This is a genomic window from Streptomyces kebangsaanensis (assembly GCF_001906585.1).
Lineage (GTDB): Bacteria > Actinomycetota > Actinomycetes > Streptomycetales > Streptomycetaceae > Streptomyces > Streptomyces kebangsaanensis.
Map to the genome: position 1 here is coordinate 155,315 of NZ_JUJA01000160.1, position 54,689 is coordinate 210,003.

Sequence of the window (54,689 nt, forward strand, 5' to 3'; positions counted from 1 at the left end):
GGGCCGAACCGGCCCGCCGGGGCGGGGTTCGCGGTGGTCGCCGGGCCTTCCGCCGAGGCCCTGCCGAAACCCGGCGGACCGGACACCGGTCCCGGCGCTTCCGGTCCCGTGTCCGCCGCCTCCAGGTTCAGCAGCCGTACGGCGCTGCGGCCGACCTGTTCGACCAGGCGGGACGGGAGCCAGCCGGCCGCGACCAGGCGGGACGCGCCCTCGGGGGCGAGGCGGCGGGCCACGTCGCCCGGGGCCGGGCGGGCGGCCGGGTCCTTGGCCAGGCAGGCCGCCGCCAGCTCCCGCAAGTCCCCTTCCAATCCGTCCAGTTCGGGCTCCTCGTGGACCACCTTGTACAGGAGTGCCGCCGAGGAGTCGCCCGGGAAGGGGGGTGCGCCGGTCGCGGCGTGGACCAGGACCGCGCCCAGGGAGAAGACGTCCGCGGCTCCGGTGACGCCCTTGCCCAGGATCTGCTCGGGCGCCATGTAGCCGGGTGAGCCGATCGAGACGCCGGTCGAGGTCAGGGAGGCCGTGCCGTCGGTGGCGCGGGCGATGCCGAAGTCGATCAGGAGGGGGCCGTCGACGGTGAGCAGGACGTTGGAGGGCTTCACGTCGCGGTGCACCAGGCCCAGTTCGTGCACCGCCGCCAGTGCCTCGGCGAGGCCGGCGCCCAGCACCCGCACGGAGTGCGGCGGCAGCGGACCGGTCTCCCCGACCGCCGCCGTCAGGGAGGGGCCGGCCACGTAGGCGGTGGCGACCCAGGGCACCGGCGCCTCGGGGTCGGCGTCCAGGACCGGCGCGGTCCAGGCGCCGCCCACCCGGCGCGCGGCCTCCACCTCGCGGCGGAAGCGGGCGCGGAACTCCTCGTCGAGCGCGAAGTGCGGGTGCACGATCTTCACCGCGACCGTGCGGCCGCCCGCACTGCGGCCCAGGTAGACGCGGCCCATGCCGCCGGAGCCCAGCCGGCCGAGCAGCCGGTAGGGGCCCACGGCCGTGGGTTCGCCGGCTTCCAGCGGGTGCATGGCGTCCACCCCTCCCCCGTACGCCCCCCGTACGTCTCACAGCAGGGTAGTGCGCCGCGGCTCTACGGCTGCAGCAGATCCACCTTCACGTCCGCCGGGAACCCGGTCGTCGGACCGACCCGCCGCGCGAACTCGGCGACCGCCGACAGCTGCGGGGCGCCGAGGCTGAAGTCGAGGGTGGTGAAGTACTGCTCGAGGACCTGCTGGTCGAACGCCTCCCAGCGGGCCGCCTGCTCGGCGACCTTGCCGACCTCCTCCAGGGACAGGTTGCGGGAGGACAGGAAGGCGTCGTGGACCTTGCGGGTGATGTCCGGCTCGCGCTCCAGGTAGTCGCGGCGTGCCGCCCAGACCGCGAAGACGAACGGCAGGCCCGTCCACTCCTTCCACAGCTGTCCCAGGTCGTGCACGTCGAGGCCGTAGCGCGGACCGTCGTGCAGGTTGGCGCGCAGGGCCGCGTCGCCGATGAGCACCGCCGCCTCCGCCTCCTGCATCATCAGGCTCAGGTCGGGCGGGCAGGTGTAGTAGTCCGGCGCGACCCCGTACCGCTCGGCCAGCAGCAGCTGGGCGAGGCGGACGGAGGTGCGGGAGGTCGACCCGAGGGCGACCCGGGCGCCGTCGAGCCGGTCCAGCGGGACCTGCGAGACGATCACGCACGACATCACCGGACCGTCGCAGCCCACGGCGATGTCGGGGAAGGCGACCAGATCGTCCGCGTGCCTGAGGAATTCGACGAGGGTGATCGGCCCGATGTCGAGGTCGCCCCGCACCAGCCGCTCGCTGAGCTTCTCCGGGGTGTCCTTCGTCAGCTCGAAGTCGAGGAGCGTGCCCGTTCTCGCGAGCCCCCAGTACAGGGGAAGGCAGTTGAGGAACTGAATGTGGCCGACGCGCGGCCGGTTGCGAGAATTGTCCACATCGCGAGACTAGACCCTCCTCGGCGCGGACCCGCCGCCGCCCCCTTCCCCGCCTCCGCGCCCACCCGGTTGCCTCGATTGGCCGATTCCGTGCCATCCTTCTGCCGGGCCGAACCGATCTCTCTGCGTCAACCTCTCACCAGAACCTTCAAACATCTGGGTGACGTGATCTTGGCCTCTATTGCGTTCGGCTGCTCGCATGCTAGGCTCGCAAGCAAGTTGCAGTTTGGTTTCCCTTGCAGTACAGAGCCTGCGGAGCATGTGACCGCGGGCTCTGGTCGTTTTCAGACGTATGCAGTTGTGCGGCGATTTCGTTATCACACTTGCAGGTTCTGGAGCAGGGCGACCCTTTGAGCCCAAGGAGGGCTTATGGCTACCGGAACCGTGAAGTGGTTCAACGCCGAAAAGGGCTTTGGCTTCATTGCCCAGGAAGGCGGCGGCCCCGACGTCTTCGTCCACTACTCCGCGATCAACGCGAGCGGTTTCCGCTCCCTCGAAGAGAACCAGCAGGTGAGCTTCGACGTCACCCAGGGTCCGAAGGGCCCGCAGGCGGAGAACGTCACCCCGGTCTGAGAGCAGTACCCAAGGAGCCCCGCGCCTTCCGGCGACGGGGCTCCTGCCCTTTTCCCGGCCGGAGCGGGGCGCGCCCGCCGGCATACGGTCCGGTGAATTCCCGGCGAACTCTCCCATACGTTCCCGGAAAGGAATGGCGGGCCGCGGCAGGCATGGCCTGAATGGCACGCGAACCCCGCCCGCTGTCAGTGGGCCCCGCTAACGTCCACGGCCATGACCGACACAGGAACAGGCACAGACACAGGAACAGGCACAGACACAGGAACAAGCACAGACGCAGGAACAAGCACAGGAATCGGAACAGACACGGACACCGATACGGATTCCGGCACCGGCTTCCTCACCACCACCCGGGCCTTCTACGACGCCATCGCCGAGGACTACGCCGAGCAGTTCCGCGGGGACCTCGCGGCCAGGCCCCTGGAGCGCGCCCTGCTCGGGGCCTTCGCCGAACTCGTCGGCGCGGGCGGACAGGTGGCCGACCTCGGGTGCGGGCCCGGGCGGGTCACCGCGTACCTGGACTCGCTGGGGCTGTCCGTGTTCGGCCTGGACCTGTCGGCGTCGATGCTCGCCGTGGCCCGCAGGGAGAACCCGGGGCTGCGGTTCGAGCAGGGCTCGATGCTGGCCCTGGATCTCCCGGACGGGGAACTGGCGGGCGTCGTCTCCTGGTACTCGACGATCCACACCCCCTTGGACCGCCTGCCCGGCCTCTTCGCCGAGTTCCACCGCGTCTTGGCGCCGGGGGGCCATCTGCTGCTCGGCTTCCAGGTCGGCGACGAGCCGCGCCACCTCTCCGAGCCCTATGGCCACCCGGTGTCCCTGGACTTCCTGCGGCGCCGCCCGGAGCGGGTCGCCGAACTGCTGACGGCGGCCGGCTTCGCCCTCCGCTCCAGCACCGTACGGGAACGGGACGAGACGTTCACGGAGTCGTCACCGCACGCGTTCCTGACGGCCCGCAAGCCGTAGCCCGCGTCGCCTCCGCGGCGCTCACCCCCCGTACAGTCCCTCCACCTCCCGTGCGAAGTCCCGCATGATCGCCCGGCGGCGCGGTTTCATCGACGGGGTGAGGTGGCCGGCCTGTTCCGTGAAGTCCACGGGGAGGACGGTGAAGCGGCGGATGGACTCGGGGCGGGAGACCAGCTGGTTGGCCTCGTCCACGGCTCGCTGCAGGACCGCCGTCAGGTCGGGATCGCCGACCAGGAATTCGGCGGGGACCGGGTGTTCGCCGTTCATCAGGCGCCAGTGGGTGACGCCCTCCATGTCCAGGGTGATCAGGGCGGAGACGTAGGGGCGGCCGTCGCCCAGGACCATGCACTGGGAGATCAGGGGGTGGGAACGCAGCCGGTTCTCCAGGGGCGCCGGGGCCACGGTCCTGCCGCCCGCCGTGATCAGGACCTCCTTCTTCCGGCCCGTGATCGTCAGGTACCCGTCGTCGTCCAGGCGCCCGAGGTCGCCCGTCGGGAACCAGCCGTCGTACGTCGCCGGGACGACCCCGCCGGCGTGCGGGTCCCAGTAGCCGCGGAAGACCTGGCCGCCGGACAGCAGTATCTCGCCGTCCGCCGCGATGCGGACCCGCGTGCCCGGCAGCGGGCGGCCGACCGTGCCCAGGCGCGGTTTCTGCGGGGGTGTCACCGTGGCCGCGCCCGTCGACTCGGTCAGGCCGTAGCCCTCGTGGACGTCGATGCCGGCGCCCGCGTAGAAGGCGGCCAGGTGACGGCCCAGCGGGGAGCCGCCGCAGATGACGTGGCGCAGGCGGCCCCCGAGGGCACTGCGGATACGGCGGTAGACGAGAGCGTCGTGGAAGGCTCGGGCCGTCTTCAGGAAACGGCTCGGGCCGGGGCCGGTGCCGTGCTGCCGGGCCTCGACCGCCTCGCCGTAGCGGCGGGCCACCCCGGCCGCGCGGTCGAAGGACGACGCCCGGCCGCGGCGCTCGGCGGTCGCGCGCGCATTGTCGTGGATCTTCTCCAGCATGTACGGGATGGCCGGCAGGAACGTCGGCCGGAAGCTCGCCAGGTCGGCCAGCAGGTCCTCCGCCCCCAGGCTCGGCGCGTGCCCCAGCCGGACGCCCGCGCGGACGCAGGCCACCGCGACCATGCGGCCGAAGACGTGGGACAGCGGCAGGAAGAGCAGCGTCGACGGTTCCTCGCTCGTCCGGGCCGTCCGGGCCGTCCGGGCCGTCCGGGCCGTCCGGGCCGTCCGGGCCGTCCGGGCCTTGAAGACCGGGTGGAGGAGTTCGATCGCGTTGTCGACCTCCGTCAGGAAGTTGCCGTGGGTCAGCGCGCAGCCCTTCGGGCGGCCCGTCGCGCCCGAGGTGTAGATGAGGGTGGCCGGCGTGTCGGGGCCGAGGACGCCCCGGCGTACCGCGACCTCCTGGTCCGGGACGGCCGTCGCGCCGAGCTCCGCCAGGCGGTCGACGTGCCCCTGCTCCATGGTCCACAGGTGGCGCAGGCCGAGCAGGTGGTCGCGTTGCGGGTCGAGGGCCGCCGCCTGGGCGACCGTCTCCGTCATCAGGGCCACCGCGCCGGAGTCCTGGAGGATCCAGCGGGTCTGGAAGGGGGAGGAGGTGGGGTGGACGGGGACCGTGACCAGGCCGGCGGCCCAGGCGGCGAAGTCCAGCAGCGTCCACTCGTACCTCGTACGCGCCATGACCGCGATCCGGTCGCCCGGCGTCAGGCCCTCCGCGATCAGCCCCTTGGCCAGGGCCAGCACCTGGCCGGCGAACTGCGCCGCCGTCACGTCCGTCCATCCGCCGTCCGCGTCCCGGCGGCTGAGGACGCGGCGCCCGGGGTCGGCGCCCGCGTTCTCGAACGGCAGGTCGGCCAGCGAGCCGTGCGTCACCGGCGGCACCAGCGGGGGGACGTACGCCTCGCGCACCTCCCCGTCCAGCCGCCGCGTCTCCGGCTCCACGAGCACCGGGCCCGCGTCCGGGTCGTAGTCGAACTCCGATGCCGGGGAGGGGTCCGGACCGGAGAACGGCGAGGACGCCGACGAGGACGCGAACGAGGACGAGGACGAGATGGGCATGGCAGCTCCTGGGGCCTGCAGCTACGCACTGCTCTGCTGCATGTGGTACGCGCGGTGCGCACCGAGTCGTTCACCGGCGGCACGCGCCCGCGGATGTTACCGCCGGTCACAAGCGTGATCGTACGGCGCCCTCATGAGGAGTTCGTGCGGGTTCGGGAAGGGTCGGGAGAGGGTCCGGGGAGAGTCCGGAGCCGGGACGGCGCGATCCGGGGAGTGCGGAGCCCAAGGGGGCCCACCTCACCCCTCCCCCACTCGTGACGTAGGCTTACCCGCGGTAACCAAGGTGGCCTGCCTACGGGGGACGTGGAGATGACCGGCACCGGATCCGCTGTGGACACCGTCGTCCTCCCCCGCTCCCCCGCCCTCGCCCCGCTGCTCGCCCGCGGTGCCCTGCGCTCCCCCTTCAAGCGGCCCCGCCCGGACGCGTCCTTGCCCCGCACCCGGCTCGTACTGCCCTCCGTCCGGGTCGACCTCGCGCGGCTGGCCGCCTACGAGCGGGTGTGCGGCTTCCCGACCGGCGACGACGCCCTGCCGATCACCTATCCGCACGTGCTCGGCTTCCCAGCGGCCATGAGCCTGATGAGCCGCGCGGACTTCCCGCTGCCGCTGCTCGGCCTGGTGCACACCTCGGTCGACATCACCCGGCACACCGCCCTGCCGGCTGCGGGCGTGTACGAACTGACCGTGTACACAGCCGACTTGGCGCCGCACCGGCGCGGCACTCAGGCCACCGTCGTCACCGTGATGAGGACGGCGGGCGGGGACGTCGTATGGGAGTCGACGAGCACCTACCTGGCCCGCCACCGCACCGGCCGGCCCGCGCCCGAGCCCGCGCGGCCGGAGCGCGAGCCCCTGCCCGCCGTCTCCGAGTGGCGGCTCGCCCCGGACCTGGGCCGGCGCTACGGCGCCGCGTCCGGCGACCGCAACCCGATCCACCTCCACCCGCTCACCGCCCGCCCGTTCGGCTTCCGCCGGGCGATCGCGCACGGCATGTGGACCGTGGCCCGCTGCCTCGCCGCCCACGGCGCCCCCGAAGCCGCCCTGGTCCGGGCCGAGTTCCGGGCGCCCGTGCCGCTGCCGGGCACGGCCGTCCACGCCGCCGACGACATCGGCCGCTTCGAACTGCGCGACCCCTCCGGCCGGCGTACCCACCTGACGGGCGAGGTGCTTCCGCTGCTCACCTGACCCTCAAGCCGCGGGCGGGATCCAGGCCCGGGGTGGCGTCGGCCCGGGCGGCGAACGACTCGGCGGCCACGTCCCGGTCCGCGGCGAGGATCAACCGCGTGACGAACGCGACGAACTCCGTGCGCACCGCGGCGACTTCGGCCGCGAACGGCTCCCCGTGCGTAGCCCGCCGGTGCGGCACCGCCCAGCCCTCCGGGTGTTGCGCGGTGTGCGTGAAGAACGCCCGCGGCCACTCTCGGAGTCGGCGGCCGGCGGCGCGTCGGAACGGACCGAGACCCGCACGGCACCCACGCGGGCAAGCCTGCGTTCGAGGCCCCGGCCGCGGGCCCGCCGAACGACCCGGCCGGAACCGGATCGACCGGATCGACCGGATCGACCGGATCGACCGGATCAGGATGCCTGGTTCTGCGCCCGCGCCCGGTCGTCGGCCGCGTCCTCCTGGCCGGCGCTGGCCTCGAAGTTCGCCTTCATACGGTCCACCCGCCGGACGACCTGCTCCGACGCCCGGTCCCGCTCCTTGCGCAGGGCGACGAGGCTGATCGGGGCCGAAATCACCATGGCGAGCACGAGGATCCACAGGCCGTTGGAGCTGCCGAGGCCGCGCGGGGCGATGCCGGAGTAGACGAGGCCCCAGACGACCACGAGGCAGCCCGCGAAGATCCCGAGGCGCATCAGCGTGTAGCGGAGCATCTCAATCCACTCTTCCGTTCCGGACATTTCCACAGGGGCTCCGTCCAGTGAAGCACGCCCGGTACCCGATCGTGAAAGGGGGTGCCAAAAGGAGGTAAAGCCTCAGGTCAGCGGCAGCAGCATGATCACGTCGTCGCGGTCGTCGTCCGGCGCGACCCGGATGGCGCCGGGCACCCGCCCGACCTCCTTGTAGCCGCAGGAGGCGTAGAACCGCTCCAGGCCGAGCCCGCCGCGGCAGGAGAGCCGGATCGCCTCGATGCCGTCGAAGCCGCGGGCCGCGTCCGCCGCGGCCGCCATCAGGTCCCGGCCGTAGCCCCGGCCCTGGTGGCGCGGGTGCACCATCACCGTGTAGAGCCACAGCCAGTGGGTCATCAGCGGGTGGGTGTTGAAGGTCAGGAAGGCCGTCGCGGCGACCCGCCCCTCCTCGTCGTGGCCCACCAGCAGCCGGGCGCGGCCCTCGGCCAGCGTCACGAAATGCCTCACCAGCTCGGGCCGTATCGTCTCCCGCGTCACCGGCGGCACGAAACCGACCGCACCGCCCGCGTTCGTCACGTCGGCCCACAGGTCGAGGATGCCGTCGCGCAGGGCGGGGTCGACGGCGGGGTCAAGAGCGAAAGTAAGGGGCATTGACGCATAGTATCTATTACGCCAGTGCCCTCGCAGCCACTTTCAGGTCGGAGACCAGCCCCCGGTACGCCCCTTCCCGGTCCTCAGCCCGCAGCACGGACGAGGGGTGCACGGTCGGAACGAGCCGCTCCGGGCGCCCGTGGATCTCCTCCTCCAGCACGGTCCCGCGCACCTCGGTCACCCGGAACGACGGGCCCAGCAGCGCCTTGCCGGCCGTCGCGCCCAGGAGCACGATCAGCTCGGGCTCGACGAGTGCCAGCTCGGCCGCCAGCCAGGGCCCGCACGCCCTCGTCTCCCGCAGGGTGGGCGCCTTGTGGATACGGCGCCCGTGCGGTCCGGACCGCGTGAACTTGAAGTGCTTGACCGCGTTGGTGACGTACGCCTCCTCCGGGTCGATGCCCGCCTCGGCCAGCGCCCGGTCCAGCAGCTTCCCGGCCGGCCCGACGAACGGCCGGCCCCGCCGGTCCTCCTGGTCCCCGGGCTGCTCGCCGACGAGCACGACCCGGGCGTCGGCGCTCCCGGCGCCGAACACGGTCTGCGTGGCGTCCCGGTGCAGCGGGCAGCCCCGGCAGCCGGCCGCCGCCTCGCTCAGGGCGGCCAGATCCGCGCGGGCCGGGACGAAGGGCTCGGCGGTGTAGGCGTCCTCGGGCGCCGCGGGCGCCGCAGGCGCCTTGGACGTCCCGGAGCTCCCGGCGGTCTTGGGTTTCGTACCGGCCATGCCGGACGGGTACCCGCCCGGCCCGCGGCGTCACGGCCCGCGCCGGCTCACACCCGCATGGGCTGCGGGGACTCGCGGCGCGCGGGGTCCGGGCCGTCGTGCTCCCGGATGATCTCGTACCGCGTGTTGCGCTCCACCGGCCGGAAGCCCGCGTCGCGGATCAGTTCCAGCAGGTCGTCGCGGGTCAGCTTGTCCGGGGTGCCGAAGTTGTCCGCGTCGTGCGTGATCTTGTACTCGACGACCGAGCCGTCCATGTCGTCGGCGCCGTGCTGCAGCGCGAGCTGCGCGGTCCGCACGCCGTGCATCACCCAGAAGACCTTGACGTGCGGGACGTTGTCGAACAGCAGCCGCGAGACGGCGAAGGTCTTCAGCGCCTCGGCGCCGGTCGCCATCGTCGTACGGGCCTGGAGGCGGTTGCGGACCTTGCCGTCCTTCATGTCCACGAAGTCGTGCTGGTAGCGCAGCGGGATGAAGACCTGGAAGCCGCCGGTCTCGTCCTGCAGCTCACGCAGCCGCAGCACGTGGTCCACGCGGTGGCGGGGTTCCTCGATGTGGCCGTACAGCATGGTGCACGGGGTCTTCAGACCCTTCTCGTGGGCGAGGCGGTGGATCCGGGACCAGTCCTCCCAGTGGGTCCGGTGGTCCACGATGTGTTGCCGGACCTCCCAGTCGAAGATCTCCGCGCCGCCGCCGGTGAGGGACTCGAGCCCGGCGTCGATCAGCTCGTCGAGGATCTCGGAGGCGGACAGCCCGGAGATCGTCTCGAAGTGGTGGATCTCGGTGGCCGTGAACGCCTTCAGCGACACGTCGGGCAGGGCGGCCTTCAACTCCCGCAGGGAGCGCGGGTAGTAACGCCACGGCAGGTTGGGGTGAAGGCCGTTGACGATGTGCAGCTCGGTGAGGTTCTCCGACTCCATCGCCTTGGCCAGCCTCACGGCCTCCTCGATGCGCATCGTGTACGCGTCCTTCTCGCCCGGCTTGCGCTGGAAGGAGCAGTAGGCGCAGGACGCGGTGCACACGTTCGTCATGTTGAGGTGCCGGTTGACGTTGAAGTGCACCACGTCACCGTTCTTGCGGGTGCGCACCTCGTGGGCGAGGCCGCCGAGCCACGCCAGGTCGTCCGACTCGTACAGCGCGATGCCGTCCTCGCGGGTCAGCCGTTCACCGGAGCGGACCTTCTCCTCCAGCTCGCGCTTGAGCCCGACGTCCATGCCCATACCTCTTTCCTGAAGACTGCGACAACCGTACTCCCCCACCCTCCGGGCGGGGGTGCCCCCAAACGGCGCTCCGCGCCTGAAGGATCAGACCTCTTCGGGCAGCTCACCCACCCGGTTCTCCCACTTCGTGGAGAGCACGATCGTGGTACGGGTCCGGGAGACGCCCTTGGTGCCGGACAGCCGCCGGATGATGCTCTCCAGTCCGTCGACGTCCGGCGCGCGCACCTTGAGCATGAAGGAGTCGTCGCCCGCGATGAACCAGCAGTCCTCGATCTCGGGCAGGTCCTTCAGCCGCTGTGCCACGTCCTCGTGGTCGGCGGCGTCGGAGAGCGAGATGCCGACCAGGGCGGTGACGCCGAGGCCGAGCGAGGCGGCGTCCACGGTGGCGCGGTAGCCGGTGATGACACCGGCCGCCTCCAGCCGGTTGATGCGGTCGGTGACGCTCGGTCCCGACAGGCCGACGAGGCGCCCCAGCTCCGCGTACGAGGCCCGGCCGTTCTCCCTCAGGGCCTGGATGAGCTGCCTGTCCACCGCGTCCATGCGATCGAAGCCTTCCACTGGAGAGATCCGGTGAGGGATCTCGAGAAGTTCCTGAAGTGTGTCGAGTGGTACTGGTACTACCGGTGTTGCTCTTGCCGCCCGTCGCTCACGAAGGCCGTGAGCCGCCGCCCAGTTCGCCCTCCCAGCGGCGGTAGAGGCGGTGGGGCACGCCCACGGCGTCCAGGGCCCGGCCGGCCACGAAGTCCACCAGGTGCTGGATGTGCGTGGCCCCGGCGTAGAAGGCGGGCGAGGCGGGCAGGACGGTGGCCCCCGCGTCGTCCAGGGTCACCAGGTGCCGCAGCGTCTGGCCGTGCAGCGGGGTCTCCCGTACGGCCACGACCAGCGGCCTGCCCTCCTTGAGGGTCACGCTCGCCGCCCGCTGCAGCAGGTCCTTCGACAGCCCGAGGGCGACCCCCGCCACGCAGGCCGTCGAGGCGGGCACGATCAGCATGCCCTTCGCCGGGTACGACCCGGAGGACGGCCCGGCCGCCAGGTCACCGGCGCTCCAGTGCCGTACCCCCGTGACGTCCACGTCGAACGTGCCGGGCTTGCCGTCGGCCCCCAGGGACAGCCACTCCCGCAGGTCGTCCTGCCAGTGGGCGTCCCGGAAGGAGATGCCGGTCTCGTCGAGCAGGGTGAGCCGCGAGGCCCGGCTGACCACCAGGTCGACGCTCTGACCGGCGTCGATCAGCGCCCGCAGCACAGCGGCCGCATACGGAGTGCCGGAAGCCCCGGACACCCCCACGATCCAAGGCGCGCGCTGCGTTTCTCCTACGTTCACACGTCGAGCCTACCGGCGAAGCGGGCGGAACTCAGGACCGGCCGGACACCTTCGCGAGAGCCCGGCGCCAGAGCGGCCGGCTCCGGCGCCCTACACCGTCAGCCCGCGCACCAGCAGGTCCAGCAGCGCGCACACGAACAAGGCGATGCCGATGAAGCCGTTGACACTGAAGAACGCCCGGTTCAGGCGGGACAGGTCGTGGGGGCGGACGATGGTGTGTTCGTAGACGAACGCGCCCGCGACGACGACCAGGCCCAGCCAGAAGAAGGCGCCGGCGTCGGTGGCGAGGGCGTACCAGACGAACAGGGCCGTGGTGATCAGGTGGCAGGCCCTCGCCCCCCAAATGGCGGCCGGGATGCCGAAGCGGGCCGGGACCGACTTGACGCCGATCTCGCGGTCGGTCTCCACGTCCTGGCAGGCGTAGATGAGGTCGAAGCCGCCGATCCAGATGCCGACGGCCAGGCCCAGGATCACCGCTTCCCAGGACCAGGCGCCGGAGATCGCCAGCCAGCCGCCGACCGGGCCGATCGCCTGGGCCAGGCCCAGGATGGCCTGCGGGAAGTTGGTGAACCGCTTGCCGTAGGGGTAGACCACCATCGGGATCACCGCGAGAGGGGCGAGCGCCAGGCACAGGGGGTTCAGCAGGGCCGCCGCCGCCAGGAAGACCACCAGGGCGATCAGGGCGCCGGTCCACGCGTGGCGGACGGACATGGCACCGGTGACCAGCTCGCGGTGCGCGGTCCTGGGGTTGCGGGCGTCGATCTCCCGGTCGATGATCCGGTTGACCGCCATGGCGAACGTGCGCAGACCCACCATGCAGATGGTGACCAGCAGCAGCCTGCCCCAGTGGATGGTCCTGTCCCACTCGTACATCGCCGTGAGGGAGGCGATGTACGCGAAGGGCAGCGCGAAGATCGAGTGCTCGATCATGACCAGGCGCAGGAAGGCCCTGGTGCGTCCTGGTTGCGGTAGTGCAGCGGAAGCCGAGCTCACAATCCGTATTCCTTCCAGCGGCGGTCCACCTTCGCCGCCGTCTCCGGGTCGGACAGCACCATCTCCGGCCACCCGCCGTCGCGCGTGTAGCCCTCCTCGGGCAGCTTCTTCGTCGCGTCGATGCCCGCCTTGCCGCCCCAGAACTGCTGGTAGGAGGCGTGGTCGAGGTGGTCGACGGGGCCTTCCACGACCGTGAGGTCGCGGGCGTAGTCCGTGTTGCCCAGGGCCCGCCAGGCGACCTCGTGCAGGTCGTGCACGTCGCAGTCGGCGTCGACGACCACGATCAGCTTGGTCAGCGACATCATGTGCGCCCCCCAGATGGCGTGCATCACCTTCTGGGCGTGCTTGGGGTACTTCTTGTCGATCGAGACGATCGCGCAGTTGTGGAAGCCGCCGGCCTCGGGGAGGTGGTAGTCCACGATGTCCGGGACGATGATCTTCAACAGGGGGAGGAAGAAGCGCTCCGTCGCGCGGCCGAGCGGGCCGTCCTCCGTCGGGGGGCGGCCGACGACGATCGACTGCAGCAGGGGCCGCTTCCGCATCGTCACGCAGTCGATGGTCAGCGCCGGGAAGGGCTCCTGCGGGGTGTAGAAGCCGGTGTGGTCGCCGAAGGGGCCCTCCGGCAGCATCTCGCCCGGCTCCAGCCAGCCCTCCAGGACGACCTCGGCGTTGGCCGGGACCTGCAGCGGTACGGTCTTGCAGTCGACCATCTCGATCCGCTTGCCCGCGACGAAACCGGCGAACAGGTACTCGTCGATGTCCCCGGGGAGGGGGGCGGTCGAGGCGTACGTCACCGCCGGGGGGCAGCCGAAGGCGATGGCCACCGGCAGGCGCTCACCGCGCCGGGCCGCCACCTGGTAGTGGTTGCGGCTGTCCTTGTGGATCTGCCAGTGCATGCCGATGGTGCGCTTGTCGTGGCGCTGCAGGCGGTACAGGCCCAGGTTGCGGACGCCGCTCTCCGGGTCCTTGGTGTGGGTGAGGCCCAGGTTGAAGAAGGAGCCGCCGTCCTGGGGCCAGGTGAACAGCGCCGGCAGCCGGTCGAGGTCGACGTCGTCGCCGTGCAGGACGACCTCGTGCACGGGGGCGCTGTCCGACTTCACCTTCTTCGGCGGTACGTGCGTCATCGCGCCGAGCTTGCCGAAGGCCTCGCGCACGCCGATGAAGCCCTGCGGCAGCTCGGGCCGCAGCAGCCCGCCGATCTTTTCGGTGATCTCGCCGTACGACTTCAGGCCGAGGGCCTTCAGCAGGCGCCGGTCGGTGCCGAAGACGTTCATGGCCAGCGGCATGGCCGAGCCCTTCACGTTCTCGAAGAGCAGTGCGGGACCGCCGGACTTCTGCACGCGGTCGACGATCTCACCGACCTCCAGATACGGGTCGACCTCGGCCTTGATGCGCTTGAGGTCGCCCTCGCGCTCCAGCGCCCTGAGCAGGGAGCGAAGATCGTCGTAAGCCATGTGTCCCAGTATCGCCGAGGCGCTCGCGGCTCCCGCGACCGCCCCACACCACCGCCGGCCGGCGCGCATCAGTCCCGGGTGGCCCGCTCCAGGTCGTCGTGGTGCCGGCGCGGCCGGGTGGTCACCATGCCCGTGCGGGAGTTCTGTCCGGCGGCTGCCGGATGCGAGGGCTCTTCCCTGCCGGTCCGACGGCTGACCACGGGACCCGTGTTTTCGCCACCGGCTACCCTGGCCCTGCCACCGGGGCCGTCGTCGCAGAGCCCCGCCGTCGTTTCCAGGGGACTTGTCGACATGCTCAGGGTGCTGATGTTCCTCGTGCCGCTGGCACTGGTGATCTTCGCGTTCATCGACTGCCTGAACACGCCCGAGGACGAGGTGAAGCACCTGCCCAAGATCGCTTGGGTCTTCATCATCCTGCTGTTCTGGGTCGTCGGCCCGATCGTCTGGCTCGTCGCCGGCAAGAACCGGCAGCTCGCGGTGGACGGCCGTACGTCCCCGGAGTGGCAGCGCGGCGGGCGGGCCCGGTACGTCGCCCCGGACGACAACCCCGAGTTCCTGAAGTCCCTCGCCGAGGAGAACGAGAAGGACGAGCAGCTCCTGAAGAACTGGGAGGCCGACCTGCGCCGCCGCGAGGAGGAGCTGCGCCGCAAGGAGCGCGGCGAGGAGCCGAAGGACGGCTGACCCGTCCCGGGCCCCTCGGCGCTCCTCAGCGCAGCCGGGACGACGACAGGATCGACAGCAGGTGGGCCGGGACCATCACCCAGGTGATGGCGGCGAGGCCGATCAGGGCCCAGCGGGTGACGTCGACGCCACCGGTGATCGTGTCGCCGATCGCCGCGGCGAGCAGCAGCAGGGACGCCTCGATGCCGTTGGTCAGGCGGTGGACCTTGAAGGCGGCGGCCAGCCGGCGGACCGCGGCCACGCCCTGGGAGCGCGGCCGGGTCGACTCGTCGTCGGCGACGGTCAGGCCGCGCCGGGCGCGGGCCACGTCCACCAGGTCGGTGGAGGCCTTCAGCAGGACCACGCCGAGGGCGGTCGCGAGGCCCAGGGACACCCAGCCGCCGAAGCCGGAGCGGGCCGCGTGGAAGCCGGCGCCCGCCATCAGGGCGGCGTCGGCGAGGTAGGCGCCGAGCCGGTCGACGTAGATGCCGGTGGCGCTGTTCTGGCCCTTCCAGCGGGCGACCTCGCCGTCCACGCAGTCGAAGAGCAGGAAGAGCTGCATCAGCACGGCGGCCAGGACGGGACCGGTCAGGCCCGGGACCAGCAGCGCGGCCCCGGAGGCGACGCCGCACACCACCATGGTCCAGGTCAGCTGGTCGGGGGTGACGGGTGTGCGCACCAGCTGCCGGGTGAGGCGCAGGGATATCTTCCGCATGTACAGGCGGCCCGCCCAGTGCTCGCCGTTGCGGCTCGCCAGCTTCGCCCGCGGCTGGCAGACCTCCCGCAGCTCCTCCAGGACCGGAGCAGCACCCATGACCGTTCCTCCCACCCACCGGGCCCGACCGCCGCGCACGCGGCGATGATCGGGACAGGGTACCGAGTGGGTGCGGAGCCGTTGCCAGGCGGTCGCGCGGTCAGCAGAGTGAGCCCATGGATCACGCACAGGCACGTTCTTGGCTCGCCACCGCTCTCGCCGAGGCCCGCGCCGGGCTGGCCGAGGGCGGCGTCCCCATCGGCGCCGCGCTCCACGCGGCCGACGGCACCCTTCTCGGCCGCGGCCGCAACCGCCGCGTCCAGGACGACGACCCCTCCACGCACGCGGAGACGGCCGCGTTCCGTGCCGCGGGCCGGCAGCGCTCCTACCGGGGCACGACGATGGTGACGACCCTCTCGCCCTGCTGGTACTGCAGCGGCCTGGTCCGCCAGTTCGGCATCTCGCGGGTGGTGATCGGTGAGGCGACCACCTTCCGGGGCGGGCACGACTGGCTCGCGGAGCACGGTGTGGAGGTCGTGGTGCTGGACGATCCGGAGTGCGTCGAGCTGATGCGGGACTTCATCGGGAAGCATCCGGACCTGTGGAACGAGGACATCGGCGCGTAGTCATGGGCACGTGATCATGGGCGCGTGGTCATGGGCGCGCGGTCAGTTCAAGCAGGCGTTCGAAACGGGACCGCCAGCGCTGCTCCGTCTCCCTCTCGCCCTGGAACTCGTGGGTGAGGCGGAGGGTGGTGCCGTCCTCCCCGTGGCGCTCCAGGTGGAAGCGGATCCGGCCGCCGCCCTCCACGGTGTACTCGGCGACCCGGTCCACGTCCCACGCGGTGATCCGCCCGCTGCCGAGCCCGCGCAGGGTCACCGCGCGAGTCCCTCCGGGGTGGCCAGCTCCGGCCAGACCTGCTCCATGGGCCGGGGAAGCCGCACCAGGAAGGCGAGGATGTGCGTGTTCCCGTGGGTCTGGCTGGTGCCCTGTTCGATGGATCCGGTCATGGCACCAGTGTCCCCGAGCGGCCGGTCAGACGCCCGAGTACGAGTGCTTGCCGCTGACGAAGATGTTCACGCCGTAGTAGTTGAACAGCCAGCAGCCGAAGGCGATGAGCGCGATGTAGGCCGCCTTGCGGCCCTTCCAGCCGGCCGTGGAGCGGGCGTGCAGGTAGCAGGCGTAGGCGACCCAGGTGATGAAGGACCAGGTCTCCTTGGGGTCCCAGCCCCAGTAGCGGCCCCAGGCGGACTCGGCCCAGATGGCGCCCGCGATGATCGTGAACGTCCACAGCGGGAAGACGGCCGCGTTGACGCGGTAGGAGAACTTGTCCAGGGACGCCGAGGCGGGCAGCCGCTCCAGGACGGAGGTCGCGAAGCGGCCGGGCTTCCCGCCGGAGGCGAGCTTGCTCTCGTAGGAGTCCTTGAACAGGTACAGCAGGGTGCCGACCGCGCCGACGTAGAAGACCGCGCCGCAGAAGATCGCGGTGGAGACGTGGATGTAGAGCCAGTACGACTGCAGGGCCGGGACCAGCTGGTCGCTCGCCGTGTAGAGGACGGTGACCGCGAGGCCGAGGTCGAGCAGGACCGTGGTGGTCAGGAACAGGCCGAGCCAGCGCACGTTCTTCTTCAGCGCGAGCAGCAGCAGGTACACGCCGACCGCGGTCGCGGAGAAGGTGATGTTGAACTCGTACATGTTGCCCCACGGCGCCCGCTGCACGGAGGCCGCGCGGGCGATCACGCCGCTCGCCTGGATGGCGAAGGCGAGCACGCTGAGGGACACGGCGATCCGGCCGTACAGGTCGCCCTGCTCGTCGCCGCCGTGCGCGCCGGGCCCGTCGGGTACGTCACGGGCGCCGGCCGAGGACCGTACGACGACCTCGGGCCGTTCGAGGACGGTGGTGCCCCCGGCGGACTTCACCTTCACCGCCGGGCCCTTCGCCCCGGCCGCGCCGCCGGACTCGGCGGTCAGCGCGGCGGCCGTGCGGGCCACCTTGCTGCGGCTGCCGAAGAGCCATTCGGTGATGTACGCGAAGAAGGCCAGGGTGTAGACGGCCATCGCGGAGTAGATCAGCGTGTTGCTGATGTTCGCGAGGTTTTCGTTGGTCGCCGAGGCCAGCTCGGTCGCGGTGGCGAGAGTCATTCCTTCTCAGCCCCTTCGGCAGGTACGGGGGTGTCGGCGTCCGGCTCCCGGTCGGGGTCGGCGTCGGTCTGTGCGGGTGCCTTGTCGTGGACGAGGGCGGCCAGGTCGCCGAGCTCCTCGGGGAGTTTCGCGGACTCGCTGCGGCCCAGGCCCGCCATCTCGACGACCGTCACGCCGTCGGCGCCCTCCACGGCGCGCACCCAGACCCGGCGGCGCTGGATGAACAGGGAGCCGGCGAGGCCGGCGATCGCGGCGATCGCGCCGGTGAGCGCCCAGCCGGTGCCGGGCTGCTGGACGATCTGGAAGCCGGCCCACTCCTTGATGTCCTTCTCGAAGGTGATGGAGCCGGCGCCGTCCGGCAGCGTCATCGTCTCGCCGGGCAGCAGCCGGGCCGCGACGATGTCGCCCTTGGCGTCCTTGAACTGCTTCAGCTTCGGGCTCTTGGTGTCCAGCTGGTAGACGTTCTGCGGGAGGCCCGAGTCGACGCCCAGGTCGCCGTGGAAGCCGGTCAGCGCGAGGACGGGGAAGTCCAGCGCGGGGAACTGGGAGAACATCGTCCCCTTGCCGGCGCCGGCGAAGGTCGGCACGAAGAACGCGGGGAAGCCGAGCTGCTCGGACTCGCCCTTGGCGTTCTTGTAGCCGTCGAGCACCTTGATCGCGCCCTGCGAGGTGACGTTGCCGTCCACGGGGAGCAGCGGCACGGCCTGCCGGTAGACCACGTCGCCCTTGCCGTCCCGGACGGTGACGGTCGGGGCGTAGCCGTGGCTGACCAGGTACACCCGGGCGTCGTCGACGGCCAGCGGGTGGTTGGGCGAGATGGTGGCCTTCCGGTCCTTGCCGTGGGCGCCCACGCTGTAGGTGATGTCCGCCTTGTAGACGCGCGGGGTGCCCTTCTGCGGGCCGGTGCGCTGGTAGGTGCCGGTGAACTCCTTCAGGTTGAAGCTGAACGGGACCAGGTCGTCGTCGTTGAAGAGGTTGCCGGACTTGAAGTCGTCGTACTGGGTGAGGGTGTTGGTGAAGCCGTCGCCCTCGACGACCAGCTTGTTGCCCTCGGTCTTGTACAGCTGGCCCCAGGCGAAGGCGATCAGCATCACGATCAGGGCGAGGTGGAAGACGAGGTTGCCTGCCTCGCGCAGGTAGCCCTTCTCGCCGGCGACGGCGTCACCGGCGAGGTGAGCGCGGAAGCGCCGCTGCTTCAGCACCTTCAGCGCGGCCTCGTGGACCTCCTCGGGCGGGGCGGCGGTGCGCCAGGTGGCGTACGCGGGCAGCCGGGTGAGCCGCTTGGGGGCGCCCGGCGGGCGGCCGCGCAGCTGGCCGACGAACTGCCAGGTGCGGGGCACGATGCAGCCGATGAGGGAGATGAACAGCAGGATGTAGACCGCGGAGAACCACACCGAGCTGTAGACGTGGAACAGGCCGAGTTCGTCGTAGATCGGCCCGAGCGTCCTGTGCGCCTGCTTGAAGGCCTCGACCTTCATGGCGTCGGTGCCGTCCTGCGGGATCAGCGAGCCGGGGACAGCGCCGAGGGAGAGCAGGAACAGCAGCAGCAGCGCGACCCGCATGGAGGTCAGCTGCCGCCAGAACCAGCGGGCCCAGCCGAGGATCTCGCGGCCGGTCCAGGTGAGCCATCCGGTCGGGCCGGGCGCGCGGTTGCCGCCGAAGGAGCCGGGTACGGCGGTCTCGGCGGGGGCGGTGGACAGCTGGGAGCCGGCGGCGCTCAGCTCCTCCTCGCCGGGGGGCACCACCGCCGGGGTCCCGTCGCTGGTCGTACTGCCGGTCGGCGTCTTGCTCATGTTCAGATCCCCACAGTGAAGCCGTTGGACCAGGTCTGCATCTTCTGCACCAGCAGGTCCCAGGCGCCGGTCAGCAGCAGCACGCCGGTCACGATCATCATCGTGCCGCCGATGCGCATCACCCAGACGTAGTGGCGCTTGACCCAGCCGAAGGCACCCAGCGCCTTGCGGAAGGCGATCGCGGTGAGCACGAACGGGATGCCGAGTCCGGCGCAGTAGGCGACGGTCAGCAGGGCGCCGCGCCCGGCGCTGGCCTGTTCGAAGGAGAGCGTCTGGACGGCGGAGAGGGTCGGGCCGATGCACGGGGTCCAGCCGATCCCGAACAGGGCCCCGAGCAGGGGGGCGCCCACCAGGCCGGTGGCCGGCCGCCGGTGGAAGCGGAGCTCGCGCTGGGTCAGCCAGGGCATCAGGCCCATGAAGAAGACGCCCATGAGGACCATGAGCACGCCCAGCACCCTGGACAGGACGTCCTTGTAGTCCTGCAGGGTCTGCCCGAAGTAACCGAACAGCGCCCCGCCGGAGACGAAGACCACGGTGAAGCCGAGCACGAAGAGCGAGGCGCCGACGGCCAACCGCCCGCGCCGGGCCTCGGCCAGATCGGTGCCGGTGACGCCCGTCACGTACGACAGGTAGCCGGGGACGAGCGGCAGGACGCACGGGGAGAAGAAGGAGACGAGCCCGCCGAGCACGGCGACGGGCAGCGCGAGCAGCAGTGCTCCGCTGAACACCGTCTGATTGGGATCAGTGACCGCGGCCAGTAGCACGGCTGCTCACTTCTCCGCGACGACCGGGGCGAGCATCTTGCGCAGCTTCTCCTCGCTGAGCGCCTGCAGGGCGCGCGCGGCGATCTTCCCGTCCCGGTCGATGACGATCGTGCTCGGGATGGCCTGCGGGTTGAGGGTGCCCTTCTCGAAGCGGAGCATGAGCTTGCCCGCGGGGTCGTACAGGCTCGGGTACGGCACCTGGTACTGCTTCTCGAACGCGATGGCCGGCTGGGTGCTGGTGTCGCGGGTGTTGATGCCGAGGAACTGCACGTCCTTGTCGGCGGTTTCCTTGGCCACCTTCACCAGGTTGGGCGCCTCGGCGCGGCAGGGCGCGCACCAGGAGCCCCAGACGTTGAGGACGACGACCTTGCCCTTGTAGGCGGCCATGTCGAGCCGCTTGCCGTCGAGCGTCTCGCCGGACAGGTCGGGGGCGGGCTTGCGCTCGCCCTTCTCCACGGTCGCGATGCCGTCGGCGCCGGCGATGAAGTTGGTGTTGCCCGAGCCGCCGGAGGTGCCTCCGGAGCCGCACGCGGACAGGGTGAGTGCGGCGACGGCGGTCCCGGCGGCGAGCAGGGCGGCGCGGCGACGGACGCGGCTCGGGTGCGTGCGGTGCGGACGGGGCGTACGGTTCGCCCGGTTCGAGCACTGGGGGGCGCGACTGACGGCACTCATGTGAAAAGTTTCGCATGCCCGTTCCGGGGATCTTGGGCACCCCCCTCGCGGCCGGGAAACCGCCCCTCAGGCCGCGTCCGGCGTGCTCCCGGCGCTCTGCGTGCCCGCGCTGCCGCCGGTGTCCTTCAGGAACTCCTTCCAGCCGCCGGCCGGCCGCTGCCCGACGTCGAGGGTGCGCAGCCTGGCGAGCACCTCCGGCTTCTGCACGTCCAGCCAGTCGACGAACTGCCGGAAGGAGACCAGGCGCACGTCCTCGCCCTTCTCCTTCTCCCGCGCGATGTGCTTGAAGGCCTCCTCGACGGCGTCCATGTAGATGCCGCCGTTCCACTGCTCGAAGTGGTTGCCCACGAAGAAGGGCGCCCGGTTCGTCCCGTATGCCCGCTCGAAGCCCCGGATGTAGGCCTGCGCCGACTGCTCGCGCCAGCCGGGGTAGTTGTGGGCGGGGGCCTTGGTGGAGTTGACCGACTGGTTGGCGAGCATGTTGTAGTCCATCGAGAGGACCTCGAACCCGCGGCCGGGGAAGGGTATCTGCTGCAGCGGCAGGTCCCAGATCCCCAGCCGCTTCTCCGGCCACACCTGACGGCCGCCGGGCGAGGAGGCGTCGTAGCGCCAGCCGAGCTCGCGGGCGGTGGGCAGCAGCCGGTCCTGGCCGAGCAGGCAGGGGGTGCGGCCGCCGACGAGCTCCTTGTCGTAGTCGAAGGGCAGGGCGGGCAGGTCGCTGAAGCCGGTGTTGGTCCGCCACTGCTTCACGAAGCCCTTGGCCTGGTCGATCTCGCTGCGCCACTGCTTGGACGTCCAGCCCGCGACCGAGCCGTTGCCGGAGCAGAAGTGGCCGTTGAAGTGGGTGCCGATCTCGTGGCCCTCGAGCCAGGCGCGGCGGAGGCTGACCAGGGTGTCCTTGATGTGGCCGTCGGTCAGGTAGCCGATGTCGGAGGCGCCGCGCGGGTTGTTCGGCGGGTCGTAGAGGCGCTTCTTCGACTCGGGCAGCAGATAGAGGCCGGAGAGGAAGAAGGTCATGTGGGCGTCGTGCTGCCGGGCGAGGTCCAGGAAGCGCGGGAACAGGCCGTTGCCGACCTCGCCGGCCCCGTCCCAGGAGAAGATGACGAACTGCGGCGGGGTCTGGCCCGGTTCCAGCGGGACCGGTTCGGCGGGCTGGTGCGGCTGCTTGCCGGTGAAGGAGGTCGAGCCGTCGCCGATGGGACGCACGGCGGGTGCGGAGGGGGTCGCACCGGGTGTACTCGCGCGCCGGGAACCCTCGGTGCGGCNGGGCCGTCCGAGGACTCGAGGCTGCCGCAGCCCGCGAGCCCGACGGCGGCCGCGGCGCCCGCGCCGAGGCCGAGTATTCCCCTTCGGGAGAAGGTGCGCATGGAGATCCCCGATCCGTCACGTCCTCTGGTGGTCACCCACTCAGAGGCCGTGACGAACGCGGGGGTTCCTCGGTCTCATATGAATTTCACAACAAACGTCATGAACGTGTCCGTATGTGACCGAGGACTTACCACATCTTTACGCTCCGTGCTCTACGTGCCGAACGCCTTGCCCTGTCCCTGTCCCTTCCCCTTCACCGGCTTGGCGCCCGCGAGGAGATGGGCGGGGACCAGGTCGCGGGCCGGCTCGGTGTAGCCGACGGAGACGATCCGGTCGCCCCGGTAGGTGAACGTCGTCAGCGAGGCGAGCGTGCACTGCCGCTTGCGCGGGTCGTGCCACAGCCGGCGCCGCTCGACGTAGGAGCGCACGATCCAGATCGGCAACTGGTGGCTGACCAGCACCGCCTCATGCCCGCGCGCCTTGTCCCTGGCCGCGTCCAGCGCGCCCATCATGCGCACCACCTGGTCGATGTACGGCTCGCCCCAGGACGGCCTGAACGGGTTGACCACGTGCTTCCAGTTGGCGGGCCGGCGCAGCGCGCCGTCGCCGACGCCGAAGGTCTTGCCCTGGAAGATGTTGGCCGCCTCGATCAGCCGCTCGTCGGTGGCGAGGTCGAGCCCGTGCGCCTTGGCGATCGGCGTCGCCGTCTCCTGCGCCCGCTCCAGCGGGGAGGCGACGACGTAGGTGATGTCGCGGGGGGCGAGGTGCTCGGCGACCCGCTCGGCCATCTTCCGGCCGAGCTCGGAGAGGTGGTAGCCGGGCAGCCGCCCGTACAGGATCCCGTCCGGGTTCTCCACCTCGCCGTGCCGCATGAGATGGACGACGGTGATGTCGTCGTTCTTCTCGCCGGTCTTCTCGCCGGTCTTCTCGCCGGTCTTCTCGCCGATGTCGCTCACGCCGTCGCCTCCGCCGCCGCCCGGGCCGCCGCCGGAAGGGCGTCGGCGATCCGCTGCAGCGCCGTCTCGTCGTGCGCGGTGGAGACGAACCAGGACTCGAAGGACGAGGGCGGCAGGTAGACGCCGTGCGCCAGCATCGCGTGGAAGAACGCGGTGAAGCGGTACGACTCCTGCGCCCTGGCGTCGTCGTAGTCGCGCACCGGGCGGTCGGTGAAGAACACGGAGAACATGTTGGAGGCGTTCTGCAGGGTGTGCGCCACGCCTTCCTTGGTCAGCGCCTCGGAGACCATGGCCTGGATCTGCTGCGAGACGGCGTCGACCTTGGTGTACGCGGCCTCGTCGAGCAGCCGCAGCTGGGCGAGTCCGGCGGCGGTGGCGACCGGGTTCCCGGACAGGGTGCCGGCCTGGTAGACGGGCCCGGCCGGGGCGAGGTGCGCCATCACGTCGGCGCGGCCGCCGAACGCGGCGGCGGGGAAGCCGCCGCCCATCACCTTGCCGAAGGTCATGAGGTCGGGCACGACCCCGTCGACGCCGTACCACCCGGCACGGCTGGTCCGGAACCCGGTCATGACCTCGTCGGAGACGTAGAGGGCGCCGTTGGCCGCGCAGAGGTCCTTGAGCCCCTGGTTGAACCCGGGCAGCGGCGGCACCACGCCCATGTTGCCGGGCGAGGCCTCGGTGATCACGCAGGCGATCTCGCCCGGGTGGGCGGCGAAGGCGGCGCGTACGGCGTCGAGGTCGTTGTACGGCAGCACGACCGTGTCACCGGCCTGGGCGCCGGTCACGCCCGGGGTGTCGGGCAGGGCGAAGGTGGCGACCCCGGACCCGGCCGCGGCGAGGAGGGAGTCGACATGCCCGTGGTAGCACCCGGCGAACTTGATCACCTTGGACCGCTGGGTGAACCCGCGGGCCAGCCGGATCGCGGACATGGTGGCCTCGGTCCCGCTGGAGACGAGCCGCACCTGCTCCAGCGGCCCGACCCGGCCGGTCATCTCCTCGGCGAGCGCGACCTCGCCCTCACCGGGCGTGCCGAAGGACGTACCGCGCGCCACCGCCTCCTGCACGGCGGCGACCACCTCGGGGTGCGCGTGCCCGAGGATCATCGGCCCCCAGGAGCACACCAGGTCGACGTACTCCCGGCCGTCGGCGTCCTTCAGGTACGCGCCGCTGCCGGACACCATGAACCGGGGCGTACCGCCCACGGCGCGGAAGGCACGCACCGGCGAGTTCACGCCGCCGGGCGTGACGGCCGCCGCACGGTCGAACAGCGCCTGCGAGACGGGGGCTTCGTATGGATATGGCAGTTCGCTCATGACCTGCGACTTCTCCGACTTCTCGGGGGGTTTCCCGGGGGTTCTCCGAATCCGGTGGGCAGTGACCTGTTCAGGGTAGGCCAGCGGCCTCGGCGACCCGGGGGCGGTGGGCCGGGGCGGTGGGCCGGGGGCGGTGAGGCCCGCCCGGAGCGGTGCCGGGCGCCCCGAACGACGGATCCGAGGATTCCGCCCCGCCCATCTGCGAAACTGGGCTCCGCGTACGTATGAACCGTATGTACGAGGCGAAGGATCGTGATCGGGGACCGCGAGCTCCCGCGGGCAGATGGTTCGGCGCACGTTTCGGCGAGCGGCCGTGGGGGAGGTCACTGTCACGATGATCGGGTTGCGCGGCGGGGGACACGCGTCCTAGAAAAGCAGTCGGGTGGAGATATGCATCGCGGTGGCGGACTGGGCGAGGGGACTGACGGCCTGGGTCCTCGACGAGCCCGGCGGGGAAGGCACCGGCGCGAGGGTGAGGAAGCGGCCGAAGCACATCAGGCAAGGGATCTACCGAGGGAGCCCGAACAGGTCGACCGGCGAGCCGGCCGACGGGCCGACCCTCTCGGGGCAGGGAGCAGGAATGGTGGTCGGGTGGGGGTGACGTACAAGTACTTCGGCGCGCCCGACGGCGCGACGGCGGCCCGTGTCCCGATCTCGATGCGTCCCGAGGAGCTCGGCGGCGACGAGCTCGGCATGAACGGCATGTTCACCAAGATCAAGCCGGAGACGATGGCCGCCATGGTGCTGACCGGTATCGAGGGCGTGCCCCTGCACAAGGTGCCGCCCCTGGAACTGGTCGTCCTGCACCCCGACTACGCGGTCGTGAAGCTCCCGATGACGGTCGTCGACCCTCTCCGCGACATCGGCGAGGAAACGGTCGGCGCGGCCGCCTTCATCTGGTCCACGGTCCCGGACCGCGGCGGCCCCCGGGACGCGTTCAACGTGTACCAACTGCTGCACGAGTGGCAGGACTTCTCGCACCGGCTGCACGAGGCGGGGCATCAGCCGTACTGCCTGGTGTGGCCCTGAGCGGGGGCCGTGCTTGACAGGGGCGGGGCTTTCGGGTCCCGCCCCGGCCGGGGTTTTCGGAAACAGCGGCGTCCGTCCGGGCCGCGACGGGATCCGGAAGCGGCTGCGGGCGTGCTCAGGGTGACCGGTCGAGGACGATGATGCCCGCCACGGCTGCCAGGGCTCCCAGCCCCTGGACGGCCAGTGCCCCGGACGTGGCCAGGCGCTCCTGGAAGACCAGGGCGCCCATCAGGACGCCGCCGATCGGCTCGAGGGTGTCGATGACGGGCAGGCTGACCGTCAGGGGGCCGGCCTGGAAGGAACTCTGGGCGAGCAGCATGCCCGTGCCTCCGACGAGGAGCAGCCCGTACGGCTCCCAGTGCGCGAGCACACCGATGCCGTTGTCGCGGAAGAGGCCGGCCACGCTCCTGGTCAGGCTGTCGAGGAGGGCGAACAGCACGCCGGCGGCCGCCGCGTAGAGGGCGGTGCGGGTGCGGCCCGGCCTGCGCAGCCCGACCGGTACGAGGACGCACACGCAGACGGCGGCCAGGGCCAGGAGGGGAAGCCAGTCCCACAGATCCGGCGCCACGATTCCCGTGGAGGGCGGCAGCACCGCCAGGAAGGCGGCCACGCCTCCCGCGGTGCACAGCGCGCCCACCGCCTCCCTGCGGGTGAGGCGCTTCCTGCGGCGCCAGGCGACCATGGGCAGGGCGAAGACGAGGTCCATCGCGGCCAGCGGCAGCACGAGCACGAGCGAACCGAACGCCAGGGCGACGCCCTGGATGACGTAGGAGAGGACCGACATCGCGGCCCCCGCCAGCCACAGCGGTCTGCGCAGCAGGTCCAGGAACAGACGCGGGCGCAGGGACGCGTTCTCGGGTTCCGAGGCCGCGGCGGCCTGCTGCATGACGGCTGCGACGGCGAAGCAGCAGGCGGCTGCCAGTGCCGCAACCACCGCCACGCCCGTCGCCATGGACTCCAGCATGCCGCCCCGTACCGTCCCGGCACGCGTATGCCACCGGCGCGACAGAGGAACCGGGTTGCCCGGCTCACCACTCGAATGGCCGATGCGGAGGGCTTCGGCGACAGCGCCGTGGCGGGGGACGTCGGGAGAAGTGCCGGGAGAAAACCGGTGTGGAAGAGCCTCTCCCGGGTCCTCCGGAGGGGAGCGATATCACGCCCGCAGGACATGCCGCACCCCGAGTCCCGGCTACGTTCCGTCAGTCACCCGAAGGGGTTACTCCAAGAGAGCAACGGAGTACAGGTGCGGGTCGTATGGGGGAGGGCGCCACCACCGAGAGGCCCCAAAAGGAGGGCATCGTGTTCCGCCATTCGACACGTACGTTCGTAGTGGGTCTGTGTGTGCTGGCCGCGGCCGCGCCGGCGGCCCCGGCCCTGGCCGGGGGCGACCCGGCCGGGGCTGACCCGGCACCGCACACCGCCGCCCGGGCGCTGCGGGCGCAGACTCTCGCCGACCTGGCCACCACCATGAAGGGCGAGGCGTACGCCTACGCCGTCTACAGCCTCTTCGCCGCCGAGGCCGACCGCCAGGGCCTCCCGGCCGTCGGCAAGCTCTTCCGCTCCACGGCGCGGACCGAGCTGACCGAGCACCTGCGCGAGGCGGCCACCCTCGCCGGCCTGGTCGGCTCCAACGCCGCCAACCTGCGCCAGGCCATCAACGGCGAGACCTACGAGCACCAGGTCATGTACCGCCGCTTCGCCGAGCAGGCCCGCGCGGACGGGGACCTCGAGGCCGCGAAGCTCTTCAGCGAGATCGCCGCGGACGAGGGCCGCCACCGCGACGCCTTCCGCACGGCCCTCACGGCCGTGACCACCGGCCGCGGCACCATCCCGGCACCGCCGAAGGCCGACGTGGTGGCGGTGTCCGCCGGGCTGCCGAAGGTGAAGGCCGCCCGCACCAGGGCCAACCTGGACACCGCCCTGCACGGCGAGGGTCTCGCCCACGCCAAGTACATGCTCTTCGCCGCCCACGCCCGGCAGACCGGCAACGCCGCGCTGGCCCGCCTGTTCGAGGGCACCGCCGGGGTCGAGCTGCACGAGCACCTGGCCGGCGAGGCTGTGCTGGCCGGCCTGGTCCGCACGACGAGGGAGAACCTGCGCAAGGCCATCACCGGGGAGCACAACGAGGCGACCACGGTGTACCCGGGGTTCGCCGGGCGGGCCACCGCCGTCGGTGACACCGCCGCCGCCCGCTACTTCCGCGACACCGCCGCGGACCGGGCCAGGCACGCCGCCGCCTTCCAGAAGGCGCTCGACCAACTGCGCTGACCGCCCCTCACCGAGGGGAGCACGGCAGGACCGGCCGGGCGCACCGCGCACCGCGGACCGCCCGGCCGGTCGGGGTCACTCCTTGCCGCGGACCACGGTGACGGGGCAGTGCGCGTGGTGCAGCAGGGCCTGGCTGACGGAGCCCAGCAGGAGACCCGTGAAGCCGCCCCGGCCGCGGGCACCGGTCACCAGCAGCTGTGCCTCCTGGCTGGCCTCGATCAGGGCCGGGCGGATCCGGGAGCGCACCAGGCGCCGCTCCACGGCGACCTCGGGATGACGCGCCTGCCAGGGAGCCACCGCCTCGTCCAGCAGCCTCTGCTCCTCCTCCTGGAGCCGCTCGACGTCGGCCACCACGTTCAGGGGATCGCCGGGACCCTCGTAGGCGTGCTCGCTCCAGGTGTTCCACACGTGGAGCGCCACCAGGTCCGCACCGCGCCGCGACGCCTCGGCGAAGGCGAACTCGACGGCCGCCTCGCCCGCCGGTGAGCCGTCCACCGTGAGCAGGACGGGGCCGGCCGGGTCCGGCCTGCCGCGCACCACCAGCACCGGGCAGTGGCCGTGGGCGGCGAGGTGCACGGCGGTGGAGCCGAGCAGCAGGCTGCCGAACCCGCCCAGCCCGCGGCTGCCCACCACGACCAGCGAGGCGGTGCGCGACTCGATCTCCAGCACCATCAGCGGCTCGCCGACGGTGACCTCGCGCGTGATCTCCACGTCCGGTGCGGCGTCACGCGCCCGCTGCTCGGCCTCGGCCAGGGTGCCGTCCACCAGCTCGCGCAGCCCCGCCGTGTTCGGGTTCCACGGGTGCATACCGGGCGGGACATGCGGCGACGGCCAGCCGAAGGCGTGCACCAGCCGCAGTCCGGTCCCGCGCAGTGCGGCCTCGCGCGCCGCGGCCTCCACCGCCTCCAGGCTCGAGGGCGAGCCGTCCACTCCCACGACCACCGGATTCACCATGAAACACCCTTCCTCCGCACACCGTGACCGCCGCACAGCCGGCCGGCCACCGGTCCGCAACCGCGTCCTGAGCCCCTCCAGCTTCCGCCACCCTACGGCGGAGCGCATCGGGCCGAACGGCCCCTGTCCGGTACGGCCTTGCGGCCCTCCTCGTAGCGGCCCTCCTCGTCGCGGCCGTCACCGGCCCGGGCCCCGGACCGGTGTGCTCGGGGCCGGTGGTGCGGGCGGTACGGGCGGTGCGGGCGGCTCGGTGAGGAACTCCACCACCGCCATGGCGAACAGCAGCACCAGGGCGATGACGAGGACCACCCATCCGGTGGGGTAGCTCCACAGGATGTACGTCACGACGGCCGCGGCGACGAGGATCCAGGTGATCCAGGCCCGGTGGCGGTGGACGAAGGGACCGACCGGGCCCGTGCGGAGACCCGCGTGGTCCGCCGCGGCGCGCACCGCGTGGATGCCCGACTGCCACGCCTGCCGTACGAAGGTCGCCCGCCGTCCTCGGCCGGTCAGCCAGGCGGCCAGCGCGATCACCACGGCCAGTGCCACGACGCTCCGCACGGAGGTGCGCAGGTAACGGGTCAGGATGTCGTAGACGGCCCCCGCGGCCGGCTGCGAGACGGAGGCCGGGAGGCCGTTCAGATAGACCTCGCGGAAGACGGTGAGGCCCAGGCCGAGGGCCAGCATGGCGACCGCGGCGCCGAGCACCGCGGCGACGAGGACGCGCCGGCGGTGGACGGAGAGCAGCCATCCCACGACGAGGGACAGGACCGCGAGCACCGGCAGCCAGAACCCGGCGATCCGGAGCAGTTGGAGGTAGGTCTTCAGCTCGCCGAGGCGGTCGGAGCGCAGGACGGTGAGGTCGGTGTGGATCTGCGGGATCCGTCCGGCGACCGTCATGCCGTCGTCGACCAGGCGCTGCTTGACCCGGTCCACGACGGGTGCCAGGTCGATGGTCACGGAGTTGTTGCTGATCCTCACCGCGCCGCCGCCACCGGTCAGCGCCTTGTCGACGGCCGCGTGGATCCCGCGGTTGGCGTCGACCCAGAAGCGCTGGAAGGTGTCGGAGGCGATGACGTCCTGGGCCTTGCCGTGGACGAAGCCGCGGACGGCGTTCTCCAAGGGGGTCGCCAGCGTGCCGAGTGCCTTCTCCAGCCGCGGCCTGTCCGCCGGGGCCACGCCTTCGAGCAGGTTCCGCAGGGGGAGGTGGCTCATCAGCGCGTCGGTGACCCGGTTCGCCGCGGCCGCCTGGACGGCGGGGTCGGAGGCGAGGGGCGCGACCGTCGCGACGTACCGGTCGGTGTCGTCGACCTCGGCCGCCGCCCACGAGGCGGTGGCGGCGAGCGGGGTCAGGACGCAGCCGAGGACGATGAGCAGCGCCGAGAAGAAGGACCTCCACCGGTGGTGCGCCGCCCGTGCGGCCCGGCCGGTCTCCAGCGCGGCGACGCGGGCCCTCAGGTGCTCCAGCTCCGAGTGCTCGCCGCCCGTGCCGTCTTTCCCTGGCTGCTCACGGGAGGTCATGACCGGTCAGCTCACGAAGCTGAAGCTGCGCCACGCCGCCGTGGCGGGGGCCACCTGGTTCGACATCTGCCTGTCGAGGTAGACGCCCTGCCCGCCCGCGGGCTCGGTGCAGTCGGCGGTCCGGTACAGCATGAGGTTGCTCTGCGTGCGGTTGGTGACGTGGGTGACCCCCGCGCGGAAGCGGTGGCACCCGTGGATCGGCGGGTTCGAGATCGTCTCGACGGCCCTGACGCCGTTCCTCCCCTCGATCGTGCCTTGCGCGTGCTCCTCGCAGGCTGTCAGCACCATGCCGAGCATCGCGATTCCGGCGAGCGCGGTCAGCAACCGTGAGACGGGCATCGGGCCTCCTGTACCGGGTGGTGGGGAGCCGGCCGGGGCGACGTCCCGGCACCGCTGTCCGCCGTCCTGGGCGGACGCGCCTGGTGTGCGCGGCCGTTGCGGGGATCGTCGCCCGTGGGCTTGCTCAGGCGAGAACCCGGCGCTTCTGGGCCTCGAACTCCTCCTCGCTGAGCACCCCTTGGGCCTTGAGGTCGGCGAGTTGCTTCAGCTGGTCGATCTTGCCGGTCATGTCGTCGGCGTCCGGCTGCGGTGCCGCCGCCGCGGGAGGCGGGGCCTGCTGCTGCGCGAGTTGCTGTTCGTAGTCCTGCTGGGCCCACCGGCCCGCCTGCCGCCGCGAGACGCGGTTGGACACCGCGGTGGCCGTACCCGAAATCACCGCGGTGCGGGCGACGCCGCGCAGAAGTCCCGGCATGTTCACTCATCTCCCTGCGCTTCTTCAGGCGGTCACGGGCCCACTCGGCGGCGGTGTCGTCACCTCGGTCGCGTCCAGGGACGCCAGCAGCGCGGGCACGGGAATGCGTCCGCTCGCCACCAGCTGGGCCCCGCCGCGCCTCAGCGCCCGGGCCAGCGGCGCGGCCCATGTGTTCTCGTACACCAGGACCGCCGCGGAGTTGCCGGGCTCCAGCGCGGCACCCGCGTCGTCCAGATCGCTCTGGTCCAGCAGCCCGGAGGAGGCCCCCTCGAACATCGTCAGGTCGATCTCGTCCCCGATCTCCCGCAGCTCCAGCGCCACGACCGACCCGTCGGCGTCCTTGCGGACGAAGGCGAGATCGATGATCCGGATGATGCCGCGCTCGACCAGGTCGACGAGCAGGGGGAAGCCCTCTCCTGTCATGCGGTTGCCGGGGAACTCGACGATCAGGTAGTCGACGGGCCCCATTTCCCGGAGGTCCTCGGTCATGACCACTCCTCTGAGGCGGACGGCCCCTCCAGCCATTCCAGCACCCGGCCCCACGGCCCGCACTTCCGGCGGCGGCCGGACCTCATGACCGCGGGTCCGCGGCCGGGTGGCCCTGCTGGGCGGGCAGGGCCGCGGTCCGGCCGTCGACGCGGTACTGCTCGGCCTGGACGAGGTACATGCGGCGGAAGAGGCCGGGGCCGTCCGCGTCCGGCCGCATCAGCTCGTCGAACGTGCCGTGTTCGGCGACGCGTCCGTGCTCGAGGACGTAGATCGTGTCGGCGTGGCGGACGCTGTGCAGGCGGTGGGTGATCAGGACGATCGTCCGGCCCTCGGCGGCCAGGCCCTGGATCCGGTCGAAGACGCGCTGTTCGGCCTCGGCGTCCAGGGCGCTGGTGGGTTCGTCGACGACGAGGATCCGCGCGTCGCGGTGGCGGGCGCGGGCGATGCCGAGGCGTTGCCACTGGCCGCCGGAGATCTGGTGGCCGCCCTTGTAGCCGCGGGCGAGCAGGGTGTCCCAGCCGCGGGGCAGGGAGGAGACGGTCTCGTCGGCGCCGGCGTACTCGGCGGCGGCGTGCAGCAGGTCGTCGTCGTACGGGGCCTCGGGGCGGCCGATCGCGACGTTGATACGGGCGGTGAAGGGCCAGCGGTAGAAGTCCTGGGTCACGACGGCGACGCGGTCGAAGAGGTCGGCGCGGTCGGCCTCGGCGGCGTCCACGCCGTCCCAGAGGACGCGGCCGGCGTCCGGGGCGTACAGGCCGCACAGGAGTTTGGCGAGCGTGCTCTTGCCGCTGCCGTTGTTGCCGACCAGGGCGACGACCTTGCCCGTGGGGATGGTGACGCTCACCTCCTCCAGGGCGGGGCGGCTGTCGGTTGTGCCCGGGTAGGTGAAGGTGACGTTCTCGAAGCGAACGGCGTCGACCCGCCGCGGCAGGGGGCGGCCGGTGTCCGGGATGAGGCGGCGGTCGGCCTCCTGGCAGAGCCGGCCGAGGTCGGCGACGAACAGGCTCTCCTCGTAGAGGTAGTTGAGCTGGACGACCAGGGCTTCGAGGTTGGCGGAGCCGGTGCGGATGGCGATGACGGCGGTGCCGGCGACGGCGAGTCCCATGGCGCCGGTCCACAGCAGCACGCCGAGCACCCCGTACGTGGCGACGGTCGCGAGCCCCGTCCAGCCCGAGGCGATCAGACCGGTGCGGGCGGCCAGGGACGCCAGGCGGGTCTGTTCCCGCTCGCCGGTCTCGGCCATCGTGCGGAAGTGCCGGAGCAGGAACGGCCCGATGTTGTGCACCCGCACCTCGGGCGCTGCCTGGACGTCGATGAGCAGGCGCCCGAGCAGCTGGCCGGCCCGGGCGTGCTGGACCCAGGTGTGGAAGGAGACGTAGCGGCGGCGGGCGATGGTCAGCGCGCTCCAGGCGCTCGGCAGCGTCATCATCGCCAGCAGGGGCAGCAGCGCCGGGTGCAGCGCCGTCAGTACGCCGGCGGCGGCGACCAGCGCGATCGCGGCGGTGATCACCGACACACAGAACCTGATCATCCGCCGGGCGGACTCGGCGCCCCACTGGGCGGAGTCCAGCAGCTTGTGGAACTCCTCGTCCTCCACGGCGGCCAGCTCCACGCGGGCCACCCGCTCCAGGTACTCCTCGGTCGCCACCCGGAACACCTTCGGCTCCAGCCGGCCGGTACCGGCCGTGGAGACGGACTTCAGCAGCGCGCCGACGACGGCGGTGACGGCCACCGCGACGAGCGCGGGGGCCGCGGCGGTGAGGCGTTCGGTGGTCTCGCCGTGGCCCAGCAGCTGGACGAGCACCCGGTTGACCGCGACCAGGCCGACCGCCTGCGCGATGCCGCCGCCGGCCTCCGCCGCGGCGACCTGGAGCAGGGCCTGCCGGTCGGCACGGCGGGCCAGCCGGATCGTGGAGCCGATCAGCCGCGGCATCCGCAGGACCATGGCGCGCAGGCCGAGTTCCAGGAACGAGCCGTGGTGGTGGTTCCAGCCCATGTCGTAGCGGAGCGGGCCGCCGAAGAGCAGCCGCTCCGACTCCGAGACCTCCTGGGCGCCGGCCGCGTCCTTCACCGGCTCGGCGTCGTCCCCCGTGCGCTTCCCGCGTATCGTCATCCGACCCTGCCCCCGCCGTCTCGAACGCCAGGTGAGCATCATCCGGCGTGACCACCCGGCGCGACGCGTCCGGTACGCGACCGGAGGCGGCAGGTGGACGTGTGGTGGGGGCGTCGGGGTACGACCCGGGCATGAACGCGGCGGCGGGCCTCGGATGTGCGACCCCTCGTGTCGCCGCGCGCCCGCTCGTGCACCGATGAGGCACCGGCGGCGCGATCGTGCGGACACGACCGGCGACCGGGCCGTCCGTTTCCCTTCCGGCGGCGGCCCTACGTACTGTAGGGACCCGGCTCGCCATCCAACCGTCGACGGGGGACCCATGCAGCAAGCACACTGTCCGCAGCCCGGTGCCTCGTACGGCGGGGGCGGCAAGGGCGGTGGGAGCGCCGAGGACACCGGGGGCGGACTCGGGCCGACCGTCGCGCTGCTCGTCGTCAGCCTCACGGTCGCCGCCGTCGGGGTCTACCTGCTGTGCGGTTTCGGGCTGCACAGCCTCAACCCGCGACCGCGCCTGTTCCACGCCGGCTTCGCCACCGCGGGGGTGATCGTCGCCACCGTGGCGGCCGGGGCGGCGGTGGGGAACCTGGCCTGGCTGCTGACGGCGTCCCGCAGGCGCACGGCCGCGGGCGGGACCCCCTCCGGCCCGGAGCGCGTCCCCGCCGACGGGTGAGCCCCCGCGGAGAGCGGCGGTCCGGACGGCGGGTCAGTTCCCCTGGCCGGCGTCCCGGGCCGCTCCCCGCACCCCGCTCCCGGTCACCCCGCCCCCGCCCCCGTGCCGGCCCCGGTCCGTGCCGACCGTGAAGCCGATCACCGAGCCGCCGCCGGCGCGCCGGAAGGCGAACGGGGCGCCGCCGTGGGCCAGGGACACCTCGCGCACGATGGACAGGCCGAGGCCGGAGCCGGGCAGGGAGCGGGCGTCGGCGGCCCGGTAGAAGCGGTCGAAGACGCGTATCAGGTCGTCCGCGGCGATGCCGGGCCCGCGGTCGAGGACCTCCACGCGGACCGTGCCGGGCCGGGCGGGACCGGCGACGGAGATCTCGATGGGCGCCGTGCCGTCCCGGTCGAACTTGACGGCGTTCTCCACGAGGTTGGAGACGGCCCGCTGGAGCATGCCCGGCCGGCCCTCGGTCGTCGTGTCGCCGCTCGCGCGGACCACGATGTCGCGTCCGCTGCGCCGGCGGGCCACTCCCGCGACGTCCTCGGCGATGTCGGTGAGGTCGATCCGCTGCGGCGGCTCGGTGTCGGACTGGCCGGCCGCGAGGTCGACCAGCTCGTTGACCAGGTCGGTGAGCTCGCGGGCCTCCTGGGTGAGGTCGGCGACCAGGTCCTCGCGGGTGGCGGGCGGCAGTTCGTCGATGCGGCGCAGCAGGGAGATGTTCGTCCGCAGGGAGGTCAGCGGCGTACGGAGCTCGTGGCCCGCGTCCTGGACCAGACGGCGCTGGTCCTCCTCGGACTGGGCGAGCCGGCCCAGCATGCGGTCGAAGGAGCGGCCGAGGCGGCCCACCTCGTCGTAGCCGGTGACGGGCACCTCGACGCCGAGCCGGCGGGTGCGGGCGACGTTCTCGGCGGCGGAGGTGAGGATCACCAGCCGGCGCGTGATGCGGCGGGCCAGCCACCAGCCGCACAGGCCGGCCGCGACCACCACGGCCCCCATCAGGATCAGCGTGCGCTGCTGCAGCGCCCGCAGCAGGTCCTCGGTGTCGCTGAACTCCTGGGCGACCTGCACGGCGCCCCGGCCGCCGCCCAGGGCGACGGTCGCGATGCGGTACACGTTGCCGGCGACGACGACGTCCTTGTCCTCGACGGTCCTCCCGGCCGCGGCGGCGGCCGCCGCGGCCCTGTCCCGGGCGGTGACGGGCAGTGCGGGGCTGCCGTGGTCGACGACCTTCCCGCCCGCGCCGAGCACCTGCACGTTGGTGCGGCTGGGCCGGACCAGCTCGTGGCCGGGCCGGGAGGAGGCGAAGTCCGCGGGGGTCAGGTCGTAGCGCCGTACCTCGTTCCGCACGTCCTGCACGACCTGCGTGAACACCGACTGCTGGTCGACCCGCACCAGACGGGCCGCGGAGTTGTACGACAGGATGCCGACGAGGATGGTGACGGCGGCGGTCACCACGGCGAACGTCACCGCGAACGTGGTCCGCAGCGACGACAGCCGGGGCCGCGGTCGCTCCAGCAGCCGCGCGAGGCGGCCCACTCAGTCCTCCCGCAGCACGTAACCCACGCCTCGGACGGTGTGGATCAGCTGCGGCGCGTCCGGCTCGTCGAGCTTGCGGCGCAGATAGCCGACGTACACGGCGAGGTTCTTGGAGCCGGGGCCGAAGTCGTAGCCCCAGATGCGGTCGTAGATGGTGGAGTGGTCCAGCACGATCCCGGCGTTGCGGACCAGCAGCTCCAGCAGCTCGAACTCGGTGCGGGTCAGCTCCAGCTCCCGCGTGCCCCGCCACACCCGGCGGGCCTGCAGGTCCATGCGGATCCCGGCCGCCTCGATCTGCCGCTCGGGGGCCTGCGGCTCCTTCGCCGGTACGCCCCCGGAGGCGGAGACGGAGGCGCCGGTCGCCGTGCCGGGCGCGCCGCCGACGCCGACCGGGCTGGTGCGGCGCAGCAGGGCGCGCAGCCGGGCGAAGACCTCCTCGACGTCGAACGGCTTGACGACGTAGTCGTCGGCGCCGGCGTCCAGTCCGGCGATCCGGTCGGCGGTCTCCACCAGGGCGGTGAGCATGAGGATCGGCGTGCGGTCGCCCTCGGCGCGCAGCACGCGGCAGACCTGGAGTCCGTCGATGCCCGGCATCATCACGTCGAGGAGGAGGATGTCCGGCGGGTTCCTGTGGGCCTGCGCGAGCGCCTCGACGCCGTCGGCGACCGCCGTCACCTCGTAGCCCTCCAGCGTCAGGGCACGCTCGAGGGCGTGGCGGATGGCGCGGTCGTCTTCGGCGAGCAGCACGGTCTGGGGCACCCGTCCAGTCTGCCAAGGCAACGAGGCCCCGGCCGGGGTGGGCGGAGGGACGATCACCCTTTTTACCCGCCTTTCACCGTCGGCCGGGGCCCGTTCAGCCGTGGGCGTCACCCCCGCAGCGCGGCCAGCCGCTCCTCGAACGGCACCACCGTGAAACCGCCGTCCTTCCCGGACCCGTCCGCCCCGGACCCGTCTGTCCCGGACCCGTCCGTCCCGGACCCGTCCTGCTCGGCCCGCTCCGTCCCACGCCCCGCCGACAGCCCCGTCATCAGCGCCGCCAGCTCCCCCGCCGCCCGCTCGATCCGCTCGGGCAGCCCCTCGGCGCCCCAGTCCTCCGAGGCGGCGTAGACACCGGTCGGCACGACCACGGCCTTGAGATACGCGAAGAGCGGACGCAGGGCGTGGTCGAGGACCAGGGAGTGGCGGGCGGTGCCGCCGGTCGCGGCGATCAGCACCGGCTTGCCGGCCAGGGCGTCCTGGTCCCGGACGCCGAGGACGTCGAAGAAGGACTTGAACAGCCCGCTGTACGACGCCGAGAACACCGGAGTGACGACGATCAGCCCGTCCGCCTCCGCCACCGCGTCCAGCGCGGACGCGAGGTCCGGCCCGGGGAAGCCGCTCGCGAAGTTGTGGGCGATCTCGACGGCGAGGTCGCGCAGCTCGACCACCCTTACGTCGGCCGGGGCGCGCCCGGCGGTCGCGGCCGCCAGCCGGTCGGCCAACAGCCGGGTGGAGGACGGGACGCTCAGTCCCGCCGAGACGACGACGAGCTTCATACGGCGCTCACTCCTTCTTCGGCGCCCGCCCGGCCGGCGAGCAGGGACGCGTGGGTCGGCGCGTCCGGCACACCGGCCGGGCGCCCCTTGGCGAACTCCTCGCGCAGCACCGGCACGACCTCCTCGCCGAGCAGGTCGATCTGCTCCAGCACGGTCTTCAGCGGCAGCCCCGCGTGGTCGATCAGGAACAGCTGGCGCTGGTAGTCGCCGGCGTAGTCGCGGAAGGCCAGCGTCTTCTCGACGACCTGCTGCGGGGAGCCGACGGTCAGCGGCGTCTGGGCGGTGAACTCCTCCAGGGAGGGCCCGTGCCCGTAGACGGGGGCGACGTCGAAGTACGGCCGGAACTCGCGCACCGCGTCCTGCGAGTTCTTCCGCATGAACACCTGGCCGCCGAGCCCGACGATCGCCTGCTCGGGCGTGCCGTGCCCGTAGTGGGCGTACCGGGCCCGGTACAGCTCGACCATCCGCTTGGTGTGGTCGGCCGGCCAGAAGATGTTGTTGTGGAAGAAGCCGTCGCCGTAGTAGGCGGCCTGCTCGGCGATCTCCGGGGAGCGGATGGAGCCGTGCCAGACGAACGGCGGTACGCCGTCCAGCGGGCGGGGCGTGGAGGTGAAGCCCTGCAGCGGCGTGCGGAACTTGCCCTCCCAGTCGACGACGTCCTCGCGCCACAGCCGGTGCAGCAGGGCGTAGTTCTCGACGGCGAGGTTGATGCCCTGCCGGATGTCCTGCCCGAACCAGGGGTAGACCGGCCCGGTGTTGCCGCGTCCCATCATCAGGTCCACCCGGCCGTCGGCCAGGTGCTGGAGCATCGCGAAGTCCTCGGCGATCTTCACCGGGTCGTTGGTGGTGATCAGCGTGGTGGAGGTGGACAGGATCAGCCGCTCGGTCCGGGCGGCTATGTACCCGAGCATGGTGGTCGGCGACGACGGCACGAACGGCGGGTTGTGGTGCTCGCCGGTCGCGAAGACGTCCAGGCCGACCTCCTCGGCCTTCAGCGCGATGGCGACCATGGCCTTGATCCGCTCACGCTCGGTCGGCGTGCGGCCCGTGGTGGGGTCCGGCGTGACATCGCCGACGCTGAAGATCCCGAACTGCATGGTCGCTCATCCTCCAGATTGTTGACGCTTCAACTATACCCGGAGAACGACCCGCGTTCCGGAGGTATTCCGTCCGCCCACGACGACCGGAACGACGCCGACGACAGGGCGTGTCGCGAAAGTTCCTCCCCCCGGCCCGGCGGCTGGGAGCCGCCTCCGGACACGGCTCCCCCGAGCTCTTCGAGCAGGGGGACCCCCAGCCGCGTCGTCGGGGTCGCGACGCTCTCCGCTGTCCAGACGCTCTCCACTGCCCGAAGGGCGGGGGCGCCCCGGCACCGGACGCCGCGGGGCCCGCCCGCCGGGCGGACGGCGCCGCTTCCGCGACACGCCCTTCTAAGCGGCGTCGGCGGGCGCCGGCAGTGGCTCGGGCTTCGGCGCCCGCTCGCGCCACGGCAGCAGCAGCGGCGTCACCAGCAGCAGCAGACCCGCGATGCCGATGGCGGTACGGGGACCGGTGACCGCCGCCAGCAGACCCCAGGAGGCGGTCACCGCCGCGGTGGCCGCCTTGTTGGTGACCGACCAGGCCGAGAGCGTACGGGCCACCCGGTCCGGCGGGGTCCGCTCCAGCCGGTGGGCGGCGAACACCGGGTTGAACACGCCGCAGCAGGTGATCAGCGCCAGCTCGACCGCCATCACCAGCACCAGCCCGGGCAGCCCCGGCCGCACGAACGCCAGCCCGACCGGCCAGCACACGCGCAGCACCCCCGCGGTCAGCAGCACCCCGCGCCGCCCGAACCGATCGACCAGCGGGCGCGCCAGCCGGGAACCGACCAGACCGCCCAGGCAGGGCCCGGCGAAGGCGAGGCCGTACTGCCACGGCGCGAACCCGAGCGGACCGAGCATCAGCACGGCCATCAGCGGCGAGACCGCCATGATCAGGGCATTGACCAGCACCGTGTTGAAGAACAGGGGACGCAGCGCCGGGTCCGCCAGCACGAACCGCCACCCGTCGAACAGGCCCCCCGCCCGCAGCCGTGCCGACGACTCCGCCCGCACGGGCCGCCGCGACGGCTCGGGCTCCGTCCCGCCGATCGCCCGGATCCCGGCCGCCGACAGCAGATAGCTGACCGCGTCGGCCGCCACGGTCACCACCGGCCCGAACAGGCCGACCATGACGCCCCCGGCCGGCGGCCCCAGCACGGTCGCCGTCCACGTCGTCGACTCGAACCGGCTGCTCGCGACCAGCAGGTCCTCCGGTGCCACCAGACCCTTCAGATACGCCCCGCTCGCCGCACCGAACGCGATGTCGGCCGCGGCGACCACCACCGACACCACCAGCAGCTGCGCGAAGCCGAGCGTCCCGAACGCGAACGCGAGCGGCACGCTCATCAGCGCGGCGAACCGGACCAGGTCCGTCCCGACCATCACCGGCCGTTTACGGCGGAACTCCACCCACGGCCCGAACGGCACCGCCACCACCGCGCCCACCGCCGCCCCGGCGGCCGCCAGCGCGGACACCTCGGCGGACCCGGCGTGCAGCACCAGCACCGCGATCAGGGCGAAGGCGTCGAAGGCCAGCCACGACCCGAACGTACTGGCCGCGTACGCCGCCCACAGCCACCCGAACCGCCGCCCCAGCGCCCGCCGCGCGACCACCCCCCGCGCCTCCTCACCGCGCCCGCACCCGAGACGCCCTCACGCCGGCCGCCGTCGTCCGGGCCGACCGCCGTCATCCAAGCAGAAGCCCCCGTGCGAGGCTGCCCTCATGCTGATCCTCCGCTCCGCCGCCCTCTTCGTCGTCGCCGCGCTCTTCGAGATCGGCGGTGCCTGGCTGGTCTGGCAGGGCGTGCGCGAGCAGCGCGGCTGGCTGTGGGCGATCGGCGGCGTCCTCGCGCTCGGGGCGTACGGCTTCGTCGCCACCTTCCAGCCCGACGCCCACTTCGGCCGCATCCTCGCCGCGTACGGCGGGATCTTCGTCGCCGGTTCGATCCTGTGGGGCATGGCCGCCGACGGGTACCGGCCCGACCGCTGGGACGTGATCGGCGCGCTGGTCTGCCTGGCCGGTATGGCCGTGATCATGTGGGCGCCGCGGAACGGCGGCTGACGGCCCGACGGCCCTCCCCTACGCTGGGCGGAGCCGACCGCACCGACCACCGTCCCGAGGATCAGCCCATGGCCACTGCCGCCCCGCCCGCCGCCTCCCGCATCGCCGTCGTGACCGGTGCGAGCAGCGGCATCGGCGCCGCCACGGCACGGCAGCTCGCCGCCGCCGGTTACCGCGTCGTCCTGACCGCCCGCCGCGAGGACCGCGTCGAGGCGCTCGCCGAGGAGATCAACGCGGCCGGCCACTCCGCCACCGCGTACCGGCTCGACGTCACCGACCGCGCGGCCGTGGACGAGTTCGCGACGGCCTTCAGAACCGTCGGCGTCCTGGTCAACAACGCGGGCGGCGCGCTCGGCGCCGACCCGGTCGCCACCGGCGACCCGGCCGACTGGCGCACGATGTACGAGACGAACGTCCTCGGCACCCTCAACCTCACCCAGGCCCTGCTGCCCAAGCTGGAGGCGAGCGGCGACGGCACGGTGGTGATCGTGTCCTCCACCGCCGGCCACGCCACCTACGAGGGCGGCGCGGGCTACGTCGCCGCCAAGCACGGCGCCCACGTACTCGCCGAGACCCTCCGCCTGGAGATCGTCGGCAGGCCGGTCCGCGTCATCGAGATCGCCCCCGGCATGGTCAGGACCGACGAGTTCGCCCTGACCCGCTTCGGCGGCGACGAGGAGAAGGCGGCCAAGGTCTACGAGGGCGTGGCCGAGCCCCTCACGGCCGACGACGTGGCCGACACCATCACCTGGGCGGTCACCCGCCCCAGCCACGTCAACATCGACCTCCTCGTCGTCCGCCCCCGCGCCCAGGCCTCCAACACCAAGGTCCACCGGGAGAACGGATAAGGACCCTTCCCACCCGAGACGCGGAGCAGGGCCGCCTCGCCCTGCGAAGTGAGCGGAACGCACAGCTCGGTTAACCCACAGGGATGATCCTCGCCGATCACCCGAACGGCAGACGAACTGCCGACCTATGCTCGCGCCACAACCTCAGACGACGGCCCCGGCCGGGACCGGCATCCCGACCAAGGGCCTGACCACCCAGGAAGTGAGGCTTCCCTGTGGCTGACTGCGAGCCTAACGGTCACCGGTTCATGCATCTCAAGGCCCCCGAGTACGCGTACATGTTCGGCTTCTTACAGGCGGATGGGCACCTGCATCAAGGGGCAGGGCAAAAGGGACGCCTGAACGTCGAACTCAGCGCTCGGGACATCGATCTTCTGCGGGCCTTCCAGGAACTGACGCCGTACAGCAGCAGTATCACCGAGCGCACACGGTCCACGAACTTCGCGGAGACTTCTCACACGGCTGTCTGGACCCTGTGCTCCCTGGAAGCCAGGACCCTGCTCAACGAGCTCGGGTTGCCCTACGGCCGCAAGTCGAAAACAATCTCCCCACCCCGCGGTGAGTTCTCACACCGCGATTACCTGCGCGGCGTCATCGACGCCGACGGCTCGGTGGGCTACACCGGCAAGGGCTTCCCCTTCGTCTCCCTGACCACAGCCAGCACGGCTATCGGTACTTACTGTGCCGTTACGCCAGGGAGATCACAGGTGCCGAGCGCAACGCCGATCGGAACGCACGTGACGGCATCTACAACGTCCTCTACATGATGGAGGCCGCTCAGAACCTGGCCGCCCACCTCTATTACCCAGACTGTCTGTCTCTGGAGCGCAAGCGCGTGGTCGCCGACTCATTCGCAGCTTGGTCACGCCCCGCCCACATGCGGTCGGCACACACACGGCGCCGCTGGACTGAGAACGAGGACCGAGCCCTCCTGAAGCTGAACAGCCCGAAGTTGGCAGCAGAGACGCTGGGCAGGACCGCCCAGAGCTGCAACCTCCGCCTCTGGCGCCTGCGCACCGGCCAAGTACCCAAGCCGAGCGATCAGTAAGACGATGTGCGCGGCCCCCGATTCCCACCGGGGGCCGCGCATTCTCAGCCGAACATCGCCACAATCCCCCGAAAAACAAACAAAGGCATGAAAACGCAATACCAGCGCCAAGATCGGCGAAACAGGACAACGGACCGGCGTCCACGGCATCGCGTGCGATAGACATTGTGTTCCGGACGCGCCCCCGCCCGGCAAGCGAATAACCAGCGGGGACCTCGGACCGACCGACATCCGCGAGAGGAGCCCGACCGTGCTGCGGAAGGCGTACGTACCCGGCGCTGCCGCGCTTCTCGTGGCGCTGCTGGCCGGCTGCACCGGCGGTTCGCCGGGCGACGACCAGGCGGACAACGCCAACCCCGGCGGCACCGGCACGGCGGAACCGGCGGCCCAGCCGGGCAAGTACCGCACGCTTCCCGAGGCCTGCGGCGCGGTCTCGCACGGCACCCTGGACTCGCTGCTGCCCGGCATCAAGCAGATCATGGACGTGGACCAGCGGGACAAGGCCTACGAGGGCCAGGCGACGCTCACGTACGACACCGACCGCAAGACCGGCTGCCGTTGGAAGGTGGAGTCCGCGGACGCCACCGACCACCTCCACGTCGAATTCGAGCGGGTCGTCTCCTACGACAACACCGTCAGCGACGACAGCCAGGCGGAGTCGGTCTTCGCCACCAAGCAGGCGGCCGCGGGCCTGCCCGAGCCCGCCGCCACCGGGAGTTCCGGCGCCAACTCCGGTGCCAACTCCGGCACCAACGGCACCCCTTCTTCCTCTACCTCCTCCCCCTCCTCCCCGTCGTCGGCCTCCTCCGGTGTCACGCCGTCCGATCTCCAGCCCGGCGCCCTGAGCGATCTCGGCGACGAGGCGTTCCTCGACGACTCGCTCGGCAGCTCCGGTTCGACGGTCCAGCAGCGCACCGTGACTGTGGCGTTCCGCACGTCCAACGTGATCGTGACCATCGAGTACATGGAGCAGCCGGCGAGCGTCGGCACGGTCCCGGACAGCGAGGAAATGCAGGGCAGGGCAAGGGAACTGGCGGAGCGGCTGGCCGATTCGCTGGGTGGCTGACCTGTCCCGTCCGGCACTTGGCGCCGGGGCGCGGAACGCGGGAAGGGAGACCGTGCGGCTGTCCCACCGCGTACCGTGGCCCCTCGGACCCGATCCGACCGCAGGAACCACGAGCGTCATGAGTGAAGGAACCATGCAGCGAGCAGCCCAGCGAGAAGTGGGGGTACCTCCCACGCCGTTTAGGCAGTGGGGGAGAGCCCCGCGCGAAGAGCGAGCCCCGCGCGAAGAGCGTGCCCCGCGAGCCAAGCGTCTGAACCGCGTCCTTGTCCGTGCGGCCGCCGTGCCCATGGTGTTCCTGGCCGCGGCCTGCTCCTCCTCGGGCTCCGACTCCGGCTCCGGTGACGGCGCGCGGCGGACCGCGACGCAGGGCGCGCAGGACTCCGCGAGCCCGAGCGCCTCGCCGACGGTGCAGGCGGCCGCGTACGCCGAGCTGCCGGAGGCGTGCGAGGTCCTGTCGGGCAAGACGCTCGGCGAACTGGTGCCCAAGGGCACGAAGTCGGCCAAGAAGGGCTCCTCGAGCGACCTGTCCGCGCGCGCCAGCTGCTCCTGGAGCAGCCTGGACAACAACGGCGTGAAGGGCTCCCAGTTCCGCTGGCTCAACGTCTCCCTGCTGCGGTTCGAGTCCGACGCCTCGCGCGGCACCGGCGAGGAGCAGGCGCGGGAGTACTACCAGAAGCAGGTGGACGACGCGCGGTCCGTGCCGGACGCGAAGAACACGAAGGCGGAGCCGGTGTCCGGGACGGGCAACGAGGCCACCGCGGTGCGCTACGACCTGAAGAAGAAGGAAGGCGCCTTCAAGCAGCAGACGGTCGTGGCCCGGGTGGAGAACGTGGTCGTCACCCTCGACTACAACGGCGCCGGCCTGGCCGGTGACCGGACCCCGGACGCGGACGACCTGGTCAAGTCCGCCGAGAAGGCCGCCAAGGAGGCGGTGACCGCGGTGGCGAAGGCGAACGGCGCGGCCGACGGCGGCTCGGCGCCGAGCGCCTCCTCGTCCCCCTCGGCCACCACGTCCCCCGGGAAGCCGGCGTCCCCGTCGGCCTCGGCGTCGACATCGGCCTCGGCGTCCGAATCGGCCGCGAAGGGCTGAGCCGGGAGCAGGGCCGCAAAAGCGGAACAACCGGTCCGGCCCTCCGTCCCTCGTACGGATGTGCCACCCTGTTGCGCGCAACAACAGGCACAGGGAGGGGAGTACGGGTGGCCGCGCCACAGCTGACTCGGATGCACCGCGTTCTCATCGGCGTGGTCGTGGCGGGCGCCGTGATCATCGCCGGTATCGGCTTCGCCGGCTCGTACGCGGCCGTCCTGGACCTCGCTCTCAAAAAGGGCTTCGGGAAGTTCAGTTACGTCTTCCCGATCGGCATCGACGCGGGCATCTGCGTCCTGCTCGCCCTGGACCTGCTCCTGACCTGGATCCGCATCCCGTTCCCGCTGCTGCGCCAGACGGCGTGGCTGCTGACGGCCGCGACGATCGCGTTCAACGGCGCCGCCGCCTGGCCGGACCCGCTGGGCGTGGGCATGCACGCGGTGATCCCGGTGCTCTTCGTGGTCTCCGTCGAGGCGGCCCGGCACGCGATCGGCCGGATCGCCGACATCACGGCCGACAAGCACATGGAGGGCGTCCGCCTCACCCGCTGGCTGCTCTCCCCCGTCCCCACCTTCCTCCTCTGGCGCCGTATGAAGCTGTGGGAGCTGCGCTCCTACGACCAGGTGATCAAGCTGGAGCAGGAACGTCTCGTCTACCAGGCCCGCCTGCGCTCCCGCTTCGGCCGCGCCTGGCGCCGCAAGGCCCCGGTGGAGTCCCTGATGCCGCTGCGCCTGGCCAAGTACGGCGTCCCCCTCGCCGACACCGCCCCGGCGGGCCTGGCGGCGGCGGGCATAGAACCGGCGCTGATACCCCCGGCACCGCGTGCGGAGGCCCCCGTCCCGCAGAGCGCGGTGTCGCCCGTCGAGCAGCGCCCGGAACTCGTCGGCAACCGGCGGGACGCGGAACGGCCGGTGCCGCACGAGGAGCCCGTGCGGCACGCGGAGCCCGCCCCGGAGCAGAACCCCTGGCTGCACGCCCGCAGCCCGCAGTCCGTCGAGTACCACGGGGGCTACGACCCCACGTACGACCCGGACGACGCGTACGCCCAGTGGTACGCGGAGCAGCAGCAGGCCGAGGAGTACCAGGACCAGTACCTGGAGGAGCCCCCCGTCCAGGAGCCCTCTCCGGAGGAGACCGGCAGCTTCCCGATCCCGGTGAGCCCGGGCCGCACCCGCGAGCTGGGCGAGGGCGGCGGCACCCCGGCCGCCGAGCCGGACGAGGAGGCGTACTACCAGGTGTTCCGCCAGTCGATAGACGGCAGCTACCCCACGCCCCGTGTCCTCGGCGACAACATCCAGGCGACCTACGGCACGACGCTGAGCCCGAGCGCCCTGAAGGACCTCGTGGAACGCTTCCAGAAGCGCCACTCGGCGGAACTGGAAGAGGACCACATCGCCTAGCCACGACGGCAGGACAGAAGGGGGGCGCCCGGTGAGACCACCGGGCGCCCCCCTTCGCCGTCGAACCGGACGCGGTCCTCCTCCCCGGGCCCCGGGCTACTCCCCGAGCAGGGTCCGCACCCGCTCCTGCCCCACCGCCAGCAGCAGCGTGGGCAGCCGCGGACCGGTGTCACGCCCCACCAGCAGGTGGTAGAGCAGCGCGAAGAACGACCGCTGGGCGGCCTTGATCTCCGGCGGCAGCTCCTTGGGCGTGGCGTCGGCGGAGAACCCGGCCTGGACCTTGGGCACGCCGTAGACGAGGTGGGTGAGCCCGTCGAGTGACCAGTTCTCGGCCAGCCCGTCGAGCAGCAGCCGGACCGACTGCCGGGAGGGCTCGTCGAGGGACTTCAGCAACTCGGTGTCGGGCTCGTCGCGGACGATGGTGCGCTGGTCGGCGGGGACGTAGGTGTTGATCCACGCCTCGGCCTTGTCGTACCGCGGGCGGGCCTCGTCGAGCGAGGTGAGCGGGTTGGCCGGGTCGAGCTCGCTGAGGATGCGCAGCGCCTGGTCCTGGTGGCCGGCGGTGATGTCGGCGACGGACGCGAGCGTGCGGTACGGCAGCGGGCGCGGCGTCTTCGGCAGCTCACCGGCGGCGGTGCCGACCGCGCGCGTGTAGGCGGCGACGTCACCGGGCAGCGCGGAGCCTCCCCCAGTGCTTGACGCCTGGGAGGTGCCCCCAGCGACCTTGGCGGCGAGCCTGTCCCACTCGTCGTACAGGCGCTGGATCTCCTGGTCGAAGGCGATCTTGAAGGACTGGTTGGGCTTGCGCCGGGCGTACAGCCAGCGCAGGATCTGCGGCGCCATGATCCTCAGCGCGTCGGCCGGGGTGGGGACCCCGCCCCGCGAGGACGACATCTTCGCCATCCCGGAGATGCCCACGAAGGCGTACATCGGCCCGATCGGCTGCTTGCCGCCGAAGATCCCGACGATCTGCCCGCCGACCTGGAACGACGACCCCGGCGAGGAGTGGTCGACGCCGCTGGGCTCGAAGACGACGCCCTCGTACGCCCACCGCATCGGCCAGTCGACCTTCCAGACCAGCTTGCCGCGGTTGAACTCGCTGAGCCGGACGGTCTCCGAGAAGCCGCACACGGTGCAGGCGTAGGTCAGCTCGGTGGAGTCGTCGTCGTAGGCGGTGACGGTGGTGAAGTCCTTCCCGCAGTTGCCGCAGTACGGCTTGTACGGGAAGTACCCGGCGGAGCCGGAGCTGCCGTCGTCCTCGGACGCGGCGCCCGAGCCCTCCTCGGCCTCCAGCTCGGCCTCGTCGACGGGCTTCTGCTGCTTCTTGGCCGTCTTGGGCTTGGTGCGGTACTGGGCGAGGATCGCGTCGATCTCGCCGCGGTGCTTCATCGCGTGCAGGATCTGCTCGCGGTACACGCCGGAGGTGTACTGCTCGGTCTGGCTGATGCCGTCGAACTCCACGCCCAGCTCGGCGAGCGCGTCGACCATGGCGGCCTTGAAGTGCTCGGCCCAGTTGGGGTGCGCCGAGCCCTTGGGGGCCGGGACGGAGGTCAGCGGCTTGCCGATGTGCTCGGCCCACGTCTCGTCGATGCCGGTGACGCCGGCCGGGACCTTGCGGTAGCGGTCGTAGTCGTCCCAGGAGATCAGGTGCCGTACCTCGTACCCCCGGCGGCGGATCTCGTCGGCGACCAGGTGCGGGGTCATGACCTCGCGCAGGTTGCCCAGGTGGATGGGGCCGGACGGAGACAGGCCGGACGCGACGACGACCGGTTTGCCCGGGGCCCGACGCTCCGACTCCTCGATGACGTCGTCCGCGAAACGGGAGACCCAGTCGGTGGTCTCGGTGCTCTGAGCCACGATCGGCACGTCCTCTTCCTGAAGTTTCTCTGAAGTTTCTAGTTTCTCCGGAGGCCTCGGAGGTTCTCCGTGGGCAGCCGCTGCGATCGCCCGGCTGACCGCTCCATTCTCCCAGGCGGGTCGGCATCCGTGAAAACGCCTTTTCACCGCGTTGGACGGGCCTCGGCACCCCGGCGTTCACCCGCAGACCGGAAAATTCGCTTTGCCCCGCGTGGGATACTGGGCCTGTCTATCCATCCCCACGAGGAGAACGGCACCCACTTCTATGGCCTCGGTCACGTCCCTCACCGCCTCCGTCCACCAGCGCCTCGCGTCCGCCCTCTCGGCCACCCTGCCGGAGACCGCCGCCGCGGACCCGCTGCTGCGACGCAGCGACCGGGCGGACTTCCAGGCCAACGGGATCCTGGCGCTGGCGAAGAAGGCCAAGGCGAACCCGCGGGAGCTGGCGGCGCAGGTCGTCGGGCACGTGGTCACCGGTGACGTGATCAAGGACGTCGAGGTCTCCGGGCCCGGCTTCCTCAACATCACGGTCACCGACCGGGCGATCACCGAGAACCTGGCCGCGCGGGTGGCCGACCCGGAGGGCCGGCTCGGCGTGCCGTACGCGGAGCACCCGGGCACGACGGTGATCGACTACGCCCAGCCGAACGTGGCCAAGGAGATGCACGTCGGCCACCTGCGGTCCGCCGTGATCGGCGACTCCGTCGTCCAGCTCCTGGAGTTCGCCGGCGAGAACGTGGTCCGCCGGCACCACATCGGCGACTGGGGCACCCAGTTCGGCATGCTCATCCAGTACCTGGACGAGCACCCGCACGAGCTGGACCACAAGGCGTCCGAGGTGTCCGGCGAGGAGGCGATGTCGAACCTCGACCGCCTCTACAAGGCCGCGCGCAAACTCTTCGACTCCGACGAGGAGTTCAAGACGCGGGCCCGGCGCCGGGTGGTGGACCTGCAGGCCGGGGACCCGCACACGGTGGCCATGTGGCAGAAGTTCGTGGACGAGTCGAAGATCTACTTCTTCTCCGTCTTCGAGAAGCTGGACATGGACGTCCGGGACCCGGACATCGTCGGCGAGTCCGGCTACAACGACATGCTCGCCGAGACCTGCCGCCTGCTGGAGGAGTCCGGCGTGGCGGTCCGCTCGGAGGGCGCCCTGTGCGTCTTCTTCGACGACGTCAAGGGCCCGGACGGCAACCCGGTCCCGCTGATCGTCCAGAAGTCCGACGGCGGCTACGGCTACGCGGCCACCGACCTGTCCGCGATCCGCGACCGCGTCTTCAACCTCAAGGCGAACACCCTGCTGTACGTGGTGGACGCCCGCCAGTCCCTGCACTTCAAGATGGTCTTCGAGACCGCGCGGCGGGCCGGCTGGCTGAACGACGACGTGACGGCGTACCAGCTGGCGTTCGGCACGGTGCTGGGCAAGGACGGCAAGCCGTTCAAGACCCGTGAGGGCGAGACGGTCCGCCTGGTCGACCTGCTCGACGAGGCGATCGACCGCGCCTCGGCGGTCGTCCGGGAGAAGGCCCAGGACCTCTCCGAGGAGGAGATCGCCGAGCGGGGCGCCCAGGTGGGCATCGGCGCGGTGAAGTACGCGGACCTGTCGACGTCGGCGAACCGGGACTACAAGTTCGACCTGGACCAGATGGTCTCGCTCAACGGCGACACGTCCGTCTACCTGCAGTACGCCTACGCCCGGATCCGGTCCATCCTCCGCAAGGCCGGCGAGACCCGCCCCGCCGCCCACCCGGAGCTTGAACTGGCCGAGGCGGAGCGGTCGTTGGGCCTGCACGTGGACGCCTTCGCGGAGGCGGTGCGGGAGGCGGCCGCGGAGTACGCCCCGCACAAGCTGGCGGCGTACCTGTACCAGCTGGCCTCCCTCTACACGTCCTTCTACGACAAGTGTCCGGTGCTGAAGGCCGAGACGCCGCAGCAGGTGGAGAACCGGCTGTTCCTGTGCGACGTCACGGCCCGCACCCTCCACCAGGGCATGGCCCTGCTGGGCATCCGGACGCCCGAGCGGCTCTGACACAGCGGCTGGTCCGGCCGATCGAACCGACTCGGCCGATTCGCCACAGCAGGCCCCGGCCCGTACTCGACGGGCCGGGGCCTGCTGTCGTGGTCGTCACGGCCGTAGCACCGTAAAAGGCTCCCACGCCGTCTCCTCCTTTCCTCTCCTTTCCCTTCCTTTCCACGCAAGATCGAAGTGCGCCGGGAAACGGGCGACCCGAGGATGTGAAAGGAGCGGAGCGCCGGACTTCCCACAGTCCGAGCACTCCGCTGCGTCATGCGTCATGCGTCATGCTTCACAGAAGGAGGAATCCATGACGACAACGACGGAGAGCCCCACGCAGGAAAAGACGGGCGTCGGCCAGGAGGAAGAGGAATCCGGTATCGGTCCGCTTCTCCTGGCCGCGATGCTGACCCGGCGTGAGGACCGCGGGGAGGAGCCGATCATCGAGCACCCGCTTCTCCTGGCCGCGCTCATGCGCCGCCGCGAGGAGGGCGGGGAGTCGCTGATCCAGCACCCCCTGCTGCTCGCCGCCCTGATGCGCCGCCGTGAGGAGCGGGAAGAACCGATCATCGAGCACCCCCTCCTCCTCGCCATGCTCATGCGCCGCCGCCAGGAGCGCGGGGAGTCGCTGATCCAGCACCCCCTGCTGCTCGCCGCCCTGATGCGCCGCCGTGAGGAGCGGGAAGAACCGATCATCGAGCACCCCCTCCTCCTCGCCATGCTCATGCGCCGCCGCGAAGAGCGCGGGGAGTCGCTGATCCAGAACCCCCTCCTGCTCGCCGCCCTGGCCCGCCGCTAGGAGCCGGCGACACCCCTGCCCTCCGATGGTGGCGCCCGCCGGCATCGGAGGGCAGGTCCCGTACGGCAATCGAACCTGAGGAACCACAATGGCAGCTGAGTCCGACGGAGAATCGGAACGGGACCCACTGGAGACCTTCGTCGACGAGGTCTTCGAGGAAATGATGCGCGAGTCCGGAATTCCGCGCTCCGGCACCGGTGTCAAACATGGAAAGGATCCCCTGGCGGCGGCTCTGTTGGAAGCGGCCGCGGCATCCCTTTCGCAGCCGGCGTCCTCCCGTTCCTCGGAACTGGAAAGGGTGCTGTTCGCACAGACCCTGGCGACCGCGTTGGCGGAATCCCTCGCGCCGCTCCTGGCGGAGTCCCTGGCCATGGAAATCGTGAAGGTGCTGAACCAGCACGCCACCTCGCACGGCGGCGACGCCCGCGAATCGGCGGGTACGGGTGCCCGCGCCCGCCGGGGCGGCGAGCGGGGCAAGGGCTCCTGACGCACCGCGGACCACCGCGGACCACCGCGGATCGCGCCGGCCGTCCGGCCGGGCCGGGGACCGTCAAGGCCGCCCGCGAGGAACGGGCGGCCCGGCCGACGGCAGTCACCGGCGGCCGACGGCGGAGGTCAGCGCAGCTTCTGCGCGACCTCGGTGGCCCAGTAGGTGAGGATGGTGCGCGCCCCGGCCCGCTTGATGCCGGTCAGGGTCTCCAGGATCGCCCGGTCCCGGTCGACCCAGCCCTTCTCGGCGGCGGCCTCGATCATCGAGTACTCGCCGGAGATCTGGTACGCGGCGACGGGCACGTCCACGGCGTCGGCGACCCGGGCCAGGACGTCGAGGTAGGGCCCGGCCGGCTTGACCATCACCATGTCGGCGCCCTCCTCCAGGTCCAGCGCCAGCTCCCGCAGCGACTCGCGCAGGTTCGCCGGGTCCTGCTGGTAGGTCTTGCGGTCGCCCTGCAGCGAGGAGCCCACCGCCTCCCGGAAGGGTCCGTAGAAGGCGGAGGAGTACTTGGCGGTGTAGGCCAGAATGGCCACGTCCTCCCGCCCGATCTGGTCGAGCGCGTCACGGACGACGCCGATCTGCCCGTCCATCATCCCGCTGGGCCCGACCACGTGGGCGCCCGCGTCGGCCTGCACCTGGGCCATCTCGGCGTACCGCTCGAGCGTGGCGTCGTTGTCGACCCGCCCCTCGGCGTCGAGCACACCGCAGTGCCCGTGGTCGGTGAACTCGTCCAGGCACAGGTCGGACATGACGAGCAGCTCGTCCCCGACCTCGGCCCGCACATCGCGCAGCGCGACCTGCAGGATCCCGTCCGGATCGGTCCCGGCGCTGCCGAGGCCGTCCTTCTTCCCCTCCTCCGGCACCCCGAACAGCATGATCCCGGATACCCCGGCCTCCACCGCCTGAGCGGCCGCCTTCTTCAGGCTCTCCCTCGTGTGCTGCACGACCCCGGGCATCGCCGAGATCGGCACCGGCTCGCTCACGCCCTCCCGCACGAACGCGGGCAGGATGAGGTCGGCCGGGTGCAGCCGGGTCTCGGCGACCATGCGCCGCATGGCGGGGCTGGTACGCAGCCGACGAGGACGCGTACCGGGAAAGGATCCGTACTTCGTCATGCCCTCTACGCTACGCCCGCCCACCCCGTGCCCTTGCCGACGCGGAGTCGGCCCCGGCCGGGCCCGTCGTCGCCGGCGGCGGTGACAGGGCGAGGGCGGCGCCCCTGGTGGGGACACCGCCCTCGGGCGTCGTGGCGGGCGGCCGGTCAGCGGCAGTTGACCCACGTGTTGGACTTCTGGTACCAGCGCGTGTCGCCGGTCCCCTTGGCCCCCCTGGCGATGACTCCGCTGGTTCCCTGGTGGTTCTTCTTCGCGTACCACTTGTAGTCGCAGGACTTGCCGTGGTTGTACCACGACTTGAAGTCCTGGAAGACCGCGAACTTGGTCAGGTCCGCGTTCGTCCCCGCGACCTTCTGCATGTGGCCGGTGTAGTTCTTCCCGGACCAGACGCAGAACCAGCCCGACGGGCAGTCCGACGCCGCCTGCGGCGCGGCCTCCGCCGCGCTGACGGCACCCGCGCTTCCGGCCAGCAGGCCGCCGGTCAGCACGACGCCGCCGGCCACGGCCGCGAACTTCCTGGTCATGCGCATGCTGTTCCCCCTCTGGAACGTGGACGGGCCGACCGCGCCGGCCGGCTCGCCAACGAGACTGCGGGACGGGAGGCAGAAGCCGCCACAGTCACCGCGGAAGTGACGTACTCACGGGACGTCCCACGCGCTGACCTGCTGGAACGCAGTCCCTTGAGTCGGTACGGCGGGACGGCCGGGAGCGGCCGGAGACGGCTGTGGGCGGCCGTGGGCGGGCGGGTGGCCGAATCCGCACCGGGACGGGAACCACATTCCGGTACGAGTCATCTCTCTTGGGGCAGGATGCAAGGGGGTTCCGGGACCGGGAACCACGAACGCGATCGGGGGAACATGTCGCGTTGGAAAGAGCTGCCCGCCGAACTGAATCCACGCGTCCGCCAGTTGGTGGTCCGCCTGCGCCGCCTGAAGGATCACAGCGGGCTGAGCACGCGCCAGTTGGCGGCGAAGACGGGCTACAGCACGAAGTCGTGGGAACGCTATCTGGGCGGCAGGTCGCTGCCGCCCCGGGACGCGGTCGAGGCGCTGGCCAGGATCGGCGACGACGACCCGGCCCGGCTGCTGGCGCTGCACGAGGTGGCCGCCGACGCCTGGAGGGACGGACGCGCAGCCGCGTCCGTGTCCGCGCCCGAAGGCGACACCGTCCTGTCGGCCGGAGCCGAGCCGGAACCGGAACGGGAACGGACTCCCGGGCGTGCGCTGCGGATCGCGGTCGTGGCGGGGGTGGTGACCCTGGTGCTGGCCGTCTCCTCGGCGGTCCTGCTGGTCGTACGGCTCTCGGGCGGCGAAGGCCGCACGACGGCGGCCCCCGGCGTCTCCTCCGCCGCGCTGCCGGAGGCGACGCCCCCGCCGTCGAGCCCCCCGTACACCTGCCGCTACCAGCGGCTCGACGGCCACTGGTACGCGGGCAACAGCCGCACCCAGGACGCCATCCTGGTGAACGGCCTGGCCGGCCCGGAGGTCGCCGAGGCGCAGTGCCTGCTGCGCCGGGCGGGTTTCTCCCCCGGAGACATCGACGGGGTCTACGGCCCCCTGACGACAAGCGCCGCCAAACGCCTGCAGAAGCGGGCCGACCTGGTCGTGGACGGCATCGTCGGACCCCACACCTGGAAGGCCCTGCGGGGATGACACCACCGACGCCACCGAAACCACCGACGGGGGCGAAGCCGTCGCCCCCGTCACCGGAACAGGCACGGCTGACCGCCGCGCTGCGGGAGTTGAGGCAGCGCACCGGCCTGAGCCTGGTGGACCTGGCGCAGCGGACCACCTACAGCAAGTCGTCCTGGCAGCGCTACCTCAACGGCAAGGCACTGCCGCCGCGCCAGGCCGTGGAGGACCTGTGCCGGCTCGCCCGCGAACCGGCGGGGCGCTGTCTCGCCCTGTGGGAGATCGCGGAGGCGGAGTGGAGCGGACGCGCGGCGAAAACACCCGCGGACACGCCCTCCCCGTCCCTCTCCCCGTCACCGTCACCGTCACCGGAGGAGATGCCGGAGGAGACCGGACAGGCCGGGAAGAAGGGCGTGGCGCTGGCGGTGCTCGCCTCGGTGTGCGCCGTGGTCGTCGGAAGCCTGACGGTGACCCTCTTCCTGCTTCCGCGCCAGGACGTCCCACCCCGGTCGTCCCTGTCCGCGTCACCGCCCACCGCCGGCCCCCACTGCCGTGCGGCCGCCTGTGAGGGCAGGGACCCGATGCAACTGGGCTGCGCCGTCGGCCTGGACACCCTCGCCTCGTACCGTACGACCACGGGGGCGTGGATGGAACTGCGCTACCACGAGGGCTGCGGAGCCGGCTGGGCCCGGATGTGGCGTACGCGGATCGGCGACCGGCTCGACATGACCGCGGGCGGCCCCACCCGTTCCGCCGAGGTGAGGGACGACGTCGACGCCGATTCCTACGTCTACACCCCCATGACCGCGGCGCACCCCGGAGCCGTCCTGCACGCCTGCCTCCGCCCCGCGGAGGGCGGCAGGACGGAGTGCTTCACCGGCCGCGTGCAACGGCCCCACCCATACCCGACGGCAACGGGGTGACTCTCCGCGGCCGACGGGACCGAGGAGCTACGCCTTGCCGCCCAGTCGTCGAGGGCCGCGAGGCAGGACGCTTCGGGCTGCTCGGGGAGGGAACCGCGTCGTCCGGACGCCGGCGGTGGGCGGGGACGACTCCCGGGTCCGCCGAGTAGTGGTCCTTGCCGCCGAGGAAGACGTCGTACACCCGGGCCGGATGCGCCTTGGTGGTGTCGATCCTCCTTCTCAGCTCGGCGGGATCGTGGCTGAGGGCACCACCGGGCACGGGCGTCTCCCCGAAAGGTTCGGTTGGCCATCAACAACCCAACTTCCAAGGGGACTTGGCAGCACCCAT

The 54,689-nt window shown here is 71.8% G+C and carries 57 protein-coding genes and 1 pseudogene; 19 read left to right on the forward strand and 39 right to left on the reverse strand.

Going from position 1 to position 54,689, the window contains the following annotated elements:
• Together RH94_RS45035 and RH94_RS30700 are read right to left on the reverse strand one after the other, a co-directional pair.
• On the reverse strand, positions 1-1,010 hold a 1,010-nt coding region (locus RH94_RS45035), incomplete at its 3' end, for a serine/threonine-protein kinase (RefSeq protein ID WP_234426145.1).
• Positions 1,011-1,072: 62 nt separating this feature from the next.
• A complete protein-coding gene (locus RH94_RS30700; RefSeq protein WP_073951599.1) occupies positions 1,073-1,921 on the reverse strand; it encodes a menaquinone biosynthetic enzyme MqnA/MqnD family protein in 849 nt (282 codons plus the stop codon).
• Positions 1,922-2,290: 369 nt separating this feature from the next.
• On the opposite strand from RH94_RS30700, the gene RH94_RS30705 reads away from it, so the two are divergent.
• Both RH94_RS30705 and RH94_RS30710 read left to right on the forward strand, forming a co-directional pair.
• Complete coding sequence (locus RH94_RS30705) at positions 2,291-2,494, forward strand: cold-shock protein (RefSeq protein ID WP_003992177.1); 204 nt, start codon at positions 2,291-2,293, stop codon at positions 2,492-2,494.
• A gap of 213 nt (positions 2,495-2,707) precedes the next feature.
• Positions 2,708-3,460: a class I SAM-dependent DNA methyltransferase gene (locus RH94_RS30710; protein ID WP_079189256.1), complete on the forward strand. Its 753-nt coding sequence runs from the start codon at positions 2,708-2,710 to the stop codon at positions 3,458-3,460.
• A gap of 21 nt (positions 3,461-3,481) precedes the next feature.
• On the opposite strand, the gene RH94_RS30715 is transcribed toward RH94_RS30710, so the two are convergent.
• Entirely contained in the window at positions 3,482-5,518 is a 2,037-nt protein-coding gene (locus RH94_RS30715) for an AMP-dependent synthetase/ligase (RefSeq protein WP_073951600.1), read from the reverse strand.
• 309 nt (positions 5,519-5,827) lie between these two features.
• On the opposite strand from RH94_RS30715, the gene RH94_RS30720 reads away from it, so the two are divergent.
• Complete coding sequence (locus RH94_RS30720) at positions 5,828-6,703, forward strand: MaoC family dehydratase (protein WP_073951666.1); 876 nt, start codon at positions 5,828-5,830, stop codon at positions 6,701-6,703.
• Here the strand turns inward: RH94_RS30720 and RH94_RS40025 are convergent.
• The 10 genes from RH94_RS40025 to RH94_RS46225 all read right to left on the reverse strand — a co-directional run bounded on the left by RH94_RS40025 (position 6,696) and on the right by RH94_RS46225 (position 13,923).
• The gene (locus tag RH94_RS40025; protein ID WP_073951601.1) at positions 6,696-6,884 is read right to left on the reverse strand and encodes a hypothetical protein; all 189 of its coding nucleotides are present in this window, start codon (positions 6,882-6,884) and stop codon (positions 6,696-6,698) included. The genes RH94_RS30720 and RH94_RS40025 overlap by 8 nt on opposite strands.
• Positions 6,885-7,093: 209 nt before the next feature.
• Positions 7,094-7,393, reverse strand: coding sequence for a DUF4229 domain-containing protein (locus tag RH94_RS30730; protein WP_073951602.1), 300 nt, complete (start codon positions 7,391-7,393; stop codon positions 7,094-7,096).
• Between the two features lie 102 nt (positions 7,394-7,495).
• Positions 7,496-8,020: a GNAT family N-acetyltransferase gene (locus RH94_RS30735; protein WP_073951603.1), complete on the reverse strand. Its 525-nt coding sequence runs from the start codon at positions 8,018-8,020 to the stop codon at positions 7,496-7,498.
• Positions 8,021-8,036: 16 nt separating this feature from the next.
• Entirely contained in the window at positions 8,037-8,738 is a 702-nt protein-coding gene (locus tag RH94_RS30740; RefSeq protein WP_234426146.1) for a UdgX family uracil-DNA binding protein, read from the reverse strand.
• 47 nt (positions 8,739-8,785) lie between these two features.
• On the reverse strand, positions 8,786-9,949 hold the full coding sequence (gene mqnE, locus RH94_RS30745; RefSeq protein ID WP_073951668.1) for an aminofutalosine synthase MqnE: 1,164 nt from the start codon (positions 9,947-9,949) through the stop codon (positions 8,786-8,788).
• Positions 9,950-10,039: 90 nt separating this feature from the next.
• Complete coding sequence (locus RH94_RS30750; RefSeq protein WP_073951669.1) at positions 10,040-10,495, reverse strand: Lrp/AsnC family transcriptional regulator; 456 nt, start codon at positions 10,493-10,495, stop codon at positions 10,040-10,042.
• 106 nt (positions 10,496-10,601) lie between these two features.
• Positions 10,602-11,276, reverse strand: a complete 675-nt coding sequence (locus RH94_RS30755; protein WP_073951604.1) for a UbiX family flavin prenyltransferase — start codon at positions 11,274-11,276, stop codon at positions 10,602-10,604.
• A 90-nt stretch (positions 11,277-11,366) separates the two neighbouring features.
• Complete coding sequence (mqnP, locus tag RH94_RS30760; RefSeq protein WP_073951605.1) at positions 11,367-12,269, reverse strand: menaquinone biosynthesis prenyltransferase MqnP; 903 nt, start codon at positions 12,267-12,269, stop codon at positions 11,367-11,369.
• Positions 12,266-13,723: a menaquinone biosynthesis decarboxylase gene (locus RH94_RS30765; RefSeq protein ID WP_073951606.1), complete on the reverse strand. Its 1,458-nt coding sequence runs from the start codon at positions 13,721-13,723 to the stop codon at positions 12,266-12,268. Before RH94_RS30765 ends, mqnP begins: the two co-directional genes overlap by 4 nt.
• Positions 13,724-13,791: 68 nt before the next feature.
• Entirely contained in the window at positions 13,792-13,923 is a 132-nt protein-coding gene (locus tag RH94_RS46225) for a hypothetical protein (RefSeq protein WP_267893410.1), read from the reverse strand.
• 91 nt (positions 13,924-14,014) lie between these two features.
• Between RH94_RS46225 and RH94_RS30770 the strand changes: the two genes are divergently transcribed.
• A complete protein-coding gene (locus tag RH94_RS30770) occupies positions 14,015-14,404 on the forward strand; it encodes a PLD nuclease N-terminal domain-containing protein (protein ID WP_073951607.1) in 390 nt (129 codons plus the stop codon).
• Between the two features lie 25 nt (positions 14,405-14,429).
• Here the strand turns inward: RH94_RS30770 and RH94_RS30775 are convergent, their stop codons facing one another.
• Positions 14,430-15,197, reverse strand: coding sequence for a CDP-alcohol phosphatidyltransferase family protein (locus tag RH94_RS30775; protein ID WP_073951608.1), 768 nt, complete (start codon positions 15,195-15,197; stop codon positions 14,430-14,432).
• Between the two features lie 116 nt (positions 15,198-15,313).
• Here RH94_RS30775 and RH94_RS30780 point away from each other — a divergent pair, with 116 nt between their 5' ends.
• Positions 15,314-15,763 carry a nucleoside deaminase gene (locus tag RH94_RS30780; RefSeq protein WP_073951609.1) on the forward strand — a complete coding sequence of 150 codons (450 nt, stop codon included), beginning with the start codon at positions 15,314-15,316 and terminating at the stop codon, positions 15,761-15,763.
• A gap of 28 nt (positions 15,764-15,791) precedes the next feature.
• On the opposite strand, the gene RH94_RS46825 is transcribed toward RH94_RS30780, so the two are convergent.
• From RH94_RS46825 to hemL, 9 genes are all read right to left on the reverse strand, one after another.
• Entirely contained in the window at positions 15,792-16,016 is a 225-nt protein-coding gene (locus RH94_RS46825) for a hypothetical protein (protein WP_407697377.1), read from the reverse strand.
• Positions 16,013-16,147: a hypothetical protein gene (locus RH94_RS46830; protein WP_407697378.1), complete on the reverse strand. Its 135-nt coding sequence runs from the start codon at positions 16,145-16,147 to the stop codon at positions 16,013-16,015. Before RH94_RS46830 ends, RH94_RS46825 begins: the two co-directional genes overlap by 4 nt.
• A gap of 25 nt (positions 16,148-16,172) precedes the next feature.
• A complete protein-coding gene (gene ccsB / locus RH94_RS30790; RefSeq protein ID WP_073951610.1) occupies positions 16,173-17,279 on the reverse strand; it encodes a c-type cytochrome biogenesis protein CcsB in 1,107 nt (368 codons plus the stop codon).
• Positions 17,276-19,072, reverse strand: a complete 1,797-nt coding sequence (gene resB / locus RH94_RS30795; protein ID WP_073951611.1) for a cytochrome c biogenesis protein ResB — start codon at positions 19,070-19,072, stop codon at positions 17,276-17,278. The genes ccsB and resB overlap by 4 nt, the downstream gene beginning before the upstream one ends.
• Positions 19,073-19,074: 2 nt before the next feature.
• On the reverse strand, positions 19,075-19,836 hold the full coding sequence (locus RH94_RS30800; protein ID WP_073951612.1) for a cytochrome c biogenesis CcdA family protein: 762 nt from the start codon (positions 19,834-19,836) through the stop codon (positions 19,075-19,077).
• 6 nt (positions 19,837-19,842) lie between these two features.
• On the reverse strand, positions 19,843-20,508 hold the full coding sequence (locus tag RH94_RS30805; protein ID WP_073951613.1) for a TlpA family protein disulfide reductase: 666 nt from the start codon (positions 20,506-20,508) through the stop codon (positions 19,843-19,845).
• 66 nt (positions 20,509-20,574) lie between these two features.
• A complete protein-coding gene (locus RH94_RS30810; RefSeq protein ID WP_407697379.1) occupies positions 20,575-21,714 on the reverse strand; it encodes a polysaccharide deacetylase family protein in 1,140 nt (379 codons plus the stop codon).
• A 314-nt stretch (positions 21,715-22,028) separates the two neighbouring features.
• Positions 22,029-22,688 carry a histidine phosphatase family protein gene (locus RH94_RS30815; RefSeq protein ID WP_073951670.1) on the reverse strand — a complete coding sequence of 220 codons (660 nt, stop codon included), beginning with the start codon at positions 22,686-22,688 and terminating at the stop codon, positions 22,029-22,031.
• Positions 22,689-22,768: 80 nt separating this feature from the next.
• Complete coding sequence (gene hemL, locus RH94_RS30820; protein WP_073951614.1) at positions 22,769-24,085, reverse strand: glutamate-1-semialdehyde 2,1-aminomutase; 1,317 nt, start codon at positions 24,083-24,085, stop codon at positions 22,769-22,771.
• 390 nt (positions 24,086-24,475) lie between these two features.
• On the opposite strand from hemL, the gene RH94_RS30830 reads away from it, so the two are divergent.
• Positions 24,476-25,114, forward strand: a complete 639-nt coding sequence (locus RH94_RS30830; protein ID WP_199881094.1) for a hypothetical protein — start codon at positions 24,476-24,478, stop codon at positions 25,112-25,114.
• A gap of 115 nt (positions 25,115-25,229) precedes the next feature.
• Here the strand turns inward: RH94_RS30830 and RH94_RS30835 are convergent, their stop codons facing one another.
• Positions 25,230-26,066, reverse strand: coding sequence for a DMT family transporter (locus RH94_RS30835; protein WP_073951671.1), 837 nt, complete (start codon positions 26,064-26,066; stop codon positions 25,230-25,232).
• A 347-nt stretch (positions 26,067-26,413) separates the two neighbouring features.
• Here RH94_RS30835 and RH94_RS30840 point away from each other — a divergent pair, with 347 nt between their 5' ends.
• Positions 26,414-27,382 (forward strand): ferritin family protein, encoded by a 969-nt coding sequence (locus RH94_RS30840; protein WP_234426147.1) that lies wholly within the window; start codon positions 26,414-26,416, stop codon positions 27,380-27,382.
• 75 nt (positions 27,383-27,457) lie between these two features.
• On the opposite strand, the gene RH94_RS30845 is transcribed toward RH94_RS30840, so the two are convergent.
• From RH94_RS30845 to RH94_RS30870, 6 genes are all read right to left on the reverse strand, one after another.
• The gene (locus tag RH94_RS30845) at positions 27,458-28,336 is read right to left on the reverse strand and encodes a universal stress protein (RefSeq protein WP_073951617.1); all 879 of its coding nucleotides are present in this window, start codon (positions 28,334-28,336) and stop codon (positions 27,458-27,460) included.
• A 177-nt stretch (positions 28,337-28,513) separates the two neighbouring features.
• Positions 28,514-29,857 carry a hypothetical protein gene (locus RH94_RS30850; RefSeq protein ID WP_073951618.1) on the reverse strand — a complete coding sequence of 448 codons (1,344 nt, stop codon included), beginning with the start codon at positions 29,855-29,857 and terminating at the stop codon, positions 28,514-28,516.
• 6 nt (positions 29,858-29,863) lie between these two features.
• The gene (locus tag RH94_RS30855) at positions 29,864-30,196 is read right to left on the reverse strand and encodes a hypothetical protein (protein ID WP_073951619.1); all 333 of its coding nucleotides are present in this window, start codon (positions 30,194-30,196) and stop codon (positions 29,864-29,866) included.
• A gap of 124 nt (positions 30,197-30,320) precedes the next feature.
• Entirely contained in the window at positions 30,321-30,608 is a 288-nt protein-coding gene (locus tag RH94_RS30860; protein ID WP_073951620.1) for an SHOCT domain-containing protein, read from the reverse strand.
• A 24-nt stretch (positions 30,609-30,632) separates the two neighbouring features.
• Positions 30,633-31,097 (reverse strand): DUF6325 family protein, encoded by a 465-nt coding sequence (locus RH94_RS30865; RefSeq protein ID WP_199881095.1) that lies wholly within the window; start codon positions 31,095-31,097, stop codon positions 30,633-30,635.
• A gap of 82 nt (positions 31,098-31,179) precedes the next feature.
• A complete protein-coding gene (locus RH94_RS30870) occupies positions 31,180-33,210 on the reverse strand; it encodes an ABC transporter ATP-binding protein (RefSeq protein WP_079189257.1) in 2,031 nt (676 codons plus the stop codon).
• A 319-nt stretch (positions 33,211-33,529) separates the two neighbouring features.
• On the opposite strand from RH94_RS30870, the gene RH94_RS30875 reads away from it, so the two are divergent.
• Complete coding sequence (locus tag RH94_RS30875) at positions 33,530-33,880, forward strand: hypothetical protein (RefSeq protein WP_234426148.1); 351 nt, start codon at positions 33,530-33,532, stop codon at positions 33,878-33,880.
• A 33-nt stretch (positions 33,881-33,913) separates the two neighbouring features.
• Here RH94_RS30875 and RH94_RS30880 read toward each other — a convergent pair whose 3' ends face one another.
• The 5 genes from RH94_RS30880 to RH94_RS30900 all read right to left on the reverse strand — a co-directional run bounded on the left by RH94_RS30880 (position 33,914) and on the right by RH94_RS30900 (position 39,632).
• Entirely contained in the window at positions 33,914-35,404 is a 1,491-nt protein-coding gene (locus RH94_RS30880; protein ID WP_073951621.1) for a sensor histidine kinase, read from the reverse strand.
• Complete coding sequence (locus RH94_RS30885; protein WP_073951622.1) at positions 35,405-36,163, reverse strand: response regulator transcription factor; 759 nt, start codon at positions 36,161-36,163, stop codon at positions 35,405-35,407.
• 107 nt (positions 36,164-36,270) lie between these two features.
• Positions 36,271-36,939 (reverse strand): FMN reductase, encoded by a 669-nt coding sequence (locus RH94_RS30890; RefSeq protein ID WP_073951623.1) that lies wholly within the window; start codon positions 36,937-36,939, stop codon positions 36,271-36,273.
• Entirely contained in the window at positions 36,936-38,036 is a 1,101-nt protein-coding gene (locus RH94_RS30895; RefSeq protein ID WP_073951624.1) for an LLM class flavin-dependent oxidoreductase, read from the reverse strand. The genes RH94_RS30890 and RH94_RS30895 overlap by 4 nt, the downstream gene beginning before the upstream one ends.
• A 333-nt stretch (positions 38,037-38,369) precedes the next feature.
• Positions 38,370-39,632: an MFS transporter gene (locus tag RH94_RS30900; RefSeq protein ID WP_073951625.1), complete on the reverse strand. Its 1,263-nt coding sequence runs from the start codon at positions 39,630-39,632 to the stop codon at positions 38,370-38,372.
• A 109-nt stretch (positions 39,633-39,741) separates the two neighbouring features.
• On the opposite strand from RH94_RS30900, the gene RH94_RS30905 reads away from it, so the two are divergent.
• The 6 genes from RH94_RS30905 (at position 39,742) to RH94_RS30930 (ending at position 45,529) form a co-directional block, all read left to right on the forward strand.
• Complete coding sequence (locus RH94_RS30905) at positions 39,742-40,080, forward strand: YnfA family protein (protein WP_073951626.1); 339 nt, start codon at positions 39,742-39,744, stop codon at positions 40,078-40,080.
• A gap of 68 nt (positions 40,081-40,148) precedes the next feature.
• Entirely contained in the window at positions 40,149-40,928 is a 780-nt protein-coding gene (locus RH94_RS30910; RefSeq protein WP_073951675.1) for an SDR family NAD(P)-dependent oxidoreductase, read from the forward strand.
• 248 nt (positions 40,929-41,176) lie between these two features.
• Positions 41,177-41,695 carry a hypothetical protein gene (locus RH94_RS46470; RefSeq protein ID WP_324614335.1) on the forward strand — a complete coding sequence of 173 codons (519 nt, stop codon included), beginning with the start codon at positions 41,177-41,179 and terminating at the stop codon, positions 41,693-41,695.
• Positions 41,696-42,226: 531 nt separating this feature from the next.
• A complete protein-coding gene (locus RH94_RS30920) occupies positions 42,227-43,042 on the forward strand; it encodes a hypothetical protein (RefSeq protein WP_073951627.1) in 816 nt (271 codons plus the stop codon).
• Between the two features lie 118 nt (positions 43,043-43,160).
• Positions 43,161-44,132 (forward strand): DUF3558 domain-containing protein, encoded by a 972-nt coding sequence (locus RH94_RS30925; protein WP_073951628.1) that lies wholly within the window; start codon positions 43,161-43,163, stop codon positions 44,130-44,132.
• 131 nt (positions 44,133-44,263) lie between these two features.
• A complete protein-coding gene (locus RH94_RS30930; protein ID WP_073951629.1) occupies positions 44,264-45,529 on the forward strand; it encodes a DUF2637 domain-containing protein in 1,266 nt (421 codons plus the stop codon).
• Positions 45,530-45,625: 96 nt separating this feature from the next.
• Here the strand turns inward: RH94_RS30930 and lysS are convergent, their stop codons facing one another.
• Positions 45,626-47,395 (reverse strand): lysine--tRNA ligase, encoded by a 1,770-nt coding sequence (gene lysS / locus RH94_RS30935; RefSeq protein ID WP_073951630.1) that lies wholly within the window; start codon positions 47,393-47,395, stop codon positions 45,626-45,628.
• A gap of 256 nt (positions 47,396-47,651) precedes the next feature.
• On the opposite strand from lysS, the gene argS reads away from it, so the two are divergent.
• The 3 genes from argS (at position 47,652) to RH94_RS30950 (ending at position 50,686) form a co-directional block, all read left to right on the forward strand.
• Positions 47,652-49,415 (forward strand): arginine--tRNA ligase, encoded by a 1,764-nt coding sequence (gene argS / locus RH94_RS30940; protein WP_073951631.1) that lies wholly within the window; start codon positions 47,652-47,654, stop codon positions 49,413-49,415.
• Positions 49,416-49,710: 295 nt separating this feature from the next.
• Positions 49,711-50,199, forward strand: a complete 489-nt coding sequence (locus tag RH94_RS30945) for a hypothetical protein (RefSeq protein WP_073951632.1) — start codon at positions 49,711-49,713, stop codon at positions 50,197-50,199.
• A gap of 88 nt (positions 50,200-50,287) precedes the next feature.
• Positions 50,288-50,686 carry a hypothetical protein gene (locus RH94_RS30950; RefSeq protein ID WP_073951633.1) on the forward strand — a complete coding sequence of 133 codons (399 nt, stop codon included), beginning with the start codon at positions 50,288-50,290 and terminating at the stop codon, positions 50,684-50,686.
• Between the two features lie 128 nt (positions 50,687-50,814).
• Here the strand turns inward: RH94_RS30950 and hemB are convergent, their stop codons facing one another.
• Complete coding sequence (hemB, locus tag RH94_RS30955; RefSeq protein ID WP_073951634.1) at positions 50,815-51,807, reverse strand: porphobilinogen synthase; 993 nt, start codon at positions 51,805-51,807, stop codon at positions 50,815-50,817.
• Positions 51,808-51,953: 146 nt separating this feature from the next.
• The gene (locus RH94_RS30960; protein WP_073951635.1) at positions 51,954-52,337 is read right to left on the reverse strand and encodes a peptidase inhibitor family I36 protein; all 384 of its coding nucleotides are present in this window, start codon (positions 52,335-52,337) and stop codon (positions 51,954-51,956) included.
• A gap of 327 nt (positions 52,338-52,664) precedes the next feature.
• Here RH94_RS30960 and RH94_RS30965 point away from each other — a divergent pair, with 327 nt between their 5' ends.
• Positions 52,665-53,459 (forward strand): peptidoglycan-binding protein, encoded by a 795-nt coding sequence (locus RH94_RS30965; RefSeq protein ID WP_073951636.1) that lies wholly within the window; start codon positions 52,665-52,667, stop codon positions 53,457-53,459.
• Positions 53,456-54,361, forward strand: a complete 906-nt coding sequence (locus RH94_RS30970; protein ID WP_073951637.1) for a helix-turn-helix domain-containing protein — start codon at positions 53,456-53,458, stop codon at positions 54,359-54,361. Before RH94_RS30965 ends, RH94_RS30970 begins: the two co-directional genes overlap by 4 nt.
• A gap of 136 nt (positions 54,362-54,497) precedes the next feature.
• Here the strand turns inward: RH94_RS30970 and RH94_RS30975 are convergent.
• Positions 54,498-54,620 (reverse strand): annotated as a pseudogene (locus RH94_RS30975) (SAM-dependent methyltransferase); the annotation flags it as partial.
• Between the last annotated feature and the right edge of the window lie 69 nt (positions 54,621-54,689).

What these genes read in the sequence shown, in the direction of transcription:
- RH94_RS30845 (WP_073951617.1), bottom strand. Translation starts at nt 28,336, where the DNA reads ATGGTGAATCCGGTGGTCGTGGGAGTGGACGGCTCGCCCTCGAGCCTG.
- RH94_RS30730 (WP_073951602.1), bottom strand. Translation starts at nt 7,393, where the DNA reads ATGCTCCGCTACACGCTGATGCGCCTCGGGATCTTCGCGGGCTGCCTC.
- RH94_RS30710 (WP_079189256.1), top strand. Translation starts at nt 2,708, where the DNA reads ATGACCGACACAGGAACAGGCACAGACACAGGAACAGGCACAGACACA.
- RH94_RS30815 (WP_073951670.1), bottom strand. Translation starts at nt 22,688, where the DNA reads ATGCGGCACGGCGAGGTGGAGAACCCGGACGGGATCCTGTACGGGCGG.
- RH94_RS30925 (WP_073951628.1), top strand. Translation starts at nt 43,161, where the DNA reads ATGAGTGAAGGAACCATGCAGCGAGCAGCCCAGCGAGAAGTGGGGGTA.
- RH94_RS30970 (WP_073951637.1), top strand. Translation starts at nt 53,456, where the DNA reads ATGACACCACCGACGCCACCGAAACCACCGACGGGGGCGAAGCCGTCG.
- RH94_RS30860 (WP_073951620.1), bottom strand. Translation starts at nt 30,608, where the DNA reads ATGCCGGGACTTCTGCGCGGCGTCGCCCGCACCGCGGTGATTTCGGGT.
- RH94_RS30890 (WP_073951623.1), bottom strand. Translation starts at nt 36,939, where the DNA reads ATGAAGCTCGTCGTCGTCTCGGCGGGACTGAGCGTCCCGTCCTCCACC.
- RH94_RS30865 (WP_199881095.1), bottom strand. Translation starts at nt 31,097, where the DNA reads ATGACCGAGGACCTCCGGGAAATGGGGCCCGTCGACTACCTGATCGTC.
- RH94_RS30830 (WP_199881094.1), top strand. Translation starts at nt 24,476, where the DNA reads ATGCATCGCGGTGGCGGACTGGGCGAGGGGACTGACGGCCTGGGTCCT.
- RH94_RS30930 (WP_073951629.1), top strand. Translation starts at nt 44,264, where the DNA reads ATGCACCGCGTTCTCATCGGCGTGGTCGTGGCGGGCGCCGTGATCATC.
- RH94_RS30950 (WP_073951633.1), top strand. Translation starts at nt 50,288, where the DNA reads ATGGCAGCTGAGTCCGACGGAGAATCGGAACGGGACCCACTGGAGACC.
- RH94_RS30965 (WP_073951636.1), top strand. Translation starts at nt 52,665, where the DNA reads ATGTCGCGTTGGAAAGAGCTGCCCGCCGAACTGAATCCACGCGTCCGC.
- RH94_RS30740 (WP_234426146.1), bottom strand. Translation starts at nt 8,738, where the DNA reads ATGGCCGGTACGAAACCCAAGACCGCCGGGAGCTCCGGGACGTCCAAG.
- RH94_RS30780 (WP_073951609.1), top strand. Translation starts at nt 15,314, where the DNA reads ATGGATCACGCACAGGCACGTTCTTGGCTCGCCACCGCTCTCGCCGAG.
- mqnE (WP_073951668.1), bottom strand. Translation starts at nt 9,949, where the DNA reads ATGGACGTCGGGCTCAAGCGCGAGCTGGAGGAGAAGGTCCGCTCCGGT.
- RH94_RS30765 (WP_073951606.1), bottom strand. Translation starts at nt 13,723, where the DNA reads ATGGCTTACGACGATCTTCGCTCCCTGCTCAGGGCGCTGGAGCGCGAG.
- RH94_RS30835 (WP_073951671.1), bottom strand. Translation starts at nt 26,066, where the DNA reads ATGGCGACGGGCGTGGCGGTGGTTGCGGCACTGGCAGCCGCCTGCTGC.
- RH94_RS30705 (WP_003992177.1), top strand. Translation starts at nt 2,291, where the DNA reads ATGGCTACCGGAACCGTGAAGTGGTTCAACGCCGAAAAGGGCTTTGGC.
- RH94_RS30735 (WP_073951603.1), bottom strand. Translation starts at nt 8,020, where the DNA reads ATGCCCCTTACTTTCGCTCTTGACCCCGCCGTCGACCCCGCCCTGCGC.
- RH94_RS30875 (WP_234426148.1), top strand. Translation starts at nt 33,530, where the DNA reads ATGCAGCAAGCACACTGTCCGCAGCCCGGTGCCTCGTACGGCGGGGGC.
- RH94_RS30750 (WP_073951669.1), bottom strand. Translation starts at nt 10,495, where the DNA reads ATGGACGCGGTGGACAGGCAGCTCATCCAGGCCCTGAGGGAGAACGGC.
- hemL (WP_073951614.1), bottom strand. Translation starts at nt 24,085, where the DNA reads ATGAGCGAACTGCCATATCCATACGAAGCCCCCGTCTCGCAGGCGCTG.
- RH94_RS30905 (WP_073951626.1), top strand. Translation starts at nt 39,742, where the DNA reads ATGCTGATCCTCCGCTCCGCCGCCCTCTTCGTCGTCGCCGCGCTCTTC.
- RH94_RS30945 (WP_073951632.1), top strand. Translation starts at nt 49,711, where the DNA reads ATGACGACAACGACGGAGAGCCCCACGCAGGAAAAGACGGGCGTCGGC.
- hemB (WP_073951634.1), bottom strand. Translation starts at nt 51,807, where the DNA reads ATGACGAAGTACGGATCCTTTCCCGGTACGCGTCCTCGTCGGCTGCGT.
- RH94_RS30850 (WP_073951618.1), bottom strand. Translation starts at nt 29,857, where the DNA reads ATGACCTCCCGTGAGCAGCCAGGGAAAGACGGCACGGGCGGCGAGCAC.
- RH94_RS30715 (WP_073951600.1), bottom strand. Translation starts at nt 5,518, where the DNA reads ATGCCCATCTCGTCCTCGTCCTCGTTCGCGTCCTCGTCGGCGTCCTCG.
- resB (WP_073951611.1), bottom strand. Translation starts at nt 19,072, where the DNA reads ATGAGCAAGACGCCGACCGGCAGTACGACCAGCGACGGGACCCCGGCG.
- RH94_RS30960 (WP_073951635.1), bottom strand. Translation starts at nt 52,337, where the DNA reads ATGCGCATGACCAGGAAGTTCGCGGCCGTGGCCGGCGGCGTCGTGCTG.
- RH94_RS30775 (WP_073951608.1), bottom strand. Translation starts at nt 15,197, where the DNA reads ATGGGTGCTGCTCCGGTCCTGGAGGAGCTGCGGGAGGTCTGCCAGCCG.
- RH94_RS30805 (WP_073951613.1), bottom strand. Translation starts at nt 20,508, where the DNA reads ATGAGTGCCGTCAGTCGCGCCCCCCAGTGCTCGAACCGGGCGAACCGT.
- RH94_RS30895 (WP_073951624.1), bottom strand. Translation starts at nt 38,036, where the DNA reads ATGCAGTTCGGGATCTTCAGCGTCGGCGATGTCACGCCGGACCCCACC.
- RH94_RS46470 (WP_324614335.1), top strand. Translation starts at nt 41,177, where the DNA reads ATGCATCTCAAGGCCCCCGAGTACGCGTACATGTTCGGCTTCTTACAG.
- RH94_RS30870 (WP_079189257.1), bottom strand. Translation starts at nt 33,210, where the DNA reads ATGACGATACGCGGGAAGCGCACGGGGGACGACGCCGAGCCGGTGAAG.
- argS (WP_073951631.1), top strand. Translation starts at nt 47,652, where the DNA reads ATGGCCTCGGTCACGTCCCTCACCGCCTCCGTCCACCAGCGCCTCGCG.
- RH94_RS30855 (WP_073951619.1), bottom strand. Translation starts at nt 30,196, where the DNA reads ATGCCCGTCTCACGGTTGCTGACCGCGCTCGCCGGAATCGCGATGCTC.
- ccsB (WP_073951610.1), bottom strand. Translation starts at nt 17,279, where the DNA reads ATGACTCTCGCCACCGCGACCGAGCTGGCCTCGGCGACCAACGAAAAC.
- RH94_RS30720 (WP_073951666.1), top strand. Translation starts at nt 5,828, where the DNA reads ATGACCGGCACCGGATCCGCTGTGGACACCGTCGTCCTCCCCCGCTCC.
- RH94_RS46830 (WP_407697378.1), bottom strand. Translation starts at nt 16,147, where the DNA reads ATGACCGGATCCATCGAACAGGGCACCAGCCAGACCCACGGGAACACG.
- RH94_RS30770 (WP_073951607.1), top strand. Translation starts at nt 14,015, where the DNA reads ATGCTCAGGGTGCTGATGTTCCTCGTGCCGCTGGCACTGGTGATCTTC.
- RH94_RS30910 (WP_073951675.1), top strand. Translation starts at nt 40,149, where the DNA reads ATGGCCACTGCCGCCCCGCCCGCCGCCTCCCGCATCGCCGTCGTGACC.